This window comes from Rhodococcus sp. RD6.2 (genome assembly GCF_001040705.1).
Classification (GTDB): Bacteria; Actinomycetota; Actinomycetes; order Mycobacteriales; family Mycobacteriaceae; genus Rhodococcus_G.
Genome location: NZ_CVQP01000008.1, coordinates 399,829 through 441,193, shown reverse-complemented (window position 1 = coordinate 441,193; position 41,365 = coordinate 399,829). Strand labels below are relative to the sequence as shown.

Genomic DNA, 41,365 nt, shown 5'->3' with positions numbered 1-41,365 from the left:
TATCGCTTCTGCCGACGCCAATGGCGGTAGCGCCAACGGCGGGTCGGCCACGACGGGTCAGGGCGGTGCCGGTGGTGCCGCGACCGGTGGAGCCAACGGCGGAGTCGTCATCGGCGGTGTGAACATCGGCGACGGCAACGGCGGGACGAACGTCGGGAACGCTCAGGGCGGTGCCGGTGGCAACAGTGGTGATGCCAATGCCAACGGTGGCACCGGTGGTGCGGGCGGTACGGACAGCTCGAACAGCAACAACAACAGTGGCAACACCACCACGACCAGCACCTCCGACGAGGTGAAGGACTGCCCCTTCTACTGGCCCTTCTGCTGAGCCCCAGCCTCCTCCGGCGCCGCCCCCAGTGCGGAACCGACAGAAACGTAGATGTGCAGATTCACCCGATTCTCGAGAGGACCACGTCATGATCGTCGCCACCACCGTCCGAGTCGGCTTCGCCGGCCTCGCCGTCGCCGCCACCCTGCTCTCCGGTGGGGTCGCACTCGCGGCCATCACTCCCACACCCGGCACCGTCGCCGATCCCGGGATCGGCGCACCGACGCAGAACGCTCCCGGAGGAGTGATCCTCGGCGGCGTCAACGTCGGACCACTCGGGGTCGGCGGTCTCAACGTCGGACCCGACGGCGCGGGGCTCGGCGGCATCGACCTAGGTGCTCTGGGCCTGTAATTCTGCGGCACACCGAGGCGATACACAGATTGCCCGTCACGACGGATGAGGGAGGCGACATGTTCGACGACACAGGAAGGCATGTTCGCCGCGCGACCGTTGTCGCCGACGACGGCGTCCCCCTCGCGGTCCACGAGTACGGGCCCCGCGACGCTGACGTCACCGCCGTGTTCCTGCACGGGCACTGCATGCGATCGCAGGCGTGGAGTCTGCTCCGCGAGGTGTTGGAATCGTCGTGGCGGGGTCGGGTCCGCATGGTGTTCTACGACCACCGCGGCCACGGCAACTCCGGGCACGCGCCCGCCAGCACCTATACGATCGACCAACTCGGCCGGGATCTCGACGCTGTCATCGCCGCTGTTGCCCCGACCGGTCCGCTGCTCCTCATCGGTCACTCCATGGGCGGCATGGCCGCACTGACCTACGCTCGGCAGCGGCCGGACGAGATTCGCGCGCGCCTTGCTGGAATCGCACTGATCTCCACTGCCGCGGGTGGATTGGCCGAGGTCGGCCTCGGGAAGATGCTTCGGAGTCCGGCGATCGGCGCGTTCCATGTCGCCGTGCGACGGGCACCGCGGGTGGCGGCCGGATCGAAGCGGGTGACCTGCCTCGTCGGTGGGGCTGCGCTACGGGTCGCCCGCACCCGTGGCCGCACCGTCGACCCCCGCGTCGTGGTCGTCGCCGCCGCGATGGCCGCCGAGACGTCGGTAGTGACGATGGCGGGGTTCCTCGCCTCGTTCGCCGACTTCGACGAGGCCGGGTCGACGGCCGTGCTCGCCGGGATCCCCGCCGTCGTGGTCTGCGGAACCGCCGATCTGCTCACCCCTATTGCCCACTCGGAGTCCCTCGCCGCGCGACTGCCCGGATCCGAACTCGTCCGCATCGCAGGCGCCGGGCACTCGATCATCATGGACCGGACCAGCGAGGTGGCGGCAGCACTCGACGCCCTCGTCCAACGGGTGGCTGCTCCTGGCCGCCTCGCGACCACGGGCTGAATCACAGGTCGCGGGTGTTGACCACTCCAAGTTGCAGAGCCCGTTCGGCGAGCGCGACCCGCTTGCGGTTCTGCGGCAGTTCCTCGACTCCGAACTTGCCGAACAGCGTCCGCAGGTGCGCCTTCACGGTGTCCACGGTCAGGAAGAGTTCGTCGGCGATCTGCTGATTCGACGCCGGATTCGCGAACGAGGAGCCGTGCTTGAACGGCCGACACAACGCGATCAGCACCGACCTCTGGGTCTGCGTCACCGATCGGACGTCCGGGGCGGTGCCCGCGACCATCGTCGCATCGTCCTCCGCGCCGCCGAACTCCTGGAAGACCAACACCGTCCCCCCGACGCGGACGCTGTCGCCGGCGCGGAGGCGTCGGCGGCCGGTGATGCGATCACCGTTGACGTACGTCCCATTACGAGACAGTCCGTCGTCCACGATCGTCCAGTGCCCGCCGACGAACTCGATCACTGCATGGACTCGGGAGACCTCGTCATCGGAGGCCAGGGACACGTCCGACTCGGAGGACCTCCCGACGGTGACGCGGGGCCGACCCGGGACGAGTTCCCAGCGGTTCTCGTCCCGGCCGGCCGCGTCGGCCAACCTGACGTATGCGAGGGGGTCCGCGGTCACGGACTCATCGTCCCCCTCGAACGCCTGCTGTGCCAGTTTCCCGTCAGGCGGAGGGGCCGAACAGCGGCCCGCCGCCGAACGCACCGCGATGGGAGACGGGTTGACCGCCGTCGACATCGGTGACGCCGTATTCGAGCGCGGTTTCCGCGGTGATCAGCGTGTGGCCACTGCGTTCACCGACACTCGGGTCGTTCGCCAGGGCGACGATCACCCGTCCGACGAACTCGGGTGACTCGGCGTCCGACAGGGAGAAACCCTCGAAGTCCGTCATGCCGCTGGCGACCATGCGTTCGTTGCGGATCAGGCCCAACCAGAAGCTGAGCGCGGTGACGCCGGTGCCCTTCAACTCGACGGCCATGTCGGCCGCCATCTTGTCCAAACCGGCCTTCGACATCCCGTACAGCACCGAGTGCAGGTGACCGCGGGTGCCGAACGACGAGATGTTGCCGATCAGTCCCGTCCCGCGGGGAACCATCAGCTTTGCCGCCTCGACACTCGCGACGTAGTGCGCGCGCAAGCCCAGGCCGATCAGGCTGTCCCAGTCGTCGACGGGGCGTTCCCAGAACGGCTTGGCGAAACCGGCGTACCCGTCGGACGGACCCGCCCACGCGTTGTTGATCAGGAGGTCGAGCCGGCCGCCCTGCTCGTCGGAGATCCTCGTGAAAAGAGCTCTGACCTGGTCGTCGTCGGTGTGATCGCATTGCACGGCGATACCGTGACCGCCGCGTTCGGTGATCTCCGCCGCCGTCCGGTCCAGCTTGCCGCCGGTACCGACTTCGCCCCGTCCGGTGACGTAAACCGTCCACCCGTCGGAGCCGAGCGCCAACGCGACGCCCTTGCCGACACTGCGGCTCGCACCCGTGACGAGCGCGACGCGCTGATTTCCGGTCACCGCGTCACCTCCGGGCAGATTTCCGGTCACTGCGTGACCTCCGGGCTCGGGCAGATTTCCGGTCACTGCGTGACCTCCGGGCTGATTTCCGGTCACTGCGTGACCTCCGCGAACGCGCCCGGGGTCACGACGAAGCCTTCTGGCAGGGGACGAACCATCGCCCACGTCTCCGTGAAGTGGCACTTCGACATCTTCCACCTGCCGTCCTCGACGACGTACTCGTCGTCGTACTCGCCGGTCATGAGCTTCTCCGTGTTGTCGATCAGGTTGATCTGCCGGAACCGCAGTGTCCATCGGCCGGTGGCCGTGCCAGGTCCGGTCACGGTGATCTCGGGGTGCACGCCGTGATGCATGTCGAAGATCACGTGCTTGCCGTCGACCTGGTGGAGCGCGACCTTGGTGAAGATCTCCGCCATCGGTGCGGCGTCGTCGAATGCGCCCAGCCGCCCGTAATCGATGCGGGCGCCTTCGCGAACGAAGCTGTCCCGGAAAGCCTTCGGGTCCTTGGCGTCGCATGCCCGCCAGTACTGGTGCTTGAGTGCCTTGATCGCTTCGACCTGCTCGAGCCTCTCGACGCGCTGCGCGAGACCTGGGTCCATGATGTCCGTCACGCTCACGACACTAGAACGTCGGCGCTCGCGCCGGGGTCGTTCTCCCACCCAGCGGTGACGAACCTCCTCGCGCGGATCTGCTGCGCCACCGCCCACCCAGGAACTAGTGTCCGAGTGCTTCTTTCGCGTGCATGGCCATGGGGGTGCCGCGCGACGGTCGATCGACCCCCTGAAGTTCAGGAGTCGCCGTGTTCCGTCCCGCCTCGCTCCGCCGCGTCACCCTGGCCGCAACAATCCTGTTGACCGCCGCGGTCGCCGTCGCCCCGGCCGTGGCGAACGCCCAGTCGTCGTTTCCGTCGTCGGCGGGTGGCTGTGTGTCGACGGCGGGTACGTGCGTGGAGTCGCCCGTCGAGGTGGCGGGCGTGCAGCGCGACGCCGTCTGGTACCTCCCGAACGGCCAGGCGAGCGCCCTCATGCTCCTCGAACACGGCTTCAGTCGAACCTGCGCGAACGTGAACGGCACCGCCGAGGCGATCGCCGCCCAGGGTCTCATGGTCATCTGCCTCGACGAGGACATGACTGCGGGAAACCCGGTGCTCGCAGCCGAATTCGCGGAAGCGCTCGCAGAGCGAACACTCGTCCCGCCGAACGGCGCTCCGCTGCCGCAGCGGTACGTGGTCGGCGGCCATTCCGCCGGCGGACACTTCGCGGCACTGGTCGGCGCGGGTCTCGTCGAGCAGGGGTATCCCGATCTGGCCGGGGCGGTGCTGTTCGACCCGGTCGCGGCCGAAGGGTTCTCGGCGGCCTTGCGATCGGTCTCGGCGTCGGGCACCCGCCCTGTGCTCACCGTCGCCGCCAGCCCGAGCGTGGTCAACCTCTTCGGCAACTCGTTCGGTGCGCTCTCCTCCCTCGGCGCCGACTTCGTCGGTGTCCGGTTGCTCGGAGGCAGTTGCCACGTCGACGTCGAGGGCGAGGACACCGACCTGATCGGAATCGTTGGAGCCATGTGCGCGCCCGATCCGGTGAACACGGCGAGGCTGCGCGACTTCGGGAGCGTATGGGCCCGCGATCTGGCAACCGGAACCCGCACGGACACGTACTACTGCACCGATGCGTCGGAACCTCTGACCTGCGGTGGCGCGGTCGGTTCCGTGCTGGCGGGTACGCGTCCCGCCGCGGCCGTGATCCCGGTGAGCTGAACTCGCTACGAACCGCTGGTCGCGTCCGGGAGCGACTCGCCGAACGCGCACTCTGCGAGTTCGCCGAGCGCGGGGTCGTCCTCGACGTGTTCGGGCGCTCGCATGGCCAGCAGGACGTTGAGCAGCATGCCGTTCGCGATGAACTGGCGGGCGACCTCGGGTGCGCAGCCGGTGCGGGTCCGGATCAGCGTGTAGATCTGCGCCATCGCCGCGCGCGCCTGCGCACCGATCTCCGGTGTTCCGCCCGCGGTGAAGCCGTGCATCAGGACCAGGAGCATGTCGCCGTCGGCGATCAGGTCGCCGTAAGCACCGCCGAGTCGTGACCAGTACTCTTCGCTCCCCGCGGTGGGGGCGTCCGGGTCGGCGGCCATGCGATCGAGCTCGGTGTCGAAGGCGTCGACGATTCGGCCGAGTGCTCTGGCGAACACCTCCCGGAACAGTTCGGCCTTGGTGCCGAACATGCGCACCACGTAGGGCTGGGAGACGCCTGCCTCCCTGGCGACGGCGTCGGTGCTGGTGCCGGACCAGCCGCCGCGCGCGAACGCGGTGGTCGCGGCGGCGAGGACGAGTTCGCGGCGATCCGCGGCGTTCATGCGGGTGGCCGGGCGGGAACTCTTCGTCGCGGGCATGTTGACAGGTTATCACTCGATGCCTTAGCGTCGATTGCAGCTAAGTAATCATTCGATGCTTACAAATCTCGCGTCCACTGTTGACTCCGCTCCGGGAGCTGTGATGACCGTTTCGACAGACCAACTCACCTCGCTCGCGCCTGCGCCCCCGCGGCGCCGGCATGTTCCGCTGTGGCTCGCGATGCTGGCAGCGTCGCTGCCGATGTTCATGGCGACCCTCGACAACCTTGTGATGACCAGTGCACTGCCGGTGATCCAGGCCGATCTCGGCGCCTCGGTCGAGCAGTTGCAGTGGTTCCTCAACGCCTACACCCTCGCGTTCGCGACACTCATGCTCGCTGCGGCCGGACTCGGTGACCGGCTCGGCCGGCGCCGCGTCTTCCTCTGGGGCATAGGCGTATTCGCAGTCGCATCGATCGCGTCGGCGCTGTCGACCTCTGCCGAGATGCTGATCGCGGCGCGCACCGTCCAGGGCGTCGGAGCGGCCGCGATCATGCCCCTGTCGCTCACCCTCCTCGCAGGCGCCGTGTCCGAGGCGAAGCGAGCCCTCGCCATCGGGGTGTGGGGCGGTGTCTCCGGCCTCGGTGTCGCACTCGGGCCCGTCATCGGCGGCGCGGTTGTGGACGGCTTCTCGTGGCAGGCGATCTTCTGGATCAACGTGCCCGTCGCCCTCGTCGCCGTCCCACTGGCGCTGCACGCCCTCGGCGAGTCCCGGGGGAGGAGCGGACCGCTCGACCTGCCCGGCGTCGCACTCGCCGGCGTCGGCGTGTTCCTCGGGGTGTGGGGCATCGTCCGCGGCAACGACGAAGGCTGGACCTCGGCGACGGTGGTCGGCTCGCTCGCCGTCGCAGCGATCGCGCTGGTGGCGTTCGTGATTCGCGAGACACGCACCGATCATCCGGTGATGCCGATGCACATGTTCCGTTCGCGCAACTTCTCCGCCGCCAACGTCATCGGCCTCACCTTCACCCTCGGCATGATGGGATCGGTGTTCCTGCTGTCGCAGTACCTGCAGATCGTCATGGGCTACAGCCCGTTCCAGGCCGGCCTTCGGACACTGCCGTGGACGGCGGCGCCGATGATCGTCGCCCCGATCGCGGGGATTCTGGCGCCGCGTGTCGGCCTGCGTGCGCTGCTCGTCACCGGGCTCTCGCTCCAGGCCGCCTCGCTGGTCTGGATGTCGTTCGTCTTCGAGGCGGGCACGGGCTATCCCGCGATGGTGCCCGCGCTGGCGATGGCCGGAATCGGCATGGGTATGACGTTCGCGCCGAGCGCCACCGCCGTGCTCGCCGACATGCCGGAACGGGACCACGCCACGGCGAGCTCCGTGAACTCCACGATCCGGGAAGTCGGTGTCGCACTGGGCATCGCGATCCTCACGGCGGTATTCCTCGCCAACGGCGGAACGCTCACACCGACCGGGTACACGGATGCCCTGCAGCCCGCGTTGCTGGTGGGTGCGGTCTCCGTGCTCGTCGCACTCGTCGCCGCATTCTGGATTCCGGGACGCAGCCGCAGCTGAGAAAAGCGAATGCGGACTGTGCCCTGGCCGTGCAAAGGTTCAGGGGCAGTCCGTATTCGGCTGGCTGCGAAATCGGAATCCGTGAAGGAGAATGCAGTCATGACCCCGACCCGGGAGGGCCCCGCACTGATGAGCTGGGCATCCCAGCTCGAGGAGTCCACCCTCGCGCAGGCGCGGCAGACCGCCGCCATGCCGTTCATCCACCCGCACGTCGCTCTGATGCCGGACGCTCACAGTGGCAAGGGAAGTGCCGTCGGAACCGTCATCCCCACCCGCGGCGCGGTCATGCCCGCCGCGGTCGGCGTCGACATCGGCTGCGGCATGATCGCGGCCCGCACCGAGTTCACCCACGAAGACATCGACGCGCGCATCGCCGCGACCGGCATCGGACTGGCCGCACTCCGTGAAGCTGTCGAGGACGCGATCCCGCTGTCACCGGGGAACTACAACCGCGGAACAGGCGACTGGGACTTCACTGCGCGGCGCATCGAGGAGCTCGAGACGCTCGCCGCAACAGGCGACGTCGACCTGACGCACTCGCCCAAGTGGCGTCGCCAGCTCGGATCCCTGGGTGGTGGAAACCATTTCATCGAGCTGTGCCTCGACGAGACCGATCGGGTGTGGCTGTTCCTGCACAGCGGAAGCCGGGGAGTGGGCAACAAGATCGCGCAGCACCACATTCGCGTCGCGCAGCAGATGTGCGTCGGTGTGGACCTACCCAACCGCGACCTAGCGTACCTGACCGAGGGCACCGCCGAGTTCGACCGGTACCTGACGGACCTGCACTGGGCGCAGCGTTTCGCGTACCTCAACCGCGCCGAGATGATGGACCGGTTCGGGGTCGTGTTCGCGCGATGGATGGGTGTGCCCGACCATCGCGAGACGGAGCGAACCAACTGTCACCACAACTACACCCGCCAGGAGACCCACGGCGGCGAGCAGGTGTGGCTGACCCGGAAGGGTGCCGTCGACGCCCACGCCGGGGTGCGGGCCGTGATCCCGGGGTCGATGGGCACCCACTCGTATGTCGTGGAGGGTCTCGGCAATGCCGACGGACTGTGCTCGGCGCCGCACGGAGCCGGACGTCGGTTCTCCCGCACGGAGGCGAAGAGGCGCTTCACGCAGGACGATCTCCGGGCCCGGATGGTCGGGATCGAGTACCGCGACAGCGCCGAGTTCATCGACGAGATCCCCGACGCCTACAAGGAGATCGACGTCGTCATGGACGATGCGCGCGATCTCGTGCGCATCGTCCACGAACTGCGGCAGATCCTCAACGTGAAGGGAACCTGAGGCCTCGAGAACCTCAGGGCCGACCGGGGAAGGCGACGGTCGGCGGGGCGACACCGAGCACGGCGCGCCAGTTCGCCGCCCGGGCCGCGGACTCGGTGAGGGCGTCGACGGCCGTCGAGCGCGTCGACTCGGACTGCGCCCGCTCGATCACCGACAGCCACGCCGTCGCGGTGTCCTCCTCGACCTCGACGGCCAAGCGGATCGCCGCCGTCGGCTCGGTCACCGGAAACGGGACCGTGTAGCCCGGCTCGGTGGGCGGCGCGGCGACCGCCGCGGCGGTCAGCGCGTCGATCGTCGCGTCACGGCGGGCGCGGTGCGCGGCCGTGTCCGCCGCGATCTGGCCCGCCCTGGTCGGATTGGAGTAGGCGGCCACGATGCCGTAGGCGAAGATCGCGGCGTGCTCGGCACGCAGGGCATCGACCAGAGCCTGCTGCTCCGGGCCGAGGGCGGACTTTGCGGGGGTGGTCGGAGAGGTCATCGCAGCAGCACCGCCTGTTGTGTTCCGAGGGCCGCGCTGATCGACCCGATGAGGCCCGCGCGGTAGCCGTCGAGTGTGCGCGCGAGTGACGCTGCGCCGCGCTGGGATTCCGCCAGCATCGCCCGCAGGTCCTCGACCGACGGCGGCGTCACGGGCGTCGTCGGCGTCGCCGACGCGGTGGTGGTGGTCGACGGGGAGTTCGGGTCCTCGCCTGCGGCGCGGGCGATCTCGGTGGCGAGCGCGTCCGCGTGCGCGGTCCGTTCCGAGGCGATCACCGCGAGGGCTGCGGCGCGGTCGGGTGCCACGGCGGCCGCGGCCGAGGCGGCCTGGGCGTCCCGGCGGGCGGCGTCCAGCGCGGTGAGGAGCGGATCGGGTTCGGCGGTGCGGTCGTCGTCCGTGCCTGCACACCCCGCGGCGCCTGCCGCGGCGGCGAACCCGACCACGACGGCACCGAACCTCAGCGCCGTGCGTCGAGACAACTTCCGATGTATGGATGCGCCGGTGTACGACGCTGGAGTGGGGGCTGTTGGCACGCCGCACATCTTGTCAGGTGCGCCGGTGCGTCTCGCCAGGCACGCCTGGCGTCGCCCGCCCGCCCGTCGACTCGGCACGCTTGCCGTGGTCAACGAGGGGCCGTCGGTCGGGTTATCCTGGATTCTCACGCCCGGCGGCCACGAGTGTCTCCGCGGCGCATGTTTCATGTTCCGACTGCGTGCTGACGACCACAACTGAACGAGGAGCTCCACTGATGCCGGTTCCGTCGAGGGAGAGGGTGATCGAGCTTCTCGCCGATCTGATGCCCGACCAGGGCTACGACCTGGAGGACGTGACGGTCAGCAAGGCGGGCAGCCGGAGTGTGGTCCGCGTGATGGTCGACAGCGACAGCGGTCTCGATCTCGACGACGTCGCCGAACTCAGCAGGCAGATCTCCGAGCGACTCGACGCTGCGACGGAGTTCGGAGAAACCCCGTACACCCTAGAGGTGACCTCACCCGGTATCGACCGTCCGCTGACCGAGCCGCGTCACTGGCGTCGCGCCCAGGGGCGCCGGGTCCGGGTCGAGATCGGCGACGAGCAGGTGCTCGCGCGGGTCGGAGCGCTCGGTGACGGCGTGGTCGCCCTCGTGCTGCCGGCCAAGGGTGGTCCCGTGGTCCGCGAGATCGCGCTGGCCGACGTGGCGAACGCCGTGGTGCAGGTGGAGTTCTCGCCACCGAACGCGCAGGAAATGGAACTGGCCGGTGGCCTGGCCGCGGGGCGTGCCGCCGCGGGCGAGGTCACCGACGGCATCGAGACAGACGACATTGAAGGTGGAGGGTTGGACAAGTGAATATCGACATGTCGGTGTTGCGCGCGATCGAGGACGACAAGGGTGTCTCGGTCGACACGATCATCGAGACGATCAAGAGTGCGCTCCTCACCGCATACCGGCACACCGAGGGGCACCAGCCGCACGCCCGGATCGACGTCGACACCAAGACTGGGCTCGTCCGCGTGATGGCGCACGAGGTCGACGGTGACGGCAACGTCGTCGGCGAAGAGTGGGACGACACCCCCGAGGGATTCGGCCGGATCGCCGCGACCACCGCGCGTCAGGTCATCCTGCAACGTCTCCGCGACGCCGAGAACGAGAAGAGCTTCGGCGAGTTCGCCACCCACGAGGGCGAGATCGTCGGCGGCGTCATCCAACGCGACACCCGAGCCAACGCACGGGGTGTCGTCGTCGTGCGGATCGGAAGCGAAGCTCACGGCACCGAAGGAATCCTGCCCGCCGCCGAGCAGGTGCCCGGCGAGGTCTACGAGCACGGCGAGCGGATCAAGTGCTACGTCGTCGGTGTCACCCGCGGTCAGCGCGGCCCGCAGATCACACTGTCCCGGACCCATCCGAACCTGGTTCGTAAGTTGTTCGCACTCGAGGTGCCCGAGATCGCGGACGGTTCGGTGGAGATCGTCGCGGTCGCCCGCGAGGCAGGTCACCGGTCGAAGATCGCGGTTGCCTCGCGCGTGTCCGGGCTGAACGCCAAGGGCGCGTGCATCGGGCCGATGGGGCAGCGCGTGCGCAACGTCATGAGCGAACTCGCAGGTGAGAAGATCGACATCATCGACTTCGACGAGAACCCGGCGAAGTTCGTCGGAAACGCACTTTCGCCGTCGAAGGTGGTGTCCGTCACAGTTGTCGATGCCGAGGCCAGGGCCGCCCGTGTGGTCGTTCCCGACTTCCAGTTGTCCCTCGCGATCGGTAAAGAGGGGCAAAACGCCCGTCTGGCTGCGCGGCTGACGGGATGGCGGATCGACATCCGAAGTGATGCCGCACCGGCCGACGGATCGGCTGCCGACGCGCCGCACGCGCGGTCCTAGAGGACGCCATGCGTGTTTCAGTGGACAACAGCGGTAGAGTGGTCAATGGCTCGGCATGAGCACTCGGCAGAAGTGCGCCTACGTTCCGGTGATCCGGTCCGTACGTGCATCGGATGTCGGCAACTCGCGCCAGCCGCTGATCTGCTGAGGGTCGTGGCACGACAGGTCCAGTCGGATGGCTGGACGGTGGTGCCGGATCCGCGGCGCAGGCTTCCCGGACGAGGTGCGTGGTTGCATCCCGACCGGAAATGCCTGAGTCAGGCAGAGAAGCGTCGAGCGTTCGGAAGAGCGCTTCGAGTGTCCGGAAGCCTGGACACGGCGGCCCTCGGTAGCTCGATCGATTCGGATCTTGCGAACGAGCCGCATCCACAACAGAGCAGTACCTCGTAGTCCGGGAGTGTCCGGAACTACAGGGCAATCTCTCGAGCAGAGTCAGGCAAACACACTCATGAGCACACCGTGAAGCACCAACGATGATCGTCCATCGGAGTTAACCCGAGGTCGCGCGGGCACCAGCCACGCTCGGCCTCTCAGTAGAGGAGAGCAGTGGCAGGCAAGGCCCGCGTGCACGAGTTGGCCAAGGAACTCGGTGTCACCAGCAAGGAACTTCTCGCTCGGCTCAAGGAGCAGGGCGAATTCGTGAAATCGGCGTCCTCCACCGTGGAGGCACCGGTCGCGCGACGGCTGCGGGAATCGTTCCCGTCGGCCAAGGGCGATGCGGCCACGTCCGCACCGCGTCCCGAGGCCGCAAAGCCGGCCACCACCGCCAAGCCCGGCGGCCCCCGCCCCGGCCCGAAGCCGAGCGCACCCGCGCCCGCTGCTCCGGCCGCGGCAGCGCCCGCACCGGCTCCGGCACCCACCCCGGTCTCCGCGGCGCCCAAGCCTGCGGTTCCGGGCCCGAAGCCTGCGGCTCCGGCTCCGGCAGCGCCCGCTGCACCGGCAGCGCCCGCTGCTCCGGCAGCCCCGGCTGCGGCAGCAGCTCCGGCGCCGGCTCCGGCACCCCGACCGGCCGCACCGCGTCCGGCGGCAGCAGGTCCGAAGCCCGGCCCGAAGGCGCCGCGCGTCGGTAACAACCCGTACTCGTCGGCTCCGGCCGAGCGTCCGGCCCCGCGTCCCGCTCCCGGTGCACCGCGTCCCGGTGGACCCCGCCCCGGCCCCGGCCAGGCAGGTCCGCGTCCCGCTCCGGGCGCACCGCGTCCCGCGGCAGGTCCCGGCGGTCCCCGCCCGGCTCCCGGCCAGGGTGGCCCGCGTCCGAGCCCCGGCTCGATGCCTCCGCGCCCGAACCCGGGTGCCATGCCCGCACGGTCGTCCCGTCCCGCGCCCGGGGCAGGCCGCCCCGGCGGCGGTCGTCCCGGTGGTCCCGGTGGACGTCCCGGCGGCGGTGGCGGAGGCTACCGCGGCGGCGCCCCCGGTACCGGTGGTGCTCCGGCTCCCGGTGGAGCTCCCGCAGGTGGTTTCCGCGGTCGTCCCGGTGGCGGCGGTGGCCGTCCCGGCCAGCGCGGTGCCGCGGCAGGCGCGTTCGGTCGTCCCGGTGGTGCACCCCGTCGTGGCCGCAAGTCGAAGCGTCAGAAGCGGCAAGAGTACGACTCCATGCAGGCACCCGCCGTTGGCGGCGTGCGGCTGCCCCGCGGCAACGGCGAGACCATCCGTCTCGCTCGCGGTGCATCCCTGTCGGACTTCGCCGAGAAGATCGACGTCAACCCGTCGGCCCTGGTCCAGGCGCTGTTCAACCTGGGTGAGATGGTCACGGCGACGCAGTCCGTCAACGACGAGACCCTCGAGCTGCTCGGCGGCGAGATGAACTACGTCGTTCAGGTCGTCAGCCCGGAGGACGAGGACCGCGAGCTCCTCGAATCGTTCGACCTCACCTACGGCGAGGACGAAGGCGGCGAGGAAGACCTCGAGCAGCGTCCCCCGGTGGTCACCGTCATGGGTCACGTCGACCACGGCAAGACCCGCCTGCTCGACACGATCCGCAAGGCCAACGTCCGCGAGGGCGAGGCGGGCGGCATCACCCAGCACATCGGCGCCTACCAGGTGCTGACCGAGCTGGACGGAGTCGAGCGTCTGGTGACGTTCATCGACACCCCGGGTCACGAGGCGTTCACCGCCATGCGTGCCCGCGGTGCGAAGGCCACCGACATCGCGATCCTCGTGGTCGCGGCCGACGACGGCGTCATGCCGCAGACGGTCGAGGCGATCAACCACGCCCAGGCGGCCGACGTGCCGATCGTGGTCGCGGTGAACAAGATCGACAAGGAAGGTGCCGACCCGGCCAAGATCCGCGGGCAGCTCACCGAGTACGGCCTCGTCGCCGAGGAGTACGGCGGAGAGACCATGTTCGTCGACATCTCCGCGAAGCAGGGTACGAACATCGAGCAGCTGCTCGAAGCCGTGCTCCTCACCGCGGACGCGTCGCTCGACCTGCGCGCCAACCCGGACATGGACGCCCAGGGTGTCGCCATCGAGGCGCACCTCGACCGCGGCCGCGGCCCGGTGGCGACCGTGCTCATCCAGCGCGGCACCCTGCGGGTCGGTGACTCGATCGTCGCCGGCGATGCCTACGGTCGCGTCCGGCGCATGGTCGACGAGCACGGCGAGGACGTCCTCGAGGCGCTCCCGTCGCGTCCCGTCCAGGTCATCGGCTTCACGTCGGTGCCCGGTGCAGGCGACAACCTGCTCGTCGTCGACGAGGACCGGATCGCCCGGCAGATCGCGGACCGGCGTAACGCACGCAAGCGCAACGCGCTCGCCGCACGCAGCCGCAAGCGGATCAGCCTCGAGGATCTGGATGCCGCGCTCAAGGAGCACAACGAGCTCAACCTCATCCTCAAGGGCGACAACTCCGGAACCGTGGAGGCCTTGGAAGAGGCGCTGCTCGGGATCGAGATCGACGACGAGGTGCAGCTGCGGGTCATCGATCGCGGTGTCGGTGGCATCACCGAGACCAACGTCAACCTGGCATCGGCGTCGAACGCGATCATCATCGGCTTCAACGTCCGCGCGGAGGGCAAGGCGACGGAGCTCGCCAACCGCGAGGGCGTGGACATCCGGTACTACTCGGTGATCTACCAGGCCATCGACGAGATCGAGAAGGCCCTCAAGGGCATGCTCAAGCCGATCTACGAAGAGGTCGAGCTCGGCAAGGCGGAGATCCGCGCCATGTTCCGGTCCTCCAAGGTCGGCAACATCGCGGGCTGCCTCGTCACGTCCGGCATCATGCGACGCAACGCGAAGGCACGCCTGGTGCGTGACAATGTCGTCGTGGCGGAGACGATCACCATCTCCTCGCTCAAGCGGGAGAAGGATGACGCCACCGAGGTGCGCGAGGGTTACGAGTGTGGTCTGACCGTCACGTACAACGACATCAAGGTCGGTGACGTGATCGAGGCGTACGAGCTTCGCGAGAAGCCGCGCGACTAGGCTCCGAGAACCCGCGGGCCACGAGCGATTCGTGGCCCGCGGGGTTCGGCCTCGTAGTCAGACGATCGGGAGGTTCGTTGTATCTCGGTGCCCTCGAGTTGGATGTTCTGCTCGGCGACGTCAGGTCGCTGAAGGAGAAGAGATCCGTGGTCAAGCCCGTGATCGCAGCCCTGGCCCGCTATGGCGTGTCGGTCGCCGAGACCGGCGACCATGATCTGTACCGACGCGCCCACATCGGGGTGGCTGTCGCGGGGGTCGACGTGGGACATGTCGGGGAGATCCTCGACACCTGCGAGCGCACCGTCGCGGCCCGACCGGAGCTGCAACTACTCTCGGCACGCAGGCGGATCTTCGGCCCTGACGACTGACGTCCGGTTCCGGTTGGGGCCTCCGGTGTACTTCGATTCACTGTGTAGTCCAATTGATCGACCCGACGGCGATGCCGTCGGTGGATTCGACGGCTCGCCGTCGTGTGGTTTCGGCGGTTCGGCCGTCGTGTTGTTCTAGACGGCTCGCCGTCGTGTGGAGAAGGGACTTCGGTCATGGCAGATCCGGCACGGGCACGCAAGCTCGCAAAGCGAATCTCGACGATCGTGGCGTCGGCGATCGATCAGGAGATCAAGGATCCTCGACTCGACTACGTCACCATCACGGACGCCAAAGTGACGGCCGATCTGCACGACGCGACGGTGTACTACACCGTGCGTGGTGTCGACCTCGACAGCGAACCCGACTTCGAGAGCGCTGCGGCCGGATTGGCGAAGGCGACCGGTGTGCTCAGGTCCAAGGTCGGCGCAGGAACCGGTGTTCGGTTCACTCCGACGTTGGCGTTCGTCGCGGACACCGTTCCCGACGCGGCACGCCACATGGAAGAGCTGCTCGCCCGGGCCCGTGCCGCGGACGACGAGGTGGCGAAGGCGCGCGAGGGTGCGTCGCACGCAGGCGAGGAGGACCCGTACAAGGAGTCCCGCGCCGCGGACGACGATGACGCCGACCGCGACTAGGGTTCGGCGATGACCGTGACATCGCAGCCCACGCGCCCACAGGAGCCTGCCGACATCGATCTGGCCGGCGCGGTCGAGTTGCTGTCGGAGGCCCGTTCGGTGACGGTGCTCTGCCACGTCCAGCCCGACGCGGACACCATCGGCAGCGGGCTCGCACTGGCGATCGCTCTCGATCGTCGCGGTACGCCGGTTCAGGTGTCGTTCGCGCAGCCCGATGTGCTGCCGGAGTCGATGCGGACACTGCCCGGCATCGAACTGCTCGTTCCGCGCGACGAGGTCGCCGAGGCCGTCGATCTGGTCGTGACGGTGGACTGCGGCAGCCGCGGCAGGCTCGGGTCGCTCGGTGGTCGGCTGGACACGGCAGAAAGCACGCTCGTCATCGACCATCACCGGTCCAACACCCGGTACGGGCGGTACAACCTGATCGACGACACCGCCGAGGCGACGGCGGCGGTGCTGAGCCGACTGTTCGATCTGTGGGACGTCGAGATCGACCGGGACATCGCGCACTGTCTGTTCGCCGGACTCGCCACCGATACCGGGTCGTTCCGGTGGGTGCAGCCGGGGACCCACGCGCTGGCGGAACGTCTCATCGACACCGGAATCGACTCCGCGGAGATCACGCGCCGCCTCCTCGACACGCACCCGTTCGGTTGGCTGCCGATGCTGTCATCCGTTCTGGGGTCGGCGCAGTTGGTGCCCGAGGCGGTCGGCGGCCTGGGTCTGGTTTACGCGCTGGTCCGGCATCACGACACCACGGGGATGGGCGCCGAGGAGATCGAGTCCGTCATCGACATCGTGCGTACGACGGCGCAGGCCGAGGTCGCGGCGGTGTTCAAGGAGAACACGCCCGGCGTGTGGTCCGTGTCGTTGCGGTCGAAGGCCGCGATCGACGTGTCCGAGGTGGCGGGCCGGCTCGGAGGCGGGGGGCACCGGTTCGCGTCCGGCTACACCGCGGAGGGTGACGCGGACGCCGTGGTGGCCGGCCTGCTGGACACAATTGGCTGACGCAGTCGCGGGGGACGGGACGACGGGCGTCGGCGCTTCCGACCGGCCGTCGGCCCGCAGAATCCTGGGCCTGGCGGTGCCCGCGCTCGGGGTGCTCGCCGCCGAGCCCCTCTACCTGCTCTTCGACATTGCCGTCGTCGGGCATCTCGACGCCCTGGCCCTCGCAGGCCTCGCGGTCGGCGGATTGATCCTGGCCCAGGTCAGTACCCAGTTGACGTTCCTGTCGTACGGCACAACCGCGCGCGCGTCCCGGCTGCACGGCGCGGGTGACGAGCGCGGAGCGATCGCCGAGGGAGTGCAGGCGACGTGGCTCGCGGCCGGGATCGGACTGCTGATCGTCGCTGCCGTTCAGTTGTTCGCGCGGCCGGTGACCGCACTGATCGCGGGAGGCGACGACATCGCGGATGCCGCGCTGTCCTGGCTGCGAGTCGCGGTGTTCGGTGCACCACTGATCCTGATCGCAATGGCGGGTAACGGCTGGATGCGGGGCGTGCAGAACACTCTGCGGCCGCTGCGGTTCGTGCTGGCGGGGCTCGCACTGTCCGCGATTCTGTGTCCGCTGTTGGTGCACGGACTGGCCGGAGCGCCGCGCCTGGAACTGGTGGGTTCCGCGATCGCGAACGTGGCGGGTCAGGTGGTGACGGCGGCCTGCTTCGTCGTCGCGGTGGTGCGTTCGGGCGTGCCGCTGCGGCCGCAGCCCTCGGTCATGCGTGCGCAGCTGGTCCTCGGCCGCGACCTGATCCTGCGGAGCCTGGCGTTCCAGGCCTGCTTCCTCTCCGCGGCCGCGGTCGCTGCGCGTTTCGGGGCTGCCTCGGTGGCGGCGCACCAGGTGGTGCTGCAGCTGTGGAACCTCGTGGCCCTCACCCTCGATTCGCTGGCCATCGCCGCCCAGACGCTGGTCGGGGCCGCGCTCGGGGCCGGACGAGTGGCCGGTGCCAAGGGGTTGGCGCGGCGCCTCACGGGCTGGTCGACGGTATTCGCATCCGTCCTTGCTGCGATGTTCGCTCTCGGGCATGCCGTGATCCCGGCGCTCTTCACCGCCGATGCAGGCGTCCAGGACCAGGTGGACGTGGCGTGGTGGTTCTTCGTCGCGATCATGCCGGTTGCGGGAGTCGTCTTCGCGCTCGACGGGGTGCTGCTCGGGGCGGGTGACGCGAAGTTCCTCCGCAATGCCACCCTGGGGTGCGCCGTTGTCGGGTTCCTGCCGCTCATCTGGCTGTCGCTGGTGTTCGACTGGGGACTCGCCGGAATCTGGACGGGTCTGACGGTGTTCCTGGTGTTGCGGATGTTCGCGGTGGTGTGGCGGGTGCGTACAGGGCGTTGGGCCGTCGGCGGTGCCGACATTCAGCGGGACGTCGGCGGTGCCGACATCCAGCGGGGTGCTCGGGCAGACGCGAGCGGCGATGTTCAGGTGGAAAGGTAGAGAGCGTGACACGCAAATTGTGGGCGGTGAGCGACACCCATGTCGGGCATCGCGGCAACCGGCCGATCACCGAGGAGCTGTACCCGGAGTCGCCGCAGGACTGGCTGATTCTCGCGGGCGACGTCTCCGAGAAGACCGACGACATCGCGTGGGCGCTGAAGACGCTGCGCGGGCGGTTCGAGAAGGTGATCTGGGTTCCCGGCAACCACGAACTGTGGACGACGGCGAAGGACCCGGTCCAGATCCACGGGGTGGCCCGCTACGACTATCTGGTCACGATGTGCCGGGAGCTCGGAGTCGTCACCCCGGAGGACCCGTACCCGGTGTGGGAGGGGGAGGGCGGCCCGGCGACGCTGGTGCCGATGTTCCTGCTGTACGACTACACGTTTCGGCCCGATGGGACGCGGACCAAGGAGGAGGCCCTCGAGTTCGCGCGGGACAAGAATGTCGTCGCCACCGACGAGTTCCTGCTCTCGTCCGAGCCGTACGCGACCCGCGATGCGTGGTGCGCGGCCCGGCTGGAGTCGACGAGGGCCCGACTCGACGCGCTGGACCTGTCGATTCCGACGGTGCTGATCAATCATTTCCCGCTCGTGCGCGAACCGACGCGAGTGCTGTTCTACCCGGAGTTCTCGCTGTGGTGCGGCACCGAGCAGACCGCGGACTGGCACACCCGCTACAACGCGATCTGCAGCGTGTACGGGCACCTGCACATTCCGCGGACCACCTGGTACGACGGCGTCCGGTTCGAGGAGGTGTCCCTCGGCTATCCGCGTGAGTGGCAGCGCCGCGGGCTGCCGGATCGGTTGCTGCGGCAGATTCTCCCGGTCCCGGACTATGCGCCGGGAACTCTCAACAAGTGGGGTGGTCATTTCAAGGTGACCCCCGAGCAGGAAGCCGAGATGGAGCGGATGAGGGCGGCGCGCGCGTGATCGAGAAGATTCTTCCGACCGGTGTCGAGTACGCCGAGCTGTTCTCGGATCCGCCGGAACTCGAGCCGCACCCGAGCGAGGCCGCCCTGATCGCGCGCGCAGTGGAGAAGCGTCGCCGGGAGTTCATCAGCGTCCGGCACTGCGCCCGGCAGGCAATGGGCAAGCTCGGCGTCGACCCGGCACCGATCCTCAAGGGGGAGAGGGGGGTTCCGCTCTTCCCTCGTGGGGTGGTCGGCAGCCTGACGCACTGCGACGGCTACCGCGGCGCGGTCCTCGGGTACTCGATGGCCGTGCGCACCGTCGGCATCGACGCCGAGCCGCACGGACCGCTGCCGGACGGCGTACTCGACGCCGTCAGTCTGCCCGCCGAACGCGACTGGCTCGCTGGGGTCGGTGACGAGATCCACTGGGATCGGCTGCTGTTCTGCGCCAAGGAAGCGACGTACAAGGCGTGGTTCCCGCTGACGAACCGCTGGCTCGGATTCGAGGACGCGCACATCACCTTCGCGCTCGAGCACTCGGGACCGGACGGGACCACCGGCACCTTCCACTCCGACCTCCTGGTGCCGGGGGAGACGGTGTCGGGTCCGCCGCTGACCTCCTTCGACGGCCGGTGGCTGGTCGACGACGGCCTGGTGATCGCCGCGATCACCGTCCAGTAGGCTCGAATCCCGTGTCTGCTCACCGTCCCCCGTCCTCCGGCCTCCACGGCGCCGGGCTGCTGATCGTCGACAAGGACGGCGGGATGACCAGTCACGACGTCGTCGCCCGGTGCCGCAAGATCCTGCAGACTCGCAAGGTCGGGCACGCGGGCACGCTGGATCCGATGGCGACGGGTGTGCTGGTGCTCGGAGTCGAGCGGGCCACGAAACTGCTCGGCCTCCTGTCGCTGACCACGAAGGCGTACACCGCGACGATCCGGCTGGGTCAGGCCACGACCACCGACGACGCGGAGGGTGAAGTGCTCACCACTACCGATGCGTCCGGCGTCACGGACGCCGAGGTCGCGACGGTGATCGCGACACTGACCGGTGCCATCGAGCAGGTCCCGACGCGGGTGAGCGCGATCAAGGTGGACGGGCAGCGGGCGCACAAACTGGTCCGCGACGGCGAGGACTTCGAGCTCGCGGCCCGGCCGGTCACGGTGGACCGCTTCGACGTGACAGCGTCGCGGCGCGTGGAGTCGTTCGTCGACCTCGACGTCGAGGTCGAGTGCTCCTCGGGAACCTACGTCCGCGCGCTGGCCCGTGACCTCGGTGCTGCTCTCGGTGTCGGCGGGCACCTCACGGTGTTGCGCCGGACCCGCGTCGGTCCGTTCACCCTCGACCACGCCCGCACCCTGGAGCAGTTGGCCGAGGATCCGTCCGTGAGCCTCGACATCGACCAGGCCTGCCAGACGGCGTTCGAGCACCGTCAGATCTCGGCCGAGGAAGCGGAGTCGATCAGCCAGGGCCGCTGGCTCGACCCGATCGGCATCCCCGGTACCTACGCGGCCATCGACCCGACCGGACACACCATCGCGCTGCTGCAGGAGCGTGGCAGAAGGGCGAGTTCGGTGATGGTGGTGCGTCCCGCGACGCTGCGGGGACTCTAGTTCGGATCAGCGCTCGACGATCCAGATCGCCTCGGCAGCAAGGTTTCCCAGCTCGACGGTCGAGCCTTCGCCGAGCTGGACCGAAATTGTGCCCGCGAAGTCGCGCCGTTCGAGCACGGTGATCGTCAGGTCGAGGCAGATGCCGACGCTGTCGAAATAGCGGAGCATCGCCGGGTCCGAGTCGGAGATCCGGGCCACCGTGCCGGATTGGCCGTCGGCGAGTTCGCTGAGTTGGCGTGCCTGCGGCGCCGGGATGGTGCCGTCGGCTGCGGGGATCGGATCGCCGTGCGGGTCGCGTTCCGGATGCCCGAGTTTGGCGTCGATACGTTCGATCATCAGGTCGGAGACGGCATGTTCGAGGACCTCGGCCTCGTCGTGCACCTCGTCCCAGCCGTAGCCGAGTTCGCCGACGAGGTACGTCTCGATGAGACGGTGCCTGCGGACCATGGCGACGGCTGCCGCGCGGCCGCTGTCGGTCAGCGAGATCGACCCGTACTTGGCGTGGTCGACGAGCCCCTGATCGGACAGCTTTCGGATCGCCTCGGACACCGTCGACGCCGACACACCGATGCGCTCGGCAAGCATTTTCGTCGAAACCTGTTCACCCGACCATTCGCCCGCGGTCCAGATCACCTTCAGATAGTCCTGCGCGACCGTCGTGAGCGACGGCGCACGGCCGGCCGATGGCGCGACCCCTTCCGTTGATCTGTCCGATTGGTTTCTACGCTCAGGCACGGAACCGAGCTTAGGCAATGCACAGGCAGTGTGGCACTTCGACACCTGCCGAGGCATCCGTGCGGGCGCGGAGACGCCGGAAGACCCACCGAACGTGACGCTCGCGGCGGCGGGTCGTAGGCTTCGGTGCGTGCAGAGATGGCGAGGGCTCGACGACGTTCCAGCCGACTGGGGCCGCTGCGTACTCACGATCGGCGTCTTCGACGGTGTGCATCGTGGGCATGCGCAGTTGATCAGCCGTGCAGTGAAGTCGGCGAGCGAACGCGGAATTCCCAGTGTGCTCATGACTTTCGACCCACATCCGATGGAGGTCGTGCGGCCGGGCAGCCACCCGGCGCAGTTGACGACGCTGCGGCGGCGGTCCGAACTGGCCGAGGAGTTGGGAATCGACGTGTTCTGCGTCATCCCGTTCACTTCGGAGTTCATGAAGCTGAGCCCGGAGCAGTACGCGCACGAGATCCTGGTCGAGCGGTTACACGTCGCCGAGGTCGTCGTGGGGGAGAATTTCACCTTCGGCCGGAAGGCGGCCGGAACGGTCGACCTGCTGCGGCAGATCGGATCCCGTTTCGGGTTCGCCGTCGACGGGGTGAACCTGGTCGCGGAGCACGCGGTCACGTTCTCGTCGACCTACATCCGGTCCTGCGTCGACGCGGGTGACGTGTCGGCCGCGGCCGAGGCGCTGGGTCGACCGCACCGCGTCGAGGGTGTTGTCGTGCACGGTGAGCGCCGTGGCCGAGACCTGGGCTTCCCCACGGCCAACATCTCGCCGCCGGAACACGCCGCGATTCCCGCTGACGGCGTCTATGCGGCCTGGTTCACGGTGCTGGGACAGGACGCGGTGGAGGGATCCCTGGAGCCGGGGGTTGCGCACATGGCTGCGGTGTCCGTCGGCACGAATCCGACGTTCTCGGGCCGGACGCGCACCGTCGAGGCCTACGTCCTCGACGCGTCCGCGGATCTGTACGGGCAGCACGTGGCGGTCGACTTCGTCCGGCGCCTGCGCGGCATGGAGAAGTTCGACTCGGTCGAGTCGTTGATCGCGCAGATGGGTCGCGACGTCGACGACACGAGGGAGCTGCTCACACGCACCGACGTGAGGGGCTGACCGCGGCGTCGGGACCCGTTTCCGGCGCTGGTAGGATGTCCTCGGTGTGTGCTGCGGTCTGTGGTGGCCACGCCACTCGGGCTTGTCCTGGGATCTCATCGCGCAGACATCAGTAACAGGAGTGACAGTGGCGCTGACCACCGAAGAGAAGAAGGCCGTCCTCGCCGAGTACGGCGTTCACGAGACCGACACCGGATCGCCGGAGGCGCAGGTTGCGCTGCTGACGAAGCGGATTGTCGACCTCACCGAGCACCTGAAGAAGCACAAGCACGACCACCACTCCCGCCGCGGCCTGTTGCTGCTGGTTGGACGCCGTCGTCGTCTGCTCAAGTACGTTCAGAAGGTCGACATCGCGCGTTACCGTTCGCTCATCGAGCGTCTGGGCCTGCGCCGATAAGAGATTCGACGCACCGGGCGAATGCGCGACACAGCGCACCGACCCGGACGTGAACATCCCGGTAGCCAACGAGGCGAGTGCTTAGACTGACCTCGTTGGCTACCGGTGTTTGTCGGATGGCCGGATCGAAAGCGACCCGAGTCATCGGACAGACCGGTTCCATCGCGAACCATCGGATCCACGAGGGATCCCGCCGTACGTACCTGCAGTAGTGGCAGTCGGTCCTCGGTAGTGGCCACTCGGACGATCACCCACGAGGGGTGACCTGCGATTGGCTTCGATCGATGGCCGCCTCCGCGAAAGAGGGAATGCACCCGGCAGGTGCGCCGTGACCGCCAGGAGGGCGGCCACGGCCATGCGGATACGGCGAAGACGAGAGGGAGAGAAGAGAAAGACATGACCGCAAATACCGCAGTAGAGGTCGACGAGGGCGTCTTCGAGTCGACCGCCGTGATCGACAACGGGTCCTACGGAACCCGCACCATTCGTTTCGAGACCGGCCGCCTCGCCCAGCAGGCTGCCGGCGCCGTCGTCGCGTACCTCGACGACGAGACCATGCTGCTGTCGGCCACCACCGCCAGCAAGCACCCCAAGGAGCACTTCGACTTCTTCCCCCTGACGGTGGACGTCGAGGAGCGCATGTACGCCGCGGGTCGCATCCCCGGCTCGTTCTTCCGTCGCGAGGGCCGTCCCTCCACCGACGCGATCCTGACCTGCCGCCTGATCGACCGGCCGCTGCGCCCGTCGTTCGTCGACGGCCTGCGCAACGAGATCCAGGTCGTCGTGACGGTCCTGAGCCTCGACCCGAAGGACCTGTACGACGTCGTGGCGATCAACGCCGCGTCCGCGTCCACCCAGATCGCGGGCCTGCCGTTCTCCGGCCCGGTCGGTGGCGTGCGCGTTGCGCTGATCACCTCGGACGAGAACAAGGCCGGCCAGTGGGTCGCGTTCCCGACCGTCGAGCAGCTCGAGAACGCCGTCTTCGACATGGTCGTCGCGGGCCGCGTCGTCGAGTCCGGTGACGTCGCGATCATGATGGTCGAGGCCGAGGCCACCGACAACGTCATCGCGCTCATCGACGGCGGCGCGCAGGCGCCGACCGAGGCGATCGTCGCCCAGGGCCTCGAGGCCGCCAAGCCGTTCATCGCCCGCCTCTGCGAGGCGCAGCAGGCGCTCGCCGCCGCGTCGTCGAAGCCAACCGGCGAGTACCCCGTGTTCCCGGCCTACCAGGCCGACGTGTACGCCGCCGTCGAGGCCGCTGCCACCGAGAAGCTGTCGGCGGCACTGACCATCGCGGGCAAGCAGGAGCGCGACGACAAGACCGACGAGGTCAAGGTCGACGTCCTCGACCTGGTCGCACCGCAGTTCGAGGGTCGCGAGAAGGAGATCGGCGCGGCGTTCCGCTCGCTGACCAAGAAGCTCGTCCGTCAGCGGATCCTCAAGGACCACTTCCGGATCGACGGCCGTGGCATCACCGACATTCGGTCGCTCTCGGCCGAGGTCGCCGTGATCCCGCGTGCCCACGGCTCCGCGTTGTTCGAGCGCGGCGAGACCCAGATCATGGGTGTCACCACGCTCGACATGGTGAAGATGGCGCAGCAGGTCGACTCGCTCGGTCCCGAGACCAGCAAGCGCTACATGCACCACTACAACTTCCCGCCGTACTCGACCGGTGAGACGGGCCGCGTCGGTTCGCCGAAGCGTCGCGAGATCGGCCACGGCGCGCTCGCCGAGCGCGCCCTCATGCCGGTCCTGCCGAGCGTCGAGGAGTTCCCGTACGCGATCCGCCAGGTCTCCGAGGCGCTGGGCTCCAACGGCTCGACCTCGATGGGCTCCGTGTGCGCGTCGACCCTGTCGCTGCTCAACGCCGGTGTGCCCCTCAAGGCTCCCGTCGCGGGCATCGCGATGGGCCTGGTCTCCGACGAGGTCGACGGCGAGACCCGCTACGTGGCGCTGACCGACATCCTCGGCGCCGAGGATGCCTTCGGCGACATGGACTTCAAGGTCGCCGGTACCAAGAACTTCGTCACGGCGCTGCAGCTGGACACGAAGCTCGACGGCATCCCGTCGCAGGTTCTGGCCGGTGCGCTGTCGCAGGCCCATGACGCCCGGACCACCATCCTCGAGGTCATGGCCGAAGCCATCGACACCCCGGACGAGATGAGCCCGTTCGCGCCGCGCATCACGACCATCAAGGTGCCGGTGGACAAGATCGGCGAGGTCATCGGCCCCAAGGGCAAGATGATCAACTCGATCACCGAGCAGACCGGTGCGAGCATCTCCATCGAGGACGACGGCACCGTGTTCGTCGGCGCCACCGATGGTCCGTCTGCGCAGGCCGCGATCGATCTGATCAACGCCATCGCCAACCCGCAGCTGCCCAAGGTGGGCGAGCGCTTCCTCGGCACGGTCGTCAAGACCACCGCCTTCGGCGCGTTCGTCTCGCTGCTCCCGGGCCGCGACGGACTGGTGCACATCTCCAAGCTGGGCAACGGCAAGCGGATCAACAAGGTCGAGGACGTCGTGAGCGTCGGCAGCAAGCTCCGGGTGGAGATCGCCGACATCGACAACCGCGGCAAGATCTCGCTGGTCCCCGTCGAGGAGGAGGGTGCTGCGGCGCCCGCCGCCGAGGCGAAGGCGACCGACGCGGACGCGTAGGTGTGACGCGCCGGTGACGTCATCGGCGTAGCAGTTCACGAAGGTGCCCCCGACCCGTGTGGTCGGGGGCACCTTTCTGTTCCGTCGTGACCGGAACGTTGCCTACGGCACCGTGTCTTCGGACTGTGTCACCTTCGGCCGGGTGCTTTGCTGGACGAGTGAACGCAGGAGTGCCTGTTTTCGACAAGTCTGCCCAGCTCCGGAATCTTGCTCTGGCGACCTGGACGTCGACCATCTGTTTCTGGGCCTGGAACATGATCGGCCCCATGTCCACGACCTACGCCGCGCGTCTCGAGTTGACCAGTTCGCAGGCGTCGATACTCGTGGCAACACCGATTCTGGTCGGGTCGCTGGGCCGAATCGTGACCGGCCCGCTCACCGACCGCTACGGCGGTCGAGCCCTCTTCATCTTCGTAGCCCTGGCGTCGGTCATCCCGGTGCTCGCCGTCGGGTTCTCCGCGAGCGCCGACTCGTATGTCGGCCTGCTGGCCTCCGGCTTCGTCCTCGGTGTCGCGGGCACGGTGTTCGCGATCGGCATCCCGTTCGCGAAGTCCTGGTACGAGGCCAGCAGGCACGGATTCGCCACCGGAGTGTTCGGTGCGGGCATGGTCGGTACCGCCCTGTCGGCGTTCTTCACTCCGCGGTTCGTCGGCTGGTTCGGGCTCATCACGACACACGTCATCATCGCGATCGCGCTGGCCGCGACCGCGGCCCTGTGCGTGATGCTGATGAAGGACTCGCCGGCCTTCGTCCCCAACACCGAACCGGTGATTCCCAAGCTCGTTGCGGCGTCGAAACTCGGTGTGACATGGGAGATGTCGTTCCTGTACGCCATCGTGTTCGGTGGGTTCGTCGCCTTCAGCAACTACCTGCCGACGTACATCAAGAACATCTACGACTTCTCTGCTGTCGACGCAGGCACCCGCACCGCGGCGTTCGCGCTCGCCGCCGTCATCGCTCGACCGATCGGTGGCACGCTTTCGGACCGGATCGCTCCGAAATGGGTTGTGCTCGCCTCGCTCGCGGGCACTGCGGTTCTCGCAGTCGTCGCGACATTCCAGCCACCGGCCGACTTCTGGTCCGCGGTCACGTTCATCTCGCTGGCGATCTTCCTCGGTATCGGTACTGGCGGCGTGTTCGCCTGGGTGGCACGACGTTCGCCTGCGCAGAGCGTCGGTAGCGTCACCGGAATCGTCGCTGCGGCAGGTGGTTTGGGCGGGTACTTCCCACCGCTGGTGATGGGCGCGACATACGACGAGGTGGACAACAACTACACCGCCGGTCTGCTGCTGCTGGCCGCGGTCGCCGTCGTCGCCTTCCTCTACACCGCGTTGAAGCTGCATGCCCGCGAGCCCGAGAAAGCGGAAGCGGCACCGACACAGACCTGACCGGAAGATCTTTCAAGCGCCGCCCGGCGCGGAGGAGGGCACGTGACGTCGAGTGGTTCGATCACCGGAGGCGCAGTCGAGGACGTGCTGCTGCGAAGTGGGCGGTTCTTCACCCCCGGGCAGTTCTCACCCGACCGCCGCACAGTCACTCGCAACGGTGGTCGGGAAGGCGACATCTTCTACCGCGATCGGTGGAGCCACGACAAGGTGGTGCGGTCGACGCACGGTGTGAACTGCACCGGGTCGTGTTCCTGGAAGATCTATGTCAAGGACGGGATCATCACCTGGGAGACCCAGGAGACCGACTATCCGTCGGTGGGTCCGGACCGTCCCGAGTACGAGCCGCGCGGATGTCCGCGCGGCGCGGCCTTCTCCTGGTACACGTACTCGCCGACGCGGGTGCGCTACCCGTATGCCCGCGGCGTCCTCGTCGAGATGTATCGCGAGGCGAGGGGACGGCTGGGCGACCCGGTGCTGGCGTGGGCGGACATCCAGAACGACCCGGAGCGACGACGGCGCTATCAGCAGGCCCGGGGAAAGGGCGGGCTGGTCCGCGTCACGTGGGACGAGGCCACCGAGATGATCGCGGCCGCGCACGTGCACACGATCAAGGAGTACGGCCCTGACCGGATCGCCGGGTTCTCGCCGATTCCGGCGATGTCGATGATCTCGTTCGCGGCCGGGTCCCGGTTCGTCGAACTCGTCGGGGGCGTGATGACGTCCTTCTACGACTGGTACGCGGACCTTCCGGTGGCGTCCCCGCAGGTGTTCGGCGACCAGACCGATGTCCCCGAGTCCGGAGACTGGTGGGATGCGAGTTACCTGATGATGTGGGGCTCGAACGTTCCGGTCACCCGGACACCCGACGCGCACTGGATGGCGGAAGTTCGTTACCGCGGGACGAAGGTCGTCACCGTCAGTCCCGACTACGCCGACAACACGAAGTTCGCCGACGAGTGGATGCCGTGCGCCGCGGGCACCGACGGTGCGATGGCGATGGCGATGGGTCAGGTGATCCTCTCCGAATTCTTCGTCAAACGCCGGGAGCCGTTCTTCGTCGACTACGTGCAGCGCTATACGGACCTGCCGTTCCTGGTCAAACTGGAGGAGCGTGACGGTCGGCTCGTCCCCGGGAAGAACCTCACCGCGGCGGACCTGGGTGAGGACGTGGAGAACGCGGCGTTCAAGCCGGTGCTGATCGACGGCGCGACCGATCGCCCTGCCGTTCCCCACGGATCGCTCGGCTTCCGATTCGGCGAGGAGGGCGTCGGGAAGTGGAACCTCGACCTCGGTGATCTGGTGCCTGCCCTGACGGTGGCGACCTCGGACGGCGGGTTGGGTGGCGGGGTGCCCGGCGACGTCGTCGCGGTGACGTTTCCGCGCTTCGACACCGTCGACGGCCGCGGTGAGACGATCGACCGTGGCGTTCCTGTCCGGACCGTCGCGGGCCACCGGGTGTGCACCGTGTTCGACCTGATGCTCGCCCAGTACGGGGTGACGAGGCCCGGACTGCCCGGCGAGTGGCCGACGGGGTACGACGACCAGTCCGCGCTGTACACCCCTGCTTGGCAGGAGCCGATCACGGGCGTGTCGGCGGCTCAGGTGATCCGCGTCGCCCGCGAGTTCGCCACGAACGCGATCGAATCGGGCGGCCGGACGATGATCGTGATGGGCGCGGGCATCTGCCAGTGGTTCCACGGCGACGCGACCTACCGGGCGATCCTGGGCCTGCTGCTCCTGACCGGCTCGATGGGTCGTAACGGCGGTGGCTGGGCCCACTACGTCGGCCAGGAGAAGTGTCGCCCGGTCACCGGATGGGCGACGGTCGCGATGGGGAGCGACTGGAGTCGTCCGCCGCGGCAGATGGCCGGTACCTCGTACTGGTACGCGCACACCGATCAGTGGTGCTACGACGGATATCGGGCCGACGCCCTCGCAAGTCCCACCGGCCGGGGACGATTCGCGGGCAGGCACACGATGGACGTGATGGCCTCGGCGGTCGCGATGGGCTGGACGCCCTTCTACCCGCAGTTCGATCGGTCGAGCCTCGACGTCGCCGAGGAGGCCATCGCCGCTGGCGTCGACGTTCCGACGCACGTGGCGCAGCAGTTGGCGTCCGGTGAATTGTCGCTCGCCGTCACCGATCCCGACAATCCACGGAACTGGCCGCGCGTTCTCAGTGTGTGGCGCGCGAACCTGCTCGGGTCGTCGAGCAAGGGCAACGAGTACTTCCTCAAACACCTGTTGGGGACCTCGTCCAATCTGCAGGCAGAGCCGACGCGGGAGGAATTGCGGCCCAACGACGTCGAGTGGCCCGAGGCGATTCCGGAAGGAAAACTCGATCTCGTCATGTCGATCGACTTCCGGATGACGTCGACGACGCTGCTCTCCGACGTCGTGCTCCCGGCGGCGACGTGGTACGAGAAGCAGGACCTCTCGAGCACCGACATGCACCCGTACATCCATGCGTTCACGGCGGCGATCGACCCGCCGTGGGAGACGAGGTCGGACTTCGACGCGTTCGGGGCGATCGCGCGCTCCTTCTCGGAGTTGGCGAAGACGCATCTGGGCACCCGAACCGACGTCGTACTGGGCACGCTGCAGCACGACACACCCGGCGCGATGGCGTATCCGAGTGGTACGGAATCGGATTGGCGCACCACCGGCGAGGTGCCCGTACCGGGTAGGACGATGGGTCCGCTCGTCGTGGTGGAGCGGGACTACACGGCGATCGCGGAAAAGTGGTCGGCGCTCGGTCCGCTGGTCGAGAAGGCGGGACTGGTGACGAAGGGCGTCACCTTCCATCCCGACGAGGAAGTCGTCGAGCTCGCAGAGAAGCACGGTGTGATGAGTTCCGGTGTGGCTGCGGGCCGTCCGGCGCTCGACACCGCCGAGAAGATGTGCGAGGCGGTGCTGCGCCTCTCGGGCACGTCCAACGGCAGGCTCGCGGTCGAGGGATTCCGCCAGCTCGAGCAGCGCACCGGACGCCGCCTCGTGCACCTGGCCGAGGGCAGTGAGGAGCGCCGCATCACCTTTGCGGACACCCAGGCCAGGCCGGTTCCGGTGATCACCAGCCCGGAATGGTCGGGCAGTGAGACCGGGGGCAGGCGGTACGCGCCTTTCACGGTGAACATCGAGGAACTCAAGCCGTTTCACACGCTCACCGGCCGCATGCACTTCTTCCTCGACCACGACTGGATGGAGGAACTGGGGGAGCAGTTGCCGGTCTACCGACCACCGTTGGACATGGTGCGGCTGTTCGAGGAACCGCACGTCGGCGAGATGCGTGACGGGATCGGACTGACGGTGCGGTACCTGACCCCGCACAGCAAGTGGTCGATCCACTCCGAGTACCAGGACAACCTGTTCATGCTGTCGCTGTCTCGTGGCGGCCCGACCATGTGGATGAGCCCGGCGGACGCGGCGAAGATCTCGGTGAAGGACAACGACTGGATCGAGGCGGTGAACCGCAACGGTGTCGTGGTGTGCCGGGCGATCGTCTCGCATCGCATGCCCGAGGGCGTCGTGTACGTCTACCACGCGCAGGAACGCACCATCGACGTTCCGAAGTCCGAGACGACCGGCATGCGCGGCGGAATCCACAACTCGTTGACGCGGCTGCTGATCAAACCGACCCACCTCGCGGGCGGCTACGCCCAGACGTCGTGGGCGTGGAACTACCTCGGCCCCACCGGAAATCAGCGCGACGAGGTCACGGTGGTTCGCCGCCGCAGCCAGGAAGTGACGTACTGACATGGGCGGCACGAGCGGAGCCTGCGGAGCGAGAGATGTGACGGCCGGAGCCTGCGGAGCGAGAGATGTGACGGCTGGAGCCTGCGAAGCGAGGGAATCATGAAGGTCATGGCGCAGATGGCGATGGTGATGAACCTCGACAAGTGCATCGGGTGTCACACCTGTTCGGTGACGTGCAAGCAGGCGTGGACGAACAGGTCGGGCACCGAGTACGTGTGGTTCAACAACGTCGAAACCCGTCCGGGACAGGGATACCCGAGGACGTACGAGGATCAGGATCGCTGGCGCGGCGGCTGGGTGCGCGACTCGAAGGGACGGCTGCGTCTCAAGGACGGCGGACGGCTCAAGAAGCTCTCGCGGATCTTCTCGAACCCGAAGATGCCTGCGATTCAGGACTATTACGAACCGTGGACGTACGACTACGAGAATCTGACGAACGCCCCGCTCGGTGACGACATTCCCGTGGCGCCGCCTCGAAGCCTGATCACGGGCGAGAGAATGAAGGTCGAGTGGTCGGCGAACTGGGACGACAATCTGGGCGGGTCGCCGGAGATCCTGCAGGACGACCCGGTGCTCAAGAAGGTCAGCGAGCAGGTCAAACTCGAGCTCGAGCAGACGTTCATGTTCTATCTGCCCCGTATCTGCGAGCACTGCATGAACCCGGCCTGCGTCGCCTCGTGCCCGTCCGGCGCCATGTACAAGCGTGTCGAGGACGGCATCGTCCTGGTCGACCAGGACAAGTGCCGTGGGTGGCGGATGTGCGTGTCGGGTTGCCCGTACAAGAAGGTGTACTTCAATCACAAGACCGGCAAGGCCGAGAAGTGCACGTTCTGCTATCCGCGTGTCGAGGTCGGGTTGCCGACCGTCTGCGCCGAGACGTGTGTCGGCCGTCTGCGCTACATCGGGCTGATCCTCTACGACGCCGACAGGGTGCTCGAGGCGGCGTCGGTGGAGAACGATCAGGATCTGTACGAGGCGCAGTTGGGGACCCTGCTCGATCCGAACGACCCGCATGTCATCGCGGCCGCGCACGCCTCGGGTATCTCGGACACCTGGATCGAGGCGGCGCAGAAGTCGCCGATCCACGCGCTGATCAAGGAGTTCCGGGTGGCGTTGCCGCTGCATCCGGAGTACCGAACGATGCCGATGGTCTGGTACGTCCCGCCGCTGTCGCCGGTGGTCGACGCGGTCAGCCGTGACGGTCACGACGGTGAGGATGTCGGGAACCTCTTCGGAGCTCTCGAGTCGTTGCGCATCCCGGTCGAGTACCTGGCCGAGCTGTTCACGGCGGGGGACACCGAGGTCGTCGGAGGGGTGCTGCGCAAGCTCGCCGCAATGCGGTCCTACATGCGTGACATCAACCTCGGACGTGCGCCGCAGGAGCACATTCCCGCGGCGGTCGGCATGACCGAGGAGCAGATGTACGAGATGTACCGTCTCCTTGCGATCGCGAAGTACGAGGAGCGGTATGTGATTCCGTCGGCGTACGCGGCGGACGCCCACGGATTGGAGGAGACGGTCACCGAATGTGCCCTCGACTTCGAGGGCGGTCCCGGACTGTACGACCAGGGGTCCGGACCGTTCGGCGAGGTGAGCGGCACGCCCGTCCCGGTGGCGGTCGAGACGTTCCACGCGCTGCGGCAGCGGCAGACCAGCGAGGCGATGGGTGCGAACGAGAGCCGCCCGTCGCGTGTGAACCTGCTGAACTGGGATGGCAAGGGTGCACCTGACGGCATGTTCCCGGGCGGTGGACGATGAAGCTGCTTCGCCGTCTGGCTCGCGGCGACTCCGCCAGGAACCTGCGCGAGCACCGGATCGTCTGGCAGGCGGCGTCACTGCTGCTCGCCTACCCGGACGACGGGCACCACGCCCGGCTGGCCACGGTCGACGAGTTGATCGCACTGCTGCCCGACGAGAGCGCTGCGCCCCTGGTGGCGGCGGTGCGGCGGTTGCGGGAACGGTCGGATCTCGAGGCGGCGACCACCTATGTCGAGACGTTCGACATGAGACGCAAGACCACGCTGCTGCTGACGTACTGGACCGACGGTGACACCCGTAATCGCGGCAGCGCCATCCTCGTGTTCGCCGACGCGTACCGCGCTGCCGGTGCGCAGCCGCCGGACGACGAGTCCGCGGACCACCTCGCGGTGGTCCTCGAATTCGCCGCGACCGTGGACCCCGACAGCGGGGCTCGCCTGCTGGCCACGAACCGGATGGCGATCGACATGTTGCACGAGCAGTTGAGCGACGGCGGGTCGCCGTACGCAGGGGTGATCGGTGCGGTGGCCGGCACCTTGCCGCCCGCGAGTGAACTCGAGCGCCAGCGGGCTCGTGCACTCGCGTTGTCGGGACCTCCTGCCGAAGCCGTTGGTCTGCAACCGTTCACGCTGACCGTGCCACCGCGCCGGGATCAGAGCGCACGACCAGAAGGAGCGCAGTGACATGTCGGCCGGCGAAATCTACTGGGACGTCATCCCCTACGTGACCCTCGCGATCCTGATCATCGGGACGTGGTGGCGCTACCGCTACGACAAGTTCGGGTGGACGACCCGGTCGTCGCAGCTGTACGAGAACAGGTTGCTGCGGATTGCGAGCCCCCTGTTCCACTTCGGCATCCTCGTCGTGATCATCGGCCACATCATCGGTCTGGTGATCCCGGAGTCGTGGACCGAGGCCATCGGTGTCAGCGAACACATGTACCACTGGGGTGCCGCGATCCCCGGCGTCATCGCGGGCGTCGCGACACTGATCGGTGTCGCACTGCTCATCTACCGGCGACGCACGACGGGCCCCGTCTTCACCGCGACGACTCTCAACGACAAGGTCATGTACGTGGTGCTCGTGGCGGCCATCGTCGCCGGACTGGGAACCACCATGATCGGTGCCTTCGAGGGCAACGAAGCCCACAACTACCGCGAGACGGTGTCGCCGTGGTTCCGGTCCATCTGGTACTTCCAGCCCAAGGGTGAGCTGATGGCGGAGGCACCGTTGTCGTTCCACATTCACGTCACCGTTGCGCTGGTGCTGTTCGCGATATGGCCGTTCACGCGGCTGGTGCATGCGTTCAGCGCGCCCTTCGCCTACCTGTTCCGTCCCTACATCGTGTACCGGAGCCGGGACACGGCGGGGAAGGGTGAACTCGTCGGCTCCCAACCGCACCGCCGCGGGTGGTGACCCGGACCTGTACTGTTTGGTCTTCGACTGACAACCTCAGAGCCGACACCGTCAGAGCTGACACCGAGGACCGCTGAACCACTTCATGGCCGACACCGCACGCACCCGCACGACGACCGCCCGAAAGCCCGCCACGCAGATTTCCGCGAAGCAGAAGTCCGGTACGCAGAAGTCCGTGGCGCCGAAGAAGAAGGTCCGCGCCCCGCGGTCCACTGTGCGCCGCACCGTCCTTCCGGGCGGCCTGCGCGTGGTCACCGAGCACATGCCGGGTGTGCGGTCGGCGTCCGTCGGTGTGTGGGTGGGCGTCGGTTCCCGCGACGAGCAGGCGTCGGTCGCCGGGGCCGCGCACTTCCTCGAGCACCTGCTTTTCAAGGCGACCCCGACGCGCACCGCCCTCGATATCGCCCAGGTCGTCGACGGCATCGGCGGCGAGCTCAACGCCTTCACCTCCCGTGAGCACACCTGCTTCTACGCGCACGTCCTCGACGAGGATCTGCCGCTCGCGATCGACATCGTCAGCGACGTCGTGCTGCGCGGCAAGTGCCGCAGCTCCGACGTCGACGTCGAGCGTCAGGTGGTGCTCGAGGAGATCGCGATGCGCGACGACGACCCCGAGGACCTGCTCGGCGACGAGTTCCTCACCGCGCTGTTCGGTGACCATCCCGTTGGTAGGCCGGTGATCGGGTCGACCGAGTCGATCGAGGCGATGACCCGCACACAGCTGCATTCCTTCCACGTCCGCCGGTACACGCCGGAGCGGATGGTGGTCGCGGTCGCGGGCAACGTCGACCACGACGACACCGTCGAACTCGTCCGGCGTGCATTCGACGGCCACCTGGTGGGTGGCGCCGAACCTGCGCCGCGACGTGCGGGTCGACTGCGGGCCAGGACGGCGCCCGCCCTGACCGTTCTCGAACGGGACAGCGAGCAGGCGCACCTGTGTGTCGGTGTGCGTGGCCTGGGCCGACACGAGGGCCATCGGTGGGCGCTGTCGGTGCTCAACACCGCCGTCGGCGGCGGACTGTCGTCGCGGCTGTTCCAGGAGATCCGGGAGGAGCGCGGCCTGGCGTACTCGGTGTACTCGAGCGTCGACACGTTCGCGGACACCGGTGCGTTCTCCGTGTACGCCGGATGCCAGCCGGAGAATCTCGCCGACGTCACCACCCTGGTGCGCGAGGTTCTCGCGCAGGTCGCATCCAACGGCATCACCGATGCCGAAGTGGCGCGCGCGAAGGGTTCGATCCGCGGCGGAATGGTTCTGGGCCTGGAGGATTCGAGCTCGCGGATGCACCGCATCGGTCGCCAGGAACTGAGCTACGGCAGTCACCGGACCATCTCCGAAACGCTGCGGCGCATCGACGCCGTCACCACAGAGGAAGTGAGCGAGGTCGCGGCGATGCTGCTCAGCCGCCCGTTCGCGGCGTCCGTGGTCGGCCCGTACCGACGTACCAGGGACCTGCCCGCGGTGGTGCGGGGGATCGTCTGATGCAGGTGCAGTGGTCGCGGCGAACGGTCCCCTTCCTCGTCGTTCTCGCGGTGACGCTGGTGATGCTGTTCTCGCCGGGATCGACGGTGCCGAGCGGGCCGCCGTACAGCGACAAGGTCACCCATCTTCTGATGTTCCTGGCGCTGGCGGTCGCGGCTCGATATGCGGGGTTCCGGGCACGGTGGGTGCTGCTCGGCGGACTGCTCTACGCGGCGGCCTCCGAGATCGTGCAGGCGGTACTGCCGATCGAGCGAAGTGGATCGATGTGGGACTGGGCCGCCGACGTGGTGGGCGTTCTGCTCGGACTTGGCCTCGTCGTGGCATGGCAGGCAGGCAAGAAGAAGTCGGCGGCGGTCGTCGACTGATCTGGGAGGTATGTGATGCGGATACGCGGTGCGGTGCTCGAGGAGATCGGCAGGTCACGACCCTTCGCGCAGTCCCGGCCCATCACGATCTCCGAGCTGGAGTTGGACGGACCTCGTCAGGGTGAGCTGCTCGTTCGCATCGAGGCGGCGGGACTGTGTCACTCGGACCTGTCGGTCGTCGACGGGAATCGGGTGCGGCCCGTGCCCATGCTGTTGGGGCACGAGGCCGCCGGACGCGTCGAGGCTCTCGGCGACGGGGTGACCGACATCGCCCTCGGAGACCGGGTGGTGATGACCTTTCTTCCACGCTGCGGTGACTGCGCAGGCTGCGCCACCAACGGGCGGATGCCGTGCAGCGTGGGCAGTGTCGCGAACAACGAGGGCATTCTCCTCGCGGGTGGCAGCCGCCTGCACCGCGACGGCGGCGACGTCCATCACCACCTCGGTGTCTCCGGATTCGCGACGCACGCCGTCGTGGACCGGCGATCGGTGGTGGCGGTGGAGAACGATGTGCCCGCCGAGATCGCGGCAGTCCTCGGGTGTGCGGTGCTCACGGGTGGGGGAGCCGTGCTCAATGCCGCGCGCACCGCGCCCGGCGATTCGATCATGGTGGTCGGGCTCGGTGGTGTCGGGATGGCGGCGGTGCTGACAGCCGTCTCCCTCGGGCACGGCCCGGTCATCGGTGTCGACGCGATGCCGGAGAAGCTCGCCACCGCAACCGAACTCGGTGCGACCGCGGTGTACACGCCGGCCGAGCTCGTGGAACGCGGTGTCCGCGCCGACCTCGTGGTCGAGGCCGCAGGCAATGCGCGGGCATTCGAGACGGCAGTCGCTGCAACGGCACCCGGCGGCACCACCGTGACCGTCGGCCTGCCGAATCCGCAGGCGCGATCGGAGATCTCACCGCTGGGCCTGGTCGCGGAGGCCCGCACGATCGTCGGAAGCTATCTCGGGTCGGCCCTGCCCTCCCGTGACATTCCGCGATACGCGCAGATGTGGCGGGAGGGCAGGCTGCCGGTGGAGAAGCTCATCTCGTCACGGATCACCCTCGACGAGATCAACCGGGGGATGGACGAACTCGCCGACGGCAATGCGATCCGTCAGGTCATCGTGTTCGACTGAGTCCCGGGTGTGGGCCGGCTCAGGCTCCGAACAGCGAGGCGAGTGAGCCGAGGTCGAGTGATTCGAGCGATCCGCCGGTTGCCGGCGGGTTGCAGCCGGTGACCGTGACGGTGTGCCACTGACGGTCACCGAGCCACTCCGGGTTGCCGTCGGGGGTCTGGCCGTTGTTCCCGGGAGGGCCCAGCACGATCCGGTAGTCGACCTTGTGGGTGTCGGCGTCCGGGTTCGGCAGCGCCGGGTTCCAGCTGGCGTTGATGTTCTTGAGGTCCTGGACGTACGTGGCGAGCACCGGGTCGCGGTCGGAGACCATGGTGCGGTTCTCCGGGGTGTTCTCGCCCGCACCGCCGTCCGGCCAGCTCGGGAGTTCCGACTTGGACGCCATGTTCGGGGTACCGGTCCGCCACACCGGGAAGCCGACGCCGATGTCGCGGCCCTCTTCGTCGTCGATGCGCCAGTCGATCGTGTAGGTGGTGACGTTGGTGCGGTTCTCGATGTTGAACTCGGCCTTGCAGCCGCCGAGGTCCTTCGCCCAGAACTGCACCGGTCCGGTGCGCTGTCCGTTGTCCACCTCTTGTGCGCCTGCGGCGGGCACGGCGGAGAGCGCCAGGAGCGTTCCCGCAGCCACTGCCAACGCGGCAGAGACCTTCACCGGGTTGTTCGTGATACTTGTGCGCAGTGTCTTCATGTGAGGTTCCTCTCGTTCCGTCGCCGGACCGTAGCCCACGCCGGTTCACTCGCGGGTTGGAAATGCGGAAGAACCCGGCAGTTGCCTCCGCGCCGCGAGATGCAAGTGACCAGCGGGTCGGAAGGGGCAGCAGAGACGATCTGCGACAGCGCCGCGGCCGGTTGCTGCAATGTTGCGGGTGCGGCGCTCGCGGCGGCCGTGCGGATCATGCGAGCGGTGTTCGTCGATTCACCGTTCACCCTGCTCGGGTGACGACACGCAGGCACGGCTCGGCGAGGTTGGGACGGGGACCAGTCCACGGGTGGTGGGCCTGCCCGCCGGATGGAGGATCGCCATGCTGCTCGTGCCCGACAACCAGCGGCGGACGCTGGACGAACTCGACGACCGCCTCGACCTCGAGTCGGGGGATCGGCGGGCCAAGCGATCCGCGTTCTGGGCGATGCTGGCGCTGTCCGCGGTCATCGCGGTCGCCGGTGTCGCGGGTGACTCCACGGCCACCGTGATCGGCGCCATGATCGTGGCACCGCTGTCCACGCCGATCCTCGGAATCGGGCTCGGAATAACCACGGGCAGAGCGCGTCTCGTGACCACGAGCATGCTGTACGTCGCGGCGGGTGTCGTCCTGGTCGTCGTGGTCGGGGCCGTCGTCGCGCAGTTGCTCCCCAACCCGACCAACGTGCTGGCGAACTCGCAGGTGACAGGGCGCACATCGCCGACGCTGATGGACCTGCTCGCCGCCATCGCGACCGGGTTCGCCGGCGCCATCGCGGTCACACGACGCGACGTCGGGGACGTTCTACCCGGCGTCGCGATCGCGATCTCTCTCGTTCCGCCACTGGGCGTCGTCGGAGTGTGCCTCGGCTCGGGGGCGCCCGCGCTCGCCGTGGGCGCCTTCGTCCTGTTCGCCTCGAACGTCATCGCGCTCGTCATCACCGCGATGATCGTGCTGTTCGCCGCCGGGTACGGCCGGGAAGCAGCCGAGGTCCACGGGCGTGAACGGGCGCGTGCGTATGTCGTGCTGGCGCTGGCGACCTGCGCCGTCATGGTCCCGATGGTGCTCAACTCGCTGTCCTCGGTGTGGGCCGGGCAGGTGGCGGGCGCAGCGAAGGCGTGGCTCGCCGACGTACCCGATGCGCAGGTCACCGGAGTCACGTGGCAGGGCCGCACGGCGACGGTGCAGGTGCTCGGGCCAGAGGAACTGCCTCCCGTCGACGAGCTCCAAGCGGCAGTGGACAGTCTCGTGCCGTGGGATCCGACCCTTCAGGTGGTGCACACCGTGGGTGGACGATACGACGCCGGGCGTTGACGGCTTTCGGCGCGCGCGACAGCGGTGGGTGTCCCGACGGGTGTCTGCATCCGCGCAAGCGCGTACGGTGCGGAGGCCGCCTTGCAGCCGACCGGCACGAACTGCAGACCGGCGGCGCCGCCGATCGGTCGGTCACGCCGGCTGCGGTGTCCGAATCGGCTCGGGGGTGGGGATCCGCGACTGCGTCGACGCCGTGCCCGTAGGTGACGTCGCGTCGAACTCGTGTTTCAGGAACGATTCCGCGGAGTCGTCCATGATGTTCATCCACTTGTCCGGGAGAGGTGGTGCGACTGTTCCGGTGAGAGTCGAAGCGTAACTGCAGTTCCGATAGCCCATGATGTCGTTCTTCTTGTCCTTCTTCCATTGCTTGAAAAGCTCGCCCTGCTTTTCCACGTGGAATTCCGGATAATCTGTCCGGTCGACCAGGTCGCGAATATATGCGGCTTGGAAATCAATTTCCTGAACTGGTCCGTCGAGGAGTTCTTGGCGAGCGCACCATTCGTCGACATCGGCTTCGCGTGATGCGTGATCAGGTAATTCGACACGGCCGAGGATCACGTCGCGTACGTACCATGCCTGGGCGTCGAACATGTTGAACGTGAAGTACTGATCCTGCATGCCGAGGAAGAACAGCCGCGAATTCGCCTGCGAGACGACACCCTTGTAGATGCCGCGGGGATACAGCCGGTTGTCTGTCGTCAGTGTCAGCTCGTCCGACAGGAACGGGAAGTGGTGCTGGTAGCCGGTGCACAGGATGATCGCGTCCACCTCCCGAATGCTGCCGTCTGCGAAGTGCACGGTGTTGCCGTCCACGCCGGTCAGCAGCGGAGTCTCGGAGAGGCCGGCGGGCCAGTCGTGTCCCATCGGCGCGGTCCGGTAGCTGAACGTGACCTCCGCAGCACCGTACTTGTGGCATTGGGTACCAATGTCCTCTGCGGAGTAGCTGCTGCCGACGAGAAGGAGCCGCTTGCCGGTGAACTCGCGGGCGTCCCGGAAGTCGTGGGCGTGCAGCACCCGACCCGGGAAGTCCTCCAATCCGTCGAAATACGGAACGTTCGGCGTCGAAAAGTGGCCGGTTGCGACGACGACGTAGTCGAACGATTCGGTCTGCAGGGTGCCGGCACGGTGGTCCGCTGCGGTCACGTCGAAGTGCCCTGTCCCGGACCCGTCACCGGATTCCACCCATTCGACCTGCCGCACCGCGGTGTCGAAACGGATGTGTTTGCGGGCGTCGCTCTGGTCGACGCGGCCCATGATGTAGTCGTGGAGGACGGCCCGTGGCGGGTACGACGGGATGGGCCTGCCGAAGTGTTCCTCGAACGAGTAGTCGGCGAACTCGAGGCATTCCTTCGGGCCGTTGGACCACAGGAATCGATACATGCTGCCGTGTACCGGTTCGCCGTGTTGATCGAGCCCCGTGCGCCACGTGTAGTTCCACATTCCACCGAGATCGCTCTGCTTCTCGTAGCAGACAATGTGCGGCATCGACCCGGGATCCGATTTGTGTGCGGATTCGAATGCCCTCAATTGTGCGAGGCCACTCGGACCGGCTCCCAAAATCGCGATCCTTGGCGTCAATTTTTTCCCCTATTCTCGATGAACTTGCGTCCTGCCTATCACAGTGAATGGCGTCGGGGCCAATTTCGAGAGGGTTCTCCGCGGCGTCGGGCAGCGATTCTCGGTGCAAAGGGGAGCTCCCACGTGCGCGTATGTCGATCGTGTGACGATGCCCGAATCGTCGGGGTCGGATGGGCCTCCGTGGTCGTCGGGTCCATCCTCGCCCGGTCCACTCCCCTGGGACGGCGGCGGCCGGAGAGTCGGGGGTCACTGACCTCGGACGTGACGAGATCCGCAGCGCTGTCTCTCAGCTCTCCCGACGTGTCGTCCACGGCGGTGATCGGTGGCGTAGCCGAGACGACCCGTCCCGGTCGGAATCACCGATTGCGTAGGCTCTGGTACCGGGCCACGCGGTTGTCGCTGGCACCGGCAGGAAGACGATCGGACGGAGTGAGATCAAGTGACGGTGATTCGGGTCGGAGTCCTGGGTGCCAAGGGCAAAGTGGGCCGCGCGATCTGTGAGGCCGTCGAGGCCGCGCCGGACCTCGAGCTCGTGGCGCAGGTTGACGCGGGCGACAGGATCGAGACGTTCGTCGACACCCGCACCGAGGTCGTCGTCGACTTCACCAGCCCCGCCGTCGTCATGCCGAACCTCGAGTTCCTCGTCGCGAACGGCATCCACGCCGTCGTCGGCACCACCGGTTTCGACGACGAGCGGCTCGCGCAGGTGCGTGGCTGGTTGGCCGCGCGGCCCGAGACCGGTGTGCTCATCGCCCCGAACTTCGCGATCGGTGCGGTGCTGTCGATGCGGTTCGCCGCGCAGGCGGCCCGCTTCTTCGACTCCGTCGAGGTCATCGAACTGCACCACCCGAACAAGGTCGACGCGCCGTCCGGCACCGCCTACCGCACCGCCGCACTGATCGCGGAGGCCCGCGCCGCGGCCGGTCGGGGGCCGAGCCCCGACGCCACCACCGACGAACTCGACGGTGCCCGCGGCGCCGACGTCGAAGGCGTGCGGGTGCACTCCGTTC

40 protein-coding genes (1 of these 40 cut by a window edge) are annotated in these 41,365 nt (G+C 67.9%); 31 read left to right on the top strand and 9 right to left on the bottom strand.

What is annotated here, in order from left to right; all coding sequences use genetic code 11:
• From RHCRD62_RS26100 to RHCRD62_RS18795, 3 genes are all read left to right on the top strand, one after another.
• A partial coding sequence (locus RHCRD62_RS26100; protein ID WP_050066232.1) for a hypothetical protein occupies nucleotides 1–328 on the top strand: 328 nt, incomplete at its 5' end.
• 88 nt (nucleotides 329–416) lie between these two features.
• Nucleotides 417–680 (top strand): hypothetical protein, encoded by a 264-nt coding sequence (locus tag RHCRD62_RS18800; RefSeq protein ID WP_050066231.1) that lies wholly within the window; start codon nucleotides 417–419, stop codon nucleotides 678–680.
• Between the two features lie 59 nt (nucleotides 681–739).
• Nucleotides 740–1,675, top strand: coding sequence for an alpha/beta fold hydrolase (locus RHCRD62_RS18795; RefSeq protein WP_050066230.1), 936 nt, complete (start codon nucleotides 740–742; stop codon nucleotides 1,673–1,675).
• A 1-nt stretch (nucleotide 1,676) separates the two neighbouring features.
• Here the strand turns inward: RHCRD62_RS18795 and RHCRD62_RS18790 are convergent, their stop codons facing one another.
• From RHCRD62_RS18790 to RHCRD62_RS18780, 3 genes are all read right to left on the bottom strand, one after another.
• Nucleotides 1,677–2,270, bottom strand: coding sequence for an FHA domain-containing protein (locus RHCRD62_RS18790; protein ID WP_253277387.1), 594 nt, complete (start codon nucleotides 2,268–2,270; stop codon nucleotides 1,677–1,679).
• A gap of 73 nt (nucleotides 2,271–2,343) precedes the next feature.
• A complete protein-coding gene (locus RHCRD62_RS18785; RefSeq protein ID WP_050066294.1) occupies nucleotides 2,344–3,192 on the bottom strand; it encodes an SDR family NAD(P)-dependent oxidoreductase in 849 nt (282 codons plus the stop codon).
• A 92-nt stretch (nucleotides 3,193–3,284) separates the two neighbouring features.
• The gene (locus RHCRD62_RS18780; RefSeq protein ID WP_050066293.1) at nucleotides 3,285–3,791 is read right to left on the bottom strand and encodes a nuclear transport factor 2 family protein; all 507 of its coding nucleotides are present in this window, start codon (nucleotides 3,789–3,791) and stop codon (nucleotides 3,285–3,287) included.
• Nucleotides 3,792–3,991: 200 nt separating this feature from the next.
• Here RHCRD62_RS18780 and RHCRD62_RS18775 point away from each other — a divergent pair, with 200 nt between their 5' ends.
• Complete coding sequence (locus tag RHCRD62_RS18775; RefSeq protein WP_050066229.1) at nucleotides 3,992–4,942, top strand: alpha/beta hydrolase; 951 nt, start codon at nucleotides 3,992–3,994, stop codon at nucleotides 4,940–4,942.
• Nucleotides 4,943–4,947: 5 nt separating this feature from the next.
• Here RHCRD62_RS18775 and RHCRD62_RS18770 read toward each other — a convergent pair whose 3' ends face one another.
• On the bottom strand, nucleotides 4,948–5,571 hold the full coding sequence (locus tag RHCRD62_RS18770) for a TetR/AcrR family transcriptional regulator (RefSeq protein WP_050066228.1): 624 nt from the start codon (nucleotides 5,569–5,571) through the stop codon (nucleotides 4,948–4,950).
• A 103-nt stretch (nucleotides 5,572–5,674) separates the two neighbouring features.
• On the opposite strand from RHCRD62_RS18770, the gene RHCRD62_RS18765 reads away from it, so the two are divergent.
• Together RHCRD62_RS18765 and RHCRD62_RS18760 are read left to right on the top strand one after the other, a co-directional pair.
• Nucleotides 5,675–7,093: a DHA2 family efflux MFS transporter permease subunit gene (locus tag RHCRD62_RS18765; RefSeq protein ID WP_050066227.1), complete on the top strand. Its 1,419-nt coding sequence runs from the start codon at nucleotides 5,675–5,677 to the stop codon at nucleotides 7,091–7,093.
• A 99-nt stretch (nucleotides 7,094–7,192) separates the two neighbouring features.
• Nucleotides 7,193–8,386: an RtcB family protein gene (locus RHCRD62_RS18760; RefSeq protein WP_050066226.1), complete on the top strand. Its 1,194-nt coding sequence runs from the start codon at nucleotides 7,193–7,195 to the stop codon at nucleotides 8,384–8,386.
• Between the two features lie 13 nt (nucleotides 8,387–8,399).
• On the opposite strand, the gene RHCRD62_RS18755 is transcribed toward RHCRD62_RS18760, so the two are convergent.
• Together RHCRD62_RS18755 and RHCRD62_RS18750 are read right to left on the bottom strand one after the other, a co-directional pair.
• Complete coding sequence (locus RHCRD62_RS18755; protein WP_050066225.1) at nucleotides 8,400–8,864, bottom strand: ferritin-like domain-containing protein; 465 nt, start codon at nucleotides 8,862–8,864, stop codon at nucleotides 8,400–8,402.
• Entirely contained in the window at nucleotides 8,861–9,343 is a 483-nt protein-coding gene (locus RHCRD62_RS18750) for a hypothetical protein (protein WP_253277378.1), read from the bottom strand. Before RHCRD62_RS18750 ends, RHCRD62_RS18755 begins: the two co-directional genes overlap by 4 nt.
• Before the next feature lie 269 nt (nucleotides 9,344–9,612).
• Between RHCRD62_RS18750 and rimP the strand changes: the two genes are divergently transcribed.
• From rimP to truB, 11 genes are all read left to right on the top strand, one after another.
• The gene (gene rimP / locus RHCRD62_RS18745; protein WP_050066223.1) at nucleotides 9,613–10,191 is read left to right on the top strand and encodes a ribosome maturation factor RimP; all 579 of its coding nucleotides are present in this window, start codon (nucleotides 9,613–9,615) and stop codon (nucleotides 10,189–10,191) included.
• On the top strand, nucleotides 10,188–11,219 hold the full coding sequence (gene nusA / locus RHCRD62_RS18740; RefSeq protein WP_050066222.1) for a transcription termination factor NusA: 1,032 nt from the start codon (nucleotides 10,188–10,190) through the stop codon (nucleotides 11,217–11,219). The genes rimP and nusA overlap by 4 nt, the downstream gene beginning before the upstream one ends.
• Before the next feature lie 45 nt (nucleotides 11,220–11,264).
• The gene (locus RHCRD62_RS25575; RefSeq protein WP_084734355.1) at nucleotides 11,265–11,609 is read left to right on the top strand and encodes a YlxR family protein; all 345 of its coding nucleotides are present in this window, start codon (nucleotides 11,265–11,267) and stop codon (nucleotides 11,607–11,609) included.
• Between the two features lie 156 nt (nucleotides 11,610–11,765).
• Nucleotides 11,766–14,642, top strand: coding sequence for a translation initiation factor IF-2 (gene infB, locus RHCRD62_RS25570; RefSeq protein ID WP_084734354.1), 2,877 nt, complete (start codon nucleotides 11,766–11,768; stop codon nucleotides 14,640–14,642).
• Nucleotides 14,643–14,719: 77 nt separating this feature from the next.
• Nucleotides 14,720–15,010: a DUF503 domain-containing protein gene (locus tag RHCRD62_RS18730; RefSeq protein WP_050066220.1), complete on the top strand. Its 291-nt coding sequence runs from the start codon at nucleotides 14,720–14,722 to the stop codon at nucleotides 15,008–15,010.
• Nucleotides 15,011–15,184: 174 nt separating this feature from the next.
• A complete protein-coding gene (gene rbfA / locus RHCRD62_RS18725) occupies nucleotides 15,185–15,646 on the top strand; it encodes a 30S ribosome-binding factor RbfA (protein WP_050066219.1) in 462 nt (153 codons plus the stop codon).
• A 9-nt stretch (nucleotides 15,647–15,655) separates the two neighbouring features.
• Nucleotides 15,656–16,654, top strand: coding sequence for a DHH family phosphoesterase (locus RHCRD62_RS18720; protein WP_050066218.1), 999 nt, complete (start codon nucleotides 15,656–15,658; stop codon nucleotides 16,652–16,654).
• Nucleotides 16,647–18,077 (top strand): MATE family efflux transporter, encoded by a 1,431-nt coding sequence (locus tag RHCRD62_RS18715; RefSeq protein ID WP_050066217.1) that lies wholly within the window; start codon nucleotides 16,647–16,649, stop codon nucleotides 18,075–18,077. The genes RHCRD62_RS18720 and RHCRD62_RS18715 overlap by 8 nt, the downstream gene beginning before the upstream one ends.
• Before the next feature lie 5 nt (nucleotides 18,078–18,082).
• The gene (locus RHCRD62_RS18710) at nucleotides 18,083–19,009 is read left to right on the top strand and encodes a metallophosphoesterase family protein (RefSeq protein WP_050066216.1); all 927 of its coding nucleotides are present in this window, start codon (nucleotides 18,083–18,085) and stop codon (nucleotides 19,007–19,009) included.
• Entirely contained in the window at nucleotides 19,006–19,671 is a 666-nt protein-coding gene (gene npt / locus RHCRD62_RS18705) for a 4'-phosphopantetheinyl transferase Npt (RefSeq protein ID WP_050066215.1), read from the top strand. The genes RHCRD62_RS18710 and npt overlap by 4 nt, the downstream gene beginning before the upstream one ends.
• An 11-nt stretch (nucleotides 19,672–19,682) precedes the next feature.
• Complete coding sequence (truB, locus tag RHCRD62_RS18700; RefSeq protein ID WP_050066214.1) at nucleotides 19,683–20,603, top strand: tRNA pseudouridine(55) synthase TruB; 921 nt, start codon at nucleotides 19,683–19,685, stop codon at nucleotides 20,601–20,603.
• Between the two features lie 6 nt (nucleotides 20,604–20,609).
• Here truB and RHCRD62_RS18695 read toward each other — a convergent pair whose 3' ends face one another.
• Nucleotides 20,610–21,356, bottom strand: coding sequence for a metal-dependent transcriptional regulator (locus tag RHCRD62_RS18695; protein ID WP_050066213.1), 747 nt, complete (start codon nucleotides 21,354–21,356; stop codon nucleotides 20,610–20,612).
• Nucleotides 21,357–21,468: 112 nt separating this feature from the next.
• On the opposite strand from RHCRD62_RS18695, the gene RHCRD62_RS18690 reads away from it, so the two are divergent.
• From RHCRD62_RS18690 to RHCRD62_RS18640, 11 genes are all read left to right on the top strand, one after another.
• On the top strand, nucleotides 21,469–22,443 hold the full coding sequence (locus RHCRD62_RS18690) for a bifunctional riboflavin kinase/FAD synthetase (protein WP_172671097.1): 975 nt from the start codon (nucleotides 21,469–21,471) through the stop codon (nucleotides 22,441–22,443).
• Nucleotides 22,444–22,570: 127 nt separating this feature from the next.
• Nucleotides 22,571–22,840, top strand: a complete 270-nt coding sequence (gene rpsO / locus RHCRD62_RS18685) for a 30S ribosomal protein S15 (protein ID WP_050066212.1) — start codon at nucleotides 22,571–22,573, stop codon at nucleotides 22,838–22,840.
• 396 nt (nucleotides 22,841–23,236) lie between these two features.
• Nucleotides 23,237–25,498 (top strand): polyribonucleotide nucleotidyltransferase, encoded by a 2,262-nt coding sequence (locus tag RHCRD62_RS18680; RefSeq protein ID WP_050066211.1) that lies wholly within the window; start codon nucleotides 23,237–23,239, stop codon nucleotides 25,496–25,498.
• A gap of 170 nt (nucleotides 25,499–25,668) precedes the next feature.
• Nucleotides 25,669–26,886, top strand: a complete 1,218-nt coding sequence (locus tag RHCRD62_RS18675) for a nitrate/nitrite transporter (protein WP_050066210.1) — start codon at nucleotides 25,669–25,671, stop codon at nucleotides 26,884–26,886.
• A gap of 42 nt (nucleotides 26,887–26,928) precedes the next feature.
• Nucleotides 26,929–30,639 carry a nitrate reductase subunit alpha gene (locus RHCRD62_RS18670; protein ID WP_050066209.1) on the top strand — a complete coding sequence of 1,237 codons (3,711 nt, stop codon included), beginning with the start codon at nucleotides 26,929–26,931 and terminating at the stop codon, nucleotides 30,637–30,639.
• Between the two features lie 99 nt (nucleotides 30,640–30,738).
• Complete coding sequence (narH, locus tag RHCRD62_RS18665) at nucleotides 30,739–32,397, top strand: nitrate reductase subunit beta (protein ID WP_050066208.1); 1,659 nt, start codon at nucleotides 30,739–30,741, stop codon at nucleotides 32,395–32,397.
• Nucleotides 32,394–33,080: a nitrate reductase molybdenum cofactor assembly chaperone gene (gene narJ, locus RHCRD62_RS18660; protein WP_050066207.1), complete on the top strand. Its 687-nt coding sequence runs from the start codon at nucleotides 32,394–32,396 to the stop codon at nucleotides 33,078–33,080. Before narH ends, narJ begins: the two co-directional genes overlap by 4 nt.
• A 1-nt stretch (nucleotide 33,081) precedes the next feature.
• Complete coding sequence (gene narI / locus RHCRD62_RS18655; protein WP_050066206.1) at nucleotides 33,082–33,813, top strand: respiratory nitrate reductase subunit gamma; 732 nt, start codon at nucleotides 33,082–33,084, stop codon at nucleotides 33,811–33,813.
• A gap of 85 nt (nucleotides 33,814–33,898) precedes the next feature.
• Nucleotides 33,899–35,299: a M16 family metallopeptidase gene (locus RHCRD62_RS18650; RefSeq protein ID WP_172671095.1), complete on the top strand. Its 1,401-nt coding sequence runs from the start codon at nucleotides 33,899–33,901 to the stop codon at nucleotides 35,297–35,299.
• Nucleotides 35,299–35,664 (top strand): VanZ family protein, encoded by a 366-nt coding sequence (locus RHCRD62_RS18645; RefSeq protein WP_050066205.1) that lies wholly within the window; start codon nucleotides 35,299–35,301, stop codon nucleotides 35,662–35,664. Before RHCRD62_RS18650 ends, RHCRD62_RS18645 begins: the two co-directional genes overlap by 1 nt.
• Nucleotides 35,665–35,679: 15 nt before the next feature.
• Nucleotides 35,680–36,786 carry an alcohol dehydrogenase catalytic domain-containing protein gene (locus tag RHCRD62_RS18640; protein ID WP_050066204.1) on the top strand — a complete coding sequence of 369 codons (1,107 nt, stop codon included), beginning with the start codon at nucleotides 35,680–35,682 and terminating at the stop codon, nucleotides 36,784–36,786.
• A gap of 19 nt (nucleotides 36,787–36,805) precedes the next feature.
• Here the strand turns inward: RHCRD62_RS18640 and RHCRD62_RS18635 are convergent, their stop codons facing one another.
• Entirely contained in the window at nucleotides 36,806–37,471 is a 666-nt protein-coding gene (locus RHCRD62_RS18635) for a hypothetical protein (RefSeq protein WP_050066203.1), read from the bottom strand.
• A 105-nt stretch (nucleotides 37,472–37,576) separates the two neighbouring features.
• Here RHCRD62_RS18635 and RHCRD62_RS25930 point away from each other — a divergent pair, with 105 nt between their 5' ends.
• On the top strand, nucleotides 37,577–37,723 hold the full coding sequence (locus RHCRD62_RS25930) for a hypothetical protein (RefSeq protein ID WP_157050976.1): 147 nt from the start codon (nucleotides 37,577–37,579) through the stop codon (nucleotides 37,721–37,723).
• Nucleotides 37,724–37,805: 82 nt separating this feature from the next.
• Nucleotides 37,806–38,777 (top strand): TIGR00341 family protein, encoded by a 972-nt coding sequence (locus RHCRD62_RS18630; protein WP_050066202.1) that lies wholly within the window; start codon nucleotides 37,806–37,808, stop codon nucleotides 38,775–38,777.
• Nucleotides 38,778–38,909: 132 nt separating this feature from the next.
• Here the strand turns inward: RHCRD62_RS18630 and RHCRD62_RS18625 are convergent, their stop codons facing one another.
• Complete coding sequence (locus RHCRD62_RS18625; RefSeq protein WP_050066201.1) at nucleotides 38,910–40,355, bottom strand: flavin-containing monooxygenase; 1,446 nt, start codon at nucleotides 40,353–40,355, stop codon at nucleotides 38,910–38,912.
• A gap of 445 nt (nucleotides 40,356–40,800) precedes the next feature.
• On the opposite strand from RHCRD62_RS18625, the gene dapB reads away from it, so the two are divergent.
• Nucleotides 40,801–41,365: the 5' portion of a 4-hydroxy-tetrahydrodipicolinate reductase gene (gene dapB / locus RHCRD62_RS18620; RefSeq protein WP_050066290.1), read on the top strand. The gene runs 179 nt beyond the window's last position; the window shows 565 of its 744 coding nt (coding positions 1–565); it begins with the start codon at nucleotides 40,801–40,803; its stop codon lies off the right edge, out of view.

Excerpts from the sequence above, each read along its gene's own strand:
- RHCRD62_RS18640 (WP_050066204.1), top strand. The coding sequence starts at position 35,680 with ATGCGGATACGCGGTGCGGTGCTCGAGGAGATCGGCAGGTCACGACCC.
- narH (WP_050066208.1), top strand. The coding sequence starts at position 30,739 with ATGAAGGTCATGGCGCAGATGGCGATGGTGATGAACCTCGACAAGTGC.
- RHCRD62_RS18770 (WP_050066228.1), bottom strand. The coding sequence starts at position 5,571 with ATGCCCGCGACGAAGAGTTCCCGCCCGGCCACCCGCATGAACGCCGCG.
- narJ (WP_050066207.1), top strand. The coding sequence starts at position 32,394 with ATGAAGCTGCTTCGCCGTCTGGCTCGCGGCGACTCCGCCAGGAACCTG.
- RHCRD62_RS18630 (WP_050066202.1), top strand. The coding sequence starts at position 37,806 with ATGCTGCTCGTGCCCGACAACCAGCGGCGGACGCTGGACGAACTCGAC.
- RHCRD62_RS18795 (WP_050066230.1), top strand. The coding sequence starts at position 740 with ATGTTCGACGACACAGGAAGGCATGTTCGCCGCGCGACCGTTGTCGCC.
- rbfA (WP_050066219.1), top strand. The coding sequence starts at position 15,185 with ATGGCAGATCCGGCACGGGCACGCAAGCTCGCAAAGCGAATCTCGACG.
- rimP (WP_050066223.1), top strand. The coding sequence starts at position 9,613 with ATGCCGGTTCCGTCGAGGGAGAGGGTGATCGAGCTTCTCGCCGATCTG.
- RHCRD62_RS18755 (WP_050066225.1), bottom strand. The coding sequence starts at position 8,864 with ATGACCTCTCCGACCACCCCCGCAAAGTCCGCCCTCGGCCCGGAGCAG.
- RHCRD62_RS18760 (WP_050066226.1), top strand. The coding sequence starts at position 7,193 with ATGACCCCGACCCGGGAGGGCCCCGCACTGATGAGCTGGGCATCCCAG.
- RHCRD62_RS18635 (WP_050066203.1), bottom strand. The coding sequence starts at position 37,471 with ATGAAGACACTGCGCACAAGTATCACGAACAACCCGGTGAAGGTCTCT.
- RHCRD62_RS18765 (WP_050066227.1), top strand. The coding sequence starts at position 5,675 with ATGACCGTTTCGACAGACCAACTCACCTCGCTCGCGCCTGCGCCCCCG.
- RHCRD62_RS18720 (WP_050066218.1), top strand. The coding sequence starts at position 15,656 with ATGACCGTGACATCGCAGCCCACGCGCCCACAGGAGCCTGCCGACATC.
- RHCRD62_RS18800 (WP_050066231.1), top strand. The coding sequence starts at position 417 with ATGATCGTCGCCACCACCGTCCGAGTCGGCTTCGCCGGCCTCGCCGTC.
- RHCRD62_RS18680 (WP_050066211.1), top strand. The coding sequence starts at position 23,237 with ATGACCGCAAATACCGCAGTAGAGGTCGACGAGGGCGTCTTCGAGTCG.
- RHCRD62_RS18650 (WP_172671095.1), top strand. The coding sequence starts at position 33,899 with ATGGCCGACACCGCACGCACCCGCACGACGACCGCCCGAAAGCCCGCC.
- RHCRD62_RS18645 (WP_050066205.1), top strand. The coding sequence starts at position 35,299 with ATGCAGGTGCAGTGGTCGCGGCGAACGGTCCCCTTCCTCGTCGTTCTC.
- RHCRD62_RS25575 (WP_084734355.1), top strand. The coding sequence starts at position 11,265 with ATGGCTCGGCATGAGCACTCGGCAGAAGTGCGCCTACGTTCCGGTGAT.
- narI (WP_050066206.1), top strand. The coding sequence starts at position 33,082 with ATGTCGGCCGGCGAAATCTACTGGGACGTCATCCCCTACGTGACCCTC.
- RHCRD62_RS18780 (WP_050066293.1), bottom strand. The coding sequence starts at position 3,791 with ATGGACCCAGGTCTCGCGCAGCGCGTCGAGAGGCTCGAGCAGGTCGAA.